Raw genomic sequence first — 44,196 nt, 5'->3', positions numbered from 1 at the left:
AACTAATGACATATCTTATATCAGTTTTTTGAGTTTACACAAAACTTGAAACGGTCTCGGAGGATATTCTCTTATCCCCGAAAGATCTGTTTAACATAGCAAAAAAATTTCAAATTACACCAGCGGAAGCCTTGGAACAATATTGTGAAACTTATATTGGATGTAACTCCCGTTTCCCGATAGTCCGCCTGAGACCACAAGGAAGTGTCAAACGCTGCCCTTTATTAAAGGATCAGAAATGTTTGGTTCATGATGTAAAACCGACTGTCTGTGCCATGTTTCCGATTGGTCGGTATCTTACCCTTTCTGCGGATGATAGTTTTCCGAAAAATCCAGAAGAACTGTCTGTTGGATATATCTTTAATAATCCTGAGTGCGGAGACGGAATCGAAACACATACCGTCCGAGAATGGTTTCGTAGTTTTAACATTCCACTAAAAGATGACTATTTCTTTACATGGACAAGAACACAGGCAACACTCTGCAAACATCTACAATTTCTGGAAGAACACATATCAGAAAAGACCATGATTTCAATATGGAATGCTACTTTGATAACTCTGTATCTGAACTATGATATTACAGAAGATTTTCAAACGCAATTTCAGCAAAATTCAGATGCAATCCTATCCTTAATTGAAACACTAGGAACTGTTGACATTCCTAAGAAATCATAAACAACTATAAATACTTTGAGCCGACCAGTTTTGGACGGCTCTTTTTCATATCACTTTACATTCTGGCAGCTCTTTTGTTTCCTGTTCTTATCACACGCAATCCATTCATCCAAAGTAAGCGGCTGATAATTTGAATACATACAAAAACAGTTAATCATATTACATGGAATATGCTGTGTTTCCCCCTGTGTATTCAGAAATGTTGTTTCAGATGTGATTCCTTGAAATCTTTCCAGCAATCTCTGATCCTGCGTATCGTGTACATGTCCATACAACATATAGGTTTTTGGGTTTCCTTCTGCATTCAATTTATACTGTCCGTTATAACACATAATAGGATAATGACAAAGTATCACTTTTCTCTTATTATCGCTAAGTTCCTCATACATTTTAATCCACTCAAAGCGTGAACTGTCGAAGTTTGGATCCTTGACATAGTGGTCATGGTTTCCCTGTATCAGATATAGACGTCCGTTCAATTTCTGAAGCAACTGGTTTGTTTCTTCAGATTTCCCCCATGATAAATCCCCTAAGATAACAACTTCATCCCTATTACGCACTTTACTATTCCACTGTTTCAGCATATAATCATTCATTGCATTTACATTTGCAAATCCACGTTTATCCATTTTTGTATTCAAATTTTCATGAAAGAAATGTAAATCTGCAATATAATATCTCATTTTATATCATTCCCTCAATCTTGTTTAAATTATCAATATTTACAATTGCCCAGAACACTCTTTTTAAATCTTTCCCTTTCAAAGTTGATGCCGGGATTACCGAATCTTTACCAAATTCCTGAATAAACTGATTTCTGAGTTCACGAATTTTTTGTCCTTTTTCTGGTCCCGATAAATGCTCCATACCTAATTTTTTTTCAATCTCTAATGCCTGTTTTACTTTATCCCAACCCATGCCTGAAATCATCAGTTCATACATCAAGCGAACCAGTGATGCTCCGCAGGCAACCGTTTTGGGATCATACTGCACTTTCCTGTTTAAATATAACGAATGAAAATCATTAATAAACTTTTTCAATTCTGCATCTTCACCGCTATCGGCTTGTTGATAACGCAAAAGCTGTTTCTCAACATCTTCTACGATATATTTAGGTTCATAATCTCTTCTCTCCAGCGTGCTCCCCAGTGTAATCTTCCTTGTATTCCATTCTTGTTCTGCCCGTTTTAAATACTTTTCTTTCACAACAGAGCATTGCATCTCGGATATACAGTTTCTGGACAACATCATAATATCATAGAACTGCTTCACCTGTTCATCCAGCCTTTCATTTTGTACGCCAATCGTATTACAACCTAATGTGGTGAGCTTATCCGCAAATAAATAATTCAATGGAAGGATCTGATAGTTCCATGAACTGTTTACTGCAAATATGTTTTCTCCCGTTCTTCTTTCATATTCCCATTTTTCTGGCTGGAGAATAAATTCTATTTTTAATTCCTGATAGGGAATACTCTCTCTATCCATATTACGTTCTGCATTGGATAGTACAGAAGGAACTTTCATGTAATATGTATGTAATGGAAGATTTGTTTTCGGATTCTTAGGGCTATGTTTATGAAAGTAAAACAATTCGTCTTCTGTCCCCAAATATTCTTCGATTTTCCTCAATGTTTCCTTTATTTCCTCTTCTGTTCCAAAAAATAACATATCAATGTCTACACTTGTTCTTTGAGCATCCCTTGGCAGATAAAACTGCGTGGCTGCACCACCTTTCAATATTATTTTATCTCCTAGTATTTTCTGAATATGCAAGAATAATTCAAGATCCCATAAAAACAGTTCCATTCTTGCCATATTTTTAAACCCAAATTCTTCCATTCTCTTCTGAAAGGTTTCTCTCTGAAATGCTTCCTCTTTATGAAATAACTTTTTGTAATCCAAATTTTATTCTTCCCTTCTAAGTATTTTTCCAAACTCTATTGCCGAATCTGTAATAAACCGATTTTCAACGATAAAGCGAATATCATATTGTATATTCCTTCTTGATGCTACTGTTATCAGCTTCTTTTTATCTATATTTCCCAATCTGCTGAGATTCTGATAAATTCTTACCAATTCTTGCAATGATAGTGGATATCCATTTCTCGTTATTGCAAAATAAAGATCTACAAAAGCCTTCTCTATACTTGCCAGACCTTCACTACTGTACTGAAAATCCTCCGTTGTGTATAAAATCACCTGCATATTATGGCTACCTGAAAGCATAGCATCTTCATACATTTTTTTCGTGTATTGTGGTTCTATCACCTCAAATCCTTCTGCTAATAAATTGTTATATATTTCCTCTTTTGCTGCTTTTTCAATAAATGCAATGACAGGATATTGTTCTGGTATGTGTAACATATATTTTGCCAAAATATCCAAACCGGATATATAATAATAAAATCCCAGCTCATCCATGTAATTTTTCAATTTTTGGGCTGTTTCACATAAAATAATTCCCTGTCTGCCTTTCAAATCATTGAAGGAAAATACACCGTTTCGCACTCTCTTAATGTAACCCGCCTCTACTAATTTAGAAAGATTCCAATATAAAGTAGACTTTTTTAACTCCGGGAAAAGGGGAATTACTTCATCTGTATAAAAGGTAGTTTGATTCCCAAGATTTTGTTTGATTATCTCGTATTTTTTTTCTAATGCTGTTTTGCTATTCATACTACACCTACTTTCTTTTCGTAGTATATCACATAGCACCTATAAATTCAATAAAACAAACGCAAAGTTTATATTTGCGTTTGTTTTATTGTTTTTATTCATAATTCAATCTATTTGCAAATATATTTGTAATTTCAATAAAAAATACGCAAATACTATATTTGCGTATTTTTATTGAAACTCACTAGAACTGCAACAGCAGCTCATATAGCATCCTATAACGTTTTCCAATCTATCCTATTCTTTATAATGGAATGATCCTTGGAACTTGTACACCTACTGTAATTCCCATTTCTATCTTTCTCCTATAATCCTGAAAACTATGGATACGAAACCCAGGCATTCCCCAAGCACAAGAAATTTTGCGAACATAGTACTCGTTTGATTTTGTAAATATTTTCCCTTGCTTCCTGTGCAATAACTTTATAATCCGTAACGACTGAGTTGAAATCTTAGGAAACGTTCCATTAACTCTTTTATACAAATCTCCGCCTTTACTTTCTTCTAAATAAATAGCCTTTCCATATATGCAGGACCATTCTATATACGGAATGTCTATACTTCTTATCCCTGTTTCCATTGCAATTCGCAAAAATAAGGCAGTTTCAAAATCCTTTTTATATAGAAATTCGTCTGCTATCATTTTATAATGATCAACAAAATAAATTGCTCCTATCTTTCTTTCCAGTTCCAACAGCGAAACATCATCCAACCATTCCAATTTTTCTCTGTATTTTTCAATAAATATCATTCCATGTTCAGTTTCTAAAGATTGCCTCAAATCACGGATAGCCTCTGTCCAATATTTTCTTTGTTCAGGTAACAAGAAGCATACCATTTTCTGTAAAAACTTTCCTTCGCTATCTGGATGCCACTGTATTAAACGCTTTAGTTCTTCATAGGCTTGATTTACTTTATATTCCATTGTACTATTTCTCATCTTCAGATTCTCCTTCGTATTGCTCTAAAATCTTTGAAGCCCTCTCCACAAACATCCTGTCTGCCCCTGAAATCTCATATTCTTTCCAAAGTGTCTTATGTATCTGTTCCTCTGTTAAATCCCTACACTTTTCCTGCAGCATACGGACAAATGGATATATCATAGTCGCATGAATATTTTTCCCGGACCGTACCATATCTCCTTCCATTTGATATGCTTCCTGTAAGCATTCCAGTATAATGCGAACATCCGTAACACTTTCTCTCATTGTGCTTCCCCTCATCAGGCTTATCCTCCTATTTACATACGTACTCTCAGTCCATCTAATCTCGACACGTTCAGTCCAACCAGATACCAGTCATCTCCCATTTCAATTCGGACCGGAATCCAAATATCTTTCACCTTTACATCGAAACATTCCCCGCAATGTAGTCCTCCATAAAAAGATTCCAAATCAAAACGTATATCATACCTCCCTGTTTCAGTATCATAAAACAATGTTCCTTCTCTGTGTTCACTCATAACATCTGCCTCCTTAAATTTTTCTTTTACTTAGTAATTACCTCATCTCTATACAGATTGAAGAAATTCCGGAAAAATTTCATAAAAGTTTTTCCGATACCGATAATAGGTAGAAGAAGTTAACCCCAACTCCCGCTGCAGTTGTGTCGGTGTTACCTTCTTTTGTACCACCCTCATAAATTCCTGGTTAAACTTTTCCTGTTCTATAGCCCGTGGTCTTCCTACTTCATCCCATTCACCCCGAAGCCTTTTTGCCTCCATACCTTCCTTTTGTCGCTTCTCCTTTTTCTCCATCTCTGCCTGTGCCATGGATGCATAGAGTTCAATCATCATATTATTGATTGTTTCTATCATCATCTTTGCCAGATTATTTTCCATCTGAGACAGGTCAAACAACGTGGTAGGAAGTTCCAATACCATTATCCGAACCCCTTTTTCTTCTAAAAAACGTAGCTGCTTTAAAATCTCCTGCTTGTTCCTGCCAAGTCTGTCCAGCTCTGTAATAATCAGGGTATCCCCTACCCGTAAAACATCTTCCACAAGAACGGTATAACGTGGTCTGTCAAAATTTTTACCGGTTATCTTATCTGTAAAAATACTTTCCAGTTTAATTTTCTGATTTTCACAGAACCTCTTTATTTCTATAATACCTCGGTCCAAGTGTTGTTCCTTAGTACTGATTCTGTGATACCCATAATATGCCATACGTATCCCCCTTTATACATTCCCAAAAAGTCTTAAAATATTTTGGCATATCTCAAAACTTTCTTATATACTTTTTGGAAATAAAAAAATAGCCTATTACATCTCCCATCAAAAAGCATACTTTTTGGTAGGTGACTTTCACTACTTCTGTACGCAAGATGGCATAAAAAAGCAACAAAAAAAGACAGAGGTTTTAAAAAATTTCCTCTGTCTTCAGATCAACTATTCTGGAAAGATGTCCATCTTTTTTCCTTCAAACTTATATCCTACACCTCTCACTGTTTTAATATAGCGGCACTGCTTTAGCTCCGGTTCAATTTTCTTTCTCATACTGGATACCAGACAGTACACAATATTATCAATGCTTTCCGGCAATTCCTCGTTATAAAGAATCTCAAAAATTTTTTCTTTGGTAAATATCACACCTGGTCTCCCTGACAAAAGCATAAACAATTCATACTCTGCTTTCGTTAAGACGATCTCCGTCTGTCCTCTATAAATCTTATGATAATCCGGATAAATCCTAAAATCGGAATTTTCTTCATCCTCTCCCCGGATGTTTTTTATATTTTCCACTACATATTCTTTGTATCCCAATACAGTTGAAATAGTTACTTTCCCCAAGCTACACTTCCCTTCTGTTTTCTCTTATTTAGAAATCTCATCACACAGATTCCTTTTAAAAATGATTCTCTATTCTCCATTCATCGATAAGCTGTACAACCTGCGTTAAATTGGTATACCAGATATAATGTCCTCCATTTACAATATATAACTGGTGATTACCAGATTCTAAATCCAATTGATTTCTATGAGCAGTCTCCCATGCCGGAACATTTTGTACATTCTCTGAAGAAATCATGGTTAATACAGGAAGTGCCGATGGGAATTTTTTATTCTTTATAGAGAGTAATGATTGATCCATCCCGTTCACTTCATTTCTAATCGTATCGTTGCTGCTTAAAGAATATGCCTGAATGTATTCCTCCCTATCACTCTCCGTATAAGTGTACCCGGAAACCTGTGGTAATGCTGCCCCATATTTATCTGGATCTGTTTTCAGTGCCATCTGGAATTCTTCCAAAGAAGAAAAAGAATTCTTGATTTTCTGAAATTCATCAATTCCCTGCAGCATATATTTCTTTTCCATTTCCATAGCCTCTGCCAGTTCTTCATCATATACCGTATTATCAACAGCAATGAAACCTTTTACTTTTTCGGGATAATTCTGTACAAAGTTGAGTCCATATACTCCAGAAATCGAATGTACCAGCAATACACACTGCTTAATTCCCATGGTGTCCAGTGCAGCATTCAATTCACTATTGATATTATCTACAGTTCGATCCATTGCTGCAACATCACTAAGCCCATATCCAAACGGCTCTACAATCACTATGTTAAAACTCTCATCTAAAGATTGTGCCAGAGGTTTGAAGTAGATATGCGGTGATGGAACTCCCAGAGCCGGCATCATCACCAATGTGGTTTTTCCTTCATCTGCAAATGTTTCTCCACTTGCATCCAATTTTCCATACAAAGCAAGATGCATATTATTCCCTTTCACTGTGATATATTTACTCGCATATCCAACTTGTGTTGCTCCCATAGCATATACCATATTAGAATTTCCTACCAGAAATGTAAACAGCATCGCAATCGTCACAATTCTTGAGATTCGCTTTTTGTATCTTCCCATACGTTTCCTCCTAATAAATTATTTCAAATATTTTTTCAGTTCTTCTACCTTATCTAATCTTTCCCATGGAAGGTTGAGATCGTTTCTTCCAAAATGTCCATAGGCTGCCGTCTGTTTATAGATCGGACGGCGGAGATCCAACATCTGAATGATTCCTGCTGGTCGCAGATCGAATTCTCTTCTTATCATCTCTACCAGACTCTCATCTGAAATTTTCCCACTTCCAAAGGTGTCTACCATAATAGAGGTCGGATGAGCCACCCCAATTGCGTAAGACAACTGAATTTCACATTTATTTGCCAGACCTGCAGCCACAATATTCTTCGCAACATAACGAGCAGCATAAGATGCAGAACGATCTACTTTCGTACAGTCTTTTCCAGAAAAAGCTCCGCCGCCATGCCGTGCCATACCACCATAGGTATCTACAATAATCTTGCGTCCTGTTACACCACTATCGCCGTGAGGACCGCCTATGACAAAACGCCCTGTTGGATTGATGAAAAATTTTGTATTCTCATCTACCAGTTCTGTTGGAATAATCGGTTCCAATACATATTTTTTTATATCAGCGTGGATCTGCTCCTGTGTCACATCTGGATCATGCTGTGTTGACAGAACCACTGCATCCAGCCGGTGCGGAATACCTGCTTCATCATATTCTACAGTAACCTGACTCTTACCGTCCGGTCTTAAATAATTCAACAAACCATCTTTACGGACCTGAGTAAGCTGCCGAGTCAATTTGTGTGCCAGTGAAATTGGATATGGCATAAATTCATTCGTTTCGTCACATGCGTAACCAAACATCATACCCTGATCCCCAGCACCAATTGCATCAAGCTCTTCTTCTGACATTTTGTGTTCTTTTGCTTCCAATGCCTTATTCACGCCCAAAGCAATATCTGCTGACTGCTCATCAATTGCCGTTAAAACAGCACAGGTATGTGCATCAAATCCATAATCTCCATTGTCATAACCAATTTCTTTGATTGTTTCTCTTACCACCTGCTGCATATCTATATACGCATTGGTCGTGATTTCTCCCATCACTAATACCATACCCGTTGTAATTGCAGTCTCACAGGCCACTCTGCTCATCGGATCCTTCTCCATAAGAGCATCCAATATGGCGTCTGATATGGCATCACACATTTTGTCCGGATGCCCTTCTGTTACTGATTCTGAGGTAAATAATCTTTTCTCCATAGTAAATTCTCCTTTGTATCAATATTTCATATTTGTCAATAACATAAAATATCTTTACTATGATTACTATATTTTTTGTCTACATTGTACTTTTTTCTGTCCGGTTGGTTTTGCCTTCAAATCAAATAACTTTTCTATTCTTCTACGAAATAACATATCCGTCTGATTAATTCTGGAATATTAACAGGACTGGTTATATAATCGCTTACACCTTCATGGCGATATTGATATTCTAAAGATAAATCTTTATTATCAGTGAATATAAAAAACGGCAACTCTCTGAATATTGGCTCCTTCGTGTTTTGATATATTCCAGCAAGCTTTTTCATAGAATGAAAAAAATCCATAGCAATTCCATCTTGTAAAAACAAATCACACAGAATCAATTCAATATCTTGATATTCTAATAGTTTATCCTCTGCTTCCCATATAGTTTCTACCATAATCATATATATCCCTTTTTTAAGAAGCTCTGTTTGTATAATAGACGTGATTTCCGAATTCTTTTTTACAAGAAGTATCTTATGAAAAGTAGCTCCCTCTCCATTGGATTCTTTATAAGCATATTCCAATAATGTTTCCTTCACTAAATCGAATTGTAATTTATTCATACATATCTTAGCTCCCTTTTCCAATGCTTCTTTCTCATAATATTTTTTGTCATAGCATGTAAAGAAAAGGAATGGAATTTTGTATGTTTTCTCCCTCAAGTATTCTAGCAGCTCCATTCCACTCCCATCTGACAATTTCAAATCCGAGCCTATAATGAGTATTTGTTCCTTTTCTATAAGCTCTTTTCCTTGTGATACTGTAAATGCAACTAATACATGATATCCTTTTCGCTGTAGAAAGTTTTTTATATGCCAAATGTAATTACTATCGTCCTCTATTAACAATATCTTTTTCATTTCTTATCTCCATTAAAAAATAATAGCAATGAGAAGTTACCTCTATTTTATTTGTATCTAAGGCACCATACCAATTTCATCATAAACCACTTTAAGCAAGTACGGTATATCTAATGTATATTTTGATTTTTTCTTTGCCTATTTTAATCTTATATATTTTTAGCATACATCATTCTCCCCATAAAAAAAGCAGTGTCATCCACTGCCTTTTCTCCATCACTTAATCTGTTATTTCCACAAATGAGTATCTTTCTTCTTTCTTTTGCACAATTGCAGAACCCGTTTGTTCTTGTATCGTTTTTAACAATTCTTCTACATATTTTTGAGCTTCATGCACTTCAATATTCATGGCGTATGCAATTTCTCTAATTGAAAAACTCAACTCTGAATCGCTCATCAACAGTTGTAAAATCTCCCATTGCATATCAGTAATTACAATTTCTGCACCATCATAAATCATCCTTTTCTTGTCAAATTCAATATCCCATTTTCCGAAATGAATTCTTTCTTCTTCTAATATATTTTGCATATCTAATCGCATAACTACAAAAGACACTTCCGGCCAACATTTCTTTAATAATTCCTCTGCTTTTTTTCTTTCCTCACAATTCTTAAAGTATAATAATTCTCCCATCCTCTATCTCCTCATATCATTTATCATTATACTTTAAGTTTACATCCGAATTATTGCAGAAATCTTATTAAATTATTCCTTTAGCCTTTTTTCTACGATACTATCTTCATTGTATTTGTGTAACTGACCGCCCAATAAACGCTTTCCTATAATAATCCAAGTATCTCTATTGTACTGATCCATATCCCTATACAATTCCATAATTTCTCTTTTATTATCCTGCTCTCTCTGCTGTTCCTCTTCATTTTTTCTCAATATATAATCAACTGGGACCTTAAAGAATTTGGATAATGCAAGCAACATATCACCAGAAATATTCTCGTCTACATTTTCATACTTACTAATTGTCTGCTGACTGACTCCTATTTCTTCCCCTAATCTCGTCTGAGTCAGGCCTAATTTTTTTCTTAATTCAGATATTCGATTCACAAGCGTACACCTCCCGATACACTCATTTTACACTTAAATACACCTGTGTTTTACTTCTTTTAAGAGTATTACTACTATGTATCGCGGTATATCGTAGTATTACTATCATCATTTCCTTACATCTATACCGAAAAAAAGTCAATCTATACAAACAATATTACAATTTCTTTTCTTTTAAATATACTAGTGCTTATAGGGGAGGAGAAATGCTTATGAAAAAACTATTATTGATTGGCAACCCGTCCGTCTTGGGGAAAAATCTGGAGAATATCTTAAAGCAAAATTATGATACCGATTTTATTTCCACCGTACCAAAACAAATCGGCAGCATACCATTTAACTCTTATAATGCTTTGCTCTTGGATTTCACACTTTTACATAACTACAGTCTTACCATAAGTAAAACTGCAAAACAATGCTATCCAAACATCATTGTTCTGTTTTTATGCCCTACCAATATTCCAGAACAAATTATTTTGGATTTGTATGAATCCGGTGCTGATGACCATTTATATATTTCTCTTTCATCACCAGCACTTTTGCTGAAAAAATTGGATATCTTATTTACCAACTATCATCTAGCCACAAAGTATGAAGACAGCCACATAACTTTAAATTTTGACTCCTTGACCGCAGTGATTGAAGGTACTGCTACTTCTTTTACTCCATTGGAATTTAAACTACTCAAACTGCTTTCTTTAAATCCAAACACCGTTTTAACCAGACAATATCTTTTATATTCTCTATGGGATCGAAATGGAAATTACGTAGAAGAAACTTCTCTGAATAGTATGATCTGCCGTATACGGCATAGAATTGATACCGAAAATCATCATTATATTAAGACAATATATGGAATTGGATATATGTGGACTTTTCCATCTTAAAATAAATTGGGGATGTGAAAAAACTCGATTGAGTTTTTTCGCATCCCTCTTTTTGCTTTTGTTGTGTATAAATTGCTAGAATCCTACGCTGAAAAGGCACACTCCCCCTACCCCATAGAGATTCTCTTTTTGAATCTATGCGGCAGTTCTATTTCTCATCTTTTTGTTCTGATATTTGTATAGATTATGTCCTATTGCCACAAGTAAAACTTCTAGTTTAACCGAATTAATACCTCTTCGGACAATTCTCTTGTACCAACGGTCATTTTTCATGATTCCGAAAGTGCCTTCTGCTTGTATCGAACGGTTCATTCGTAACAGCGCACCATGAATACTTTCTAAGTTTTCGATTACTTCCTGATGCATTGCAGTGAGTTCCTGATTGATCCGAACAGTTCGATTTTTAGCTGTTTTCTTACATTTCTCTGCATATGGACATCCACTGCAATCTTCACATTCATACAGTTCTTCCTTGCGTCCGTATTGATTTCCCCTCACACTTCTTCTGTATAAAAGATGAAATGCTTTATCGTTAGGACATCTCATGACACCTTGTTCATCAATTCTAAAATTAACTGCACGAAAGGGATCTTCATGATACTTTCGTTCCTTGGTTTCCTTTTTAAACATTGGAAACTTCATATACTTTTCCATTCCGTTCTGTTCGCAAAAAATATAGTTGTTATATGATCCGTAGCCAGCATCTGCCACAGGATACTTGGGATAGAAGCCATACGTTTGTTTGAAGTGCTTCATCAAAGGAATGAAACAGTCCATATCGGAACGATAATGGTTCACGTCAACAACTGCGATATATTCATCTGCTACACCAATCTGTACATTGTATGCCGGCAGAAGCTGATCATTGCCCATGTAATCCGTTTTGATGCGCATAAAGGTAGCTGATTTATCTGTTTTAGAATAGCTGTTACGATCAGGACCGCAAATGTCAATTCTTTCTATATATTCCTGAAGTTTCTGACAGAAACCAGTCAAATGTTCATAATGACGCTGCTCTTTGGATTTTCTCTTTCCGCTTCCGTAAACAAAGGTACTGATATCTAGATCCCATAAAAGCTTTAGCTGATCAATGATTTCATTCAGATAATCTGGTACATACTCAGAATTCGTTGAAATCTGTACTCCACTCCATGCGATTTCTTTGTTGATTTCCTCAATCTCCCCAGTGATTTTTTCATAAAGCTTGTAACGGAACTTTTCGGTAGCCTTCTTCCAAACCCAGGTATATTTGTTGGCGTTTGCTTCAAACTTGGAACCATCGATGTAGATATGTTGCAAATCCACATGCTCCTCGTTGAAGATCGCTTGATTGATATCGTTAAAAATGTTTTCAATCTTATCCTGAAGGACTTCGTTGATGAAATATCCAAAGGTTCGGTATGATGGAGTCTGGTGATCCATGAGATACATGAATCTGATATTGACTTTGCAGTTATCTTCCAGTTCTCTCAGGGAGCAGTAGCTGCTGATCATAAATCCGAAAAGTACTGTTTTTAACATGTTGACCGGATTATATCTGAGCCGTCCAGTTGTGTACTCCGGAATATCTGTCAGATACTTATTTAAATCGATTCCTCCCATCAATCTGTCAAATGTTAAAACAGGATCCAGCATATCCAAACAATCTGAAAGAAACAGTGGTAAATATCCTTGTTTTGGATTATTATAATTTATAGTTGAAATTTTCATCGCAAGTTAATTTTAACATAAAAGAGGACCTTTCGTTCATTTTGAACGAAAGGTCCTCTTTTTCCGTAGAGACTGTTATTTCACAGCCCCTGTTAACATTTCGACATTACTGTACACAAGTAAGCAAACAATCCATTGTCATAATGCAGTCATGCATGCATCTATATCTCGTATTTCCACAGTCTACAGTATACACATTAATTTCCTCCACAGTCAGTTCTGCTGGATTCGTTCTTTTTTCTTCCATTCATAACACCTCTCGTACTTTTATACATATAATACTTGTTCCTAATCATTTTCGTCACATATCTTGCTTATTTTATTATTTTTCCTAGTTGGATACCACTTTCTTATTTTTCATCTTTTCTTCTAAAATTAAGGAGACTATTGACTATGCACGGAATAGTCTCCTTATCTTCACTATTAACTATGTTATGCCATATTTTATCTTGCCGTAGTATTTAAGGTGATTTCTATTCTCACCTACAACATTAATACTCTTCTGAAATCCATGGTGAATTAATTGGACAATCATTCATACAATGAACCTTAATATCACCACAATCCTTGATATATACATTTACTTCTTCAGTTGTAAGTTCTTTTGTTTTACGTTCTTCCATGGTTATACCTCCCTAACAAATTTAATTTTACTCCAAACTCTGCGACTGTAAAAATTTTTAATGATCTTCAGTCATCCACGGCGTTGAAAACGGACAATCAGTAACACATTTTAACTGTACTTTTCCGCATCCATAGTCTATGTCACCGTAAACATTAACTTCTTCTTCAGACAAGTTATTTACATTGTTTTCTGTCATAAATAAGCCTCCTCTCTAGGCAAAACATAATTAATAACTACATTGAACGCAAATTTCTTTGCTATCCTTTGTTTGTCTATCGTATCGCACTTATATATTTATTTCCATATTTCTTGTATAAATCGCACTTTTTATTTACTAATTGGACATTGCCTTTCAATATCCCTTATTCTTCTACTACCACCTGTTCAATTAATGTTTTTTAGATTATGTATCCTGAATATTAAAATTCCAATAAATATCCGAGGTGGCTTTAATTTCAACAGAAAAACAGACTGAATTATCACAACGCTCAGACATTTCAAAAATTTCTTTGAGAAATGGCGAAAAAAAGCGGGGTAGCACACGCCGCCCCGCCGATCCTATCTCATTCCATCGTCCTGATTTGCTCAACAAGAGATTGCTTTTTCAAATTTCCAATTGTGTAAGAAATCAAGATAAACTGCACCACCAATAGAATAGCCAAATATATCAATACGATTAGCCACGGAAATGAATAATAAAAGTATGGATTCATCGTTTTCACAACTACCTGTACGGACAGAAAACCCAGTCCAATTCCCAAAACCAATGTTACAAGCGTAGCAAAAACTGAATAAATCACCCCCTCATAACACAGCATTTTGATAAGTTGCTTTTTACTCAAACCAATCGCTTGTAACATTCCAATTTCCTGTCTCCGGGACAGGAAATTGGTGATTGTCGTATTGACAAGGTTGATTAAAGAAAAGCACACAACAATAACAGCCACTATCAACAACACCCCAAAAGAAAGTTGTTGAAGTCCACTATAATAAGTGATACTTTCTTTTATGGTTTCCATAACCAAATCGCTATTTCTGTCTATCAGTTGATTTAATGCAGCTTCAACCATATCGAATTTTTCCGTGTCCGTAATTACGGAAATAGTACCTGTACAATCTATCCCGGTCGCTTCATTCATAAGCTGCTCTGGAAGCGTAAAGCATTTTGAAAAGCCGGAATACGAATATTCTTTCACAATGCCCATGACTGTATAGGTTTTTGTACGAATTTGGCCAGATTCGGTTTTATAGTTCACTTCGACGGTATCACCCAATGCAGCCTCAATATCATAGAGATCGGCACGCTCTTGAAGCAAGACAATTCCATTGCCTGCCACCAGTTCATCATAATCAATCGTGCCTGCAATTCGTTCTTTCTCCAAATTCTGCTGCTCATCCCGACAAAAGCCCTGAATCCAATTTCCAGAATTACCATTTACACGATATTCTGCGTCCGTGTAATACCAGCGTTTGATTCCCGTAACGCCGTCAATAGATTCTACTGCATTTACAAAATCGGCATTTAGAAAATTCTTTTGCTGTAATCCAGACAAAGAAATATCGGCGGTGTCCCACGATTGATTTGCGTTGAGCTGGATGTTAAATTCACCGACAGGGAAAGCCCTGCCTCGTGCTTCTGCAACGCCATCATAGGAAGCTAACATTGTCGAAATCAATACAACCAATACTCCGCCGAGTGAGAGAGAAAATATTGTTAAAGTAGACTTTGCCTTTTGTCTGGACAGATTCATTTTAGCAAGTGAAGCAGGCGTTATTTTACGGTGCAGCACGGAACTTTCTTTCATTTTCCCCTGATAATTGGAATATCGCAATGCTTCCAGCGGAGATACTGCCGCAGCTTTTTTTACAGGAGTATGAATAGCAATCATCACAATAATAAATGCAAAAAGACCAACCCCCACCGTCACACATAAAGTAGTCAGCCAGTACCAACCGGCAGGAACCAGAAAGTACCCAATCACATTTCCAATAACCAGACCAATCGGGATAGCAATGGCAGCAAGTAATTTTCCCTCGCGGTAAACCATCTTTTTAATCTGTCGTTTTGTTGTTCCGATTGTGCGAAGCTGTCCATAGTTACGGATACTGCTTGCTACTGAAATATAAAAAATCGAATAGATCACAATGCCGGAACCAATGAAAGTTATAAAACCAATCAAGAAATAGAACAGCATATCACTTCCACTATTTTCGTCCTTTAAGTTGAAATAAGTAGAACGGACAATCACATTATCATCGGAAATTTTTAATTGCTGTGCCAGAGTGTTTGCATAGTTGGCGGCTTCTTCCTCGCTCATATTTTGAGCACCATTCAGCCCAATGTAATAATCAATCATGCCCTCGTCGCCATACTGTTGTCTTATTAATTCTTTCGATATAATAGCTGTATAGCGCCCAATATCGCCAGTTTTCACATCTAAGATTCCCGTCAATTTGAAATCATGGGTAGTGCCGTCAGAAAAGGGGATTTGAATTGTCTGTCCCAATTCATTTGAATAGCCCAAACTATCCAAAAAGGATTCCTGTACTACAATTTCATCCTCCGAAGCTGGTAAATCTCCCGAATAGGGCATACTTTGGGATGTTAGCATATCCGCATTTGCATAAGTAAAATTCACGGTTGAATGGTTTACCTGTTCAGAAAATGCGTTAAAAAATTCCCCAACCCACGCAATTTCTTCTTGCTTGTATAGTTCCTGTCCCTGTTGTTCAGAAATCGCATGATACATAATCTGTGCTGTTTTTTGGTTGCGGTTCTGCGTTTCCTGCATAACCCCAAAACCATAGAGAACAATAGCAGATAGCAATGCGCTTGCAAGTGCAATCGTCAAAACAATAAAGATATTTCTTTTTCGATTCGCCGATATACTTCGATTTGATATGCGCTTTACTATGGTGCTGCTATCATTCTTAAAAGGCCCTGTCATAACCTGTCACCTCCTTATTGCACAATCCTGCCGTCCTCAATGTGGATAATCCGATCTGCAAGGCGGGCAATGTCGTTGTTGTGGGTAATCATGACTACGGTCTGGTGGAACTCCGAACTTGTACGCTTGATTAACTCTAGCACCTCAGCACTGGTCTTGCTGTCAAGGTTGCCAGTCGGCTCATCGGCCAGCACAATAGCCGGTTTGCTAATCAGAGCACGTGCAATCGCCACACGCTGTTGCTGTCCGCCGGAAAGATTGTTCGGCATATTTTTCAGTTTATCTTCCAGCCCCAGCAGATGAACGATTTCGTCCAAAAACTTCTGATCCACCGTGTCCCCGTCCAGTTCCACTGGCAGGACAATATTCTCATACACATTCAGGATGGGAACGAGGTTATAGTTCTGGAAGATAAAGCCGATATTGCGGCGGCGGAAGATGGTAAGCTGTTCATCGTTCATTTTCGACAGCTCTTTGTCCCGAACAATCACGGTTCCGCTGGTTGGAGTGTCCAGCCCCCCCATCATGTGAAGCAGGGTGGACTTACCAGATCCAGAAGTTCCTACCACCGCTACAAACTCTCCCTCTTCTACTGAAAAATCGACCCCATCCAATGCACGGGTAACATTTGGTTCTTGACCGTAATATTTTTTTAATTTAATTGTCTCTAAAATCTTCATTCCATTTATATCCTTTCCTTCAAATAATATGTATTTTCATAATTTGTCTTTTAATTAAAGCCTTCTAATTTTTCAATCAGAAGGCTTTAGTTTCACTAATTTCCCATATAATAATCAAGATTCAATACTTAACCAAGCACTTCCGTCTATACAATCCTGTAGGCAAAATTCTTGTATCTTACCACATTCAGCAGTGTAAACATTAACTTCCTCTTCCTTTAGTTCATATCTTTCTTCCATAATGTTCACCTCCCACACATTGTTATATTTTCTTTCAGAATATTATTTTTAATAATTGTTTTCCATATTTTATGTTTATTTTGCACTTTTTTTACCTATGTGGATTTTACTCTTTTTTTTCTTGATTTATAATCTCTTTTACTTGTTCTAAATATTGTTTATAATGTTCCAATTGTTTTCTTTTATCTTCTTTGGCGTTGTAATAGAATAATACATATTTCAACATTGATTTTATAAAAATACAACGATAATCATATGGTTCATCAGAAGCTAAACACCTACCACCACATATATATCTATAGTCGCATTCTCTACAGATTTCCTTATAAGTTACACAAAATGTCTTCTTTATCTCTTCTGTATTCATCATTTCTTCCAACCTGACCAAAATCTTCTGAGGAGTATCTTTGATAATATTTCCCATTTTGAATTGGCATTTTTCCATACACTGGCACATATAAATATCCCCTTCAGGGTAAATTGCCATAACTTTTCCATATCCTCCACAAGAATCTCTTACCTGAATTCTCTGGTGGAAACCTCTAGCAATCTTTTTGTTCTCATACCCCTTCCCAAGCATATAATTTAATATTTTCAGATTCATATCGATACGTTCCGTATCTGTCAGTATTTCAGAATTATCCTTTGCCCGTCCTACCGGGGAAACAATATTGAAAAGAACATCTGTATCATATTTCGCAGCAATGTCAATCAATTTATACATATCAGCTTCATTCGTTTTTTCGTAAATGAAACTAAGCACTACCTTAATCCCTGCCTGCTGGCACATCTCTATGTGTTCAACTAACTGTTTCTCCTTTTCAGGTGTTCCGAACATGTGCATTGTACTAAAATCTATTTCATCTATATACCCTTTCAACTGTTCTGTTAATTCCAGAGTAAGGGCAAGACCATTACTCTGCAACGTGATTGGACAAGACAATCCATTTCTTAATGCTTTTGCAATTTCCACAATCTGAACTTTAATCAATGGTTCTCCACCTGTAATAATCATTTTATGTGGTTTGTTTTCCTGAAAGAATGGAATCACCTTATTCTGTATATCCTCCAGCTTAAATTCATTTTCTGGATGCAATTTGTCGTTTGCACTGATTGCACAAAATTCACAATTCATATTACATTTTCTAGTTACCATCAAATATACAGTATTGATTTTCTCATGATTATTTTCTATTTTTTTTATAAATTCAGTTTGCTGCTTCCATACAGGATATAGCTTTTCCTGGAACTCTGGTTTATCCAAATTATCTGCAAATCTTTTACTTACCCCCAGGCAGACTTTTCCTATCGGATCAATTAAAGCCACTTTTTCTCCTTCTGTAATCTTAATAAAATCATTCATTTTATTTTCCATGGCGAATATATCTCCTTTCATATTCTTCTTTCATATTATTTAGTTGCTTTTCGGATAAGTTTTCTTTTATCAAATTATACATCCATTTTGTCACTTTGCAGTTGACCTCTATTGGTCTATATACATCCTTATTAACTTCATAATTAGAAGTCTGGCATCCTCTTGTTTTACAATGATTTATGTATTCACATCCTTCACACATCGAATCGACCTTATCATTCAAATAAACAATTTCTCTAATTCTTGGTACATCTAATCCTGCCTTTACTGTACCAATTTTAAATTCTGGTAACTCGCTACAAGTATAAATCCCCCCATCGGTCGTTACATAACAAGTTGCCAACCCTGCTTTACAAGCATAAAACATACACGGAAATAAGTACGATTTTACATGCTGTTCCCATAAATTCCAAAAAAGCATTTGTCTAGTTTGAATAATATAATTCTTATATAAATAAAATACCTGTTCCAATTGTTCTTTCAAACCATGCAAGTCATTTTCATTCCACATGCAATAATGGTCAATTCCTGATTCTAGTTTTCTTATACCTAAGTCAAGCAAGAATTGGAAACTCTCTGCATAATATTGATAGTTATTACTTGTTACGACACTGGCTATAGAAATCTGATTTCCTGTAGCCTGTTCATATTTTCTCAATAATGGAAGGTTCTTCATAATTTTTTCAAAACTTCCATTTCCTGCATAATCTCTCCTATTCAAATTCTGGACATACTCAGGACCATCTAAACTCACTTTCACCTCAAATGTATTTTCCACAAAAAAGTCAATTATCTCATCTGTAACCAACGTTCCATTTATCGTAGTACTGAACTTGCATATTAAGTTTGTTTCCTGGCATTTTTTCTTCGTATAACCTACCGCATCTTTCATCAGATTAAATGCCATAAGAGGTTCCCCTCCAATAAAATAAACCATAAGGGTCCGATCATACTGCTTATTTGCTTCATGGACCGCAATATCGATTGCCTTTTGAGCCGTTTCTAAACTCATGTATGTATTTTTCTTTTCGCCCAGATAGCAGTAAGTACAATTCAAATTGCACTTATTTATTATCTCTAATGACAGTGTATACATTTTCTCGCCTCCTAAACTGTAAATTGGTCCAGATTTCTATTTGTTTTCTTCTGGAAATCCAATCTTTCCACCATATTAAATAAGGGATATCGCAAAACAATTTCTGTCTTCGGATGTTCCATGGCATATATCCTGATTCTATCTTTATACTCACATATTTCCTGATAATTGTTGTGATCAATAAATAGCACCGGATACTGCTCTGCTGTTTTTATATTTCTCAATTTTTCCATTCCACTTTCAAAAGTATCGCATCTCTCTGTTCTCGTAACTTCCCGTATGAAACGCTGCTCTAAAGGTTCTTCTATACGGTTCGTTAGAAAATAGCACTGTTTTTGCTTCAATGTATGATATGGATAATATCCATTTAAAGTGCTATGAACAAACTGTAAAATTGCCTGTTCATATTCATCCTCATAATTGCTTAGATACCCTGTTATTACAGCACACCCAAAGCTATTGCCCTGATAAAATTTAGGGATGCCCACATGATAAAGAGAAAAAAATTTAGAGGAAAAAATCACATCCGTTCCTGTACCATCATATTGGAGAACCTGTAAAGGATTCTCTATATCCAGGCATCTTACTCCCATTACAAAAGGGAAGGAAGCCGGATAGGTTGCTTCTACTTGCTGATTAGAGTATGCTGCCACAATCAAAATCCCCTTTTCTGTAGCTGCTCTACATACTTCCTCTATTTCTTTGTGATATTTGTACTCATCTCCTATACTCATATTAATTATGTCTACCTGTTCCTCTATCAGTAATTCAATACCTTCTATCATATCCAGAACCGTACTCTTTTTGTTCTTCCTTACAATAGGTACCAAAATAATTTCAGCTTCTGGGTTTTCCTTTAAAATAAAAGAACAGACATATTCCGCATGGGTAAATCCAAAGGCATCTTTAGTGTATTCCTGGTCTTTCCATTTGCAGTCTATTTTTACAATTTTCTTATCCTGAAAAAAAGGATTATCAAAGGATCCATTGGAATCCAACACACCTATCCTCACTTTTTACTCACCTACCTTATATGTAACTTCTCCAAATCCACAATAATATCTGCTTCTCGCAATTCTTCCAGATTGTGCGTAGAAAAAATAATAATTTTATCCCCTGATAGCTCATGTAATAATTGATAAAAACGTCCTCTTCGTTTTTCATCGATATTTGCAGTGGCTTCATCAAAAATCAGAATTTGTGAATTTTTCAAAATATTCCTCATAATATCCAAACGTCGCATTTGTCCCTCTGAGAAATTGCATGGTTCTAACTTTATCTCGGTATCCCATACCATTTCTAAAGTATGGATTTCATCATACAAATCCAAGCACTTTGCCACTGTATCCATTTCTTCCTCCGAAACAATATGTAGTAATCCCATATTCCGTCTTACCGTATCATTGAAGAACTGTGTACGCTGCATAACATATCCTGTATTTTTCCAATAGCTGTTAATATCTAATTCCTGCAAATCTGTGTTATTCACAACTACTTTTCCTTCTGTCGGTTGATACACACCTGTTATAATTTTGAACAGAGTGCTTTTGCCTTGTCCACTTTTTCCATGAACTCCGTAAAGAGTGCCTTTTTCGAACTTCAAATTGAGCCGGTCAAATACCTTCTTATTCGACTCTGTATAAGAAAAGCTCATCTCTTCTAAGGAAATGTTGTTAACTGTTGTTACTTTCTCTCCATCTCCTTGTTTCTGATCCGGATACTGAAGCAAACCATTGATATCCTTTAAGGAAACTACGGCTGTATGATACTCGTTAGCAAACTGTGCGATTCCAATAATAGGATTCATAATAATTGTCTGGTAATTCATCAAGGCCATAATGGTACCTATGGTCATATTTCCTTTAAATACTTCTTGTGCACCGACTATCCAAATTATGACTGTTCCCATAAACTGAATTACAAGTATCGTAGATGTATTCAATATGTACAACAAATTCTGACTGTTCGTCTCTTTTTTATATTTCTGATTTTTCTCAAAATACAGATCATGTACATATTGCCCACATTGAAAGAGTCTTATAATAAACCAATTATCATAGGTGTTTGTCAGAACACTGGTAATACTGTTATATCCTTCCAGAACTTGACCACTGGTTTCCTGTATCAATTTCCCCAGGATTCTACTAATAAAAGGAACGCTGACAAGTAAGATAATATTGGATACGGCAATTCCCTTATGGATAGAAAACATATATGGAGGAACAACCACCAGGATAACCATATTGGAAACCAATGTGATAATACTTGTAATTCCACATTGTTTCACTGCTGAAACATCTTTATCTACTTTCAGCAAAATGTCACTTAGCTTTATCTTCTCAAAAAAATTCACGCTTACTGTTGATAATTTATCTTCTACCTTTTGTCGCATATCTGCAGCTATCTCTTCCGATATGACAGCCACAACATAACGCTGTACATAATTCATAAGGTAGTTCAGTAGCAACATTCCCAAGAACACAGCTAGAAGGAACATAAACGCAGATAAACTGGTACTATGCGGATTCCCCAAATCATCTATCACTTTTCCCTGCAGCTCCGGACGCACCAAAGAAACCCCCGCTGTTAACACAATTATCGCTATCGTTAAAATATAGGAAGGTAGTAGCTTTTTCCTAAAAGCATACTCTTTTAAAAATCCAAGGTATGGGCGGCTTTGTTTACCTTTCATCACCTAACCTCTTGGCAATCTTCTCTCCGAACTCACTGAATTTTAAATCTTCCTCCTGGATATAGTCTATATACACTCCTAATTTTTCTCTAACTATTTCAATCGGCTGCTGTAAATAATATTCAAGAATCTGCACCATTGCCTTATAAAAGATATGTTCAAAAATACACTCTGCATCCGATGGTACATTAATCTTCCCTGTATTGATAAAATTCATATATCCGCATTTCATACCATGACAAAAATCTCGGATTGTGCATCCCTTGCACTTCGGATCGGTTTTATCAAAGTTCGACATTGCTATTAATTTTGCCTTTCTTATATCAACACCTTCCTTGATATTGCCTATACAATATTTTTCATTACTTGTAAGAAATCCGCATGGGTATATCTGACCGTTCGGAAAGATCTTGAAATTTCCAATTCCAGCATCGCACATGCCAAAGCAGTTTCCAAAGTTACACAACATATTAAACATTTTTCCATCAAATTGATCTATAGTAAAAACTCTGCCCGCTGCTGCCTCAGCCAAATAGTATTGCAAAATTTGTCCCACCTGTTTTTCAAATTCTGCCTTCAGTTCATCAGATATTTTTAAATATACATCCATAATCATACAGATGTTATCCAAGCCATGCTCATGCAGGTAACAGATGTTTTCGAACATATACGGAATGGTATTTTCTGTGACCGTCATTCTTACAGAAAAATTCAATCCACTATCCTTTACCTTCATGATATTCTCAAAAATTTTGTCATAGCAAGAAACTTCATCTTTCGCAACTCTGTTCAAATCATGGGTTTCCTTATTCCCATCAAAACTAAGGCGTACTGTAAAACGATTTTCTTTCATAAATGCAATGAACCGATCATCCATCAGGGAACAATTGGTAGTAATATAATACTTTACTTCCCTTTCCGGATAATTATCTTTGATATAGGCTACTGCCTGGTAAATTAACTCTTTCTTCAGCAAAGGCTCACCGCCCAAAAAATCAATCAAGACTTTCCCTCTATCCCCATAATTCATCATAAACTCCAAAGAGTCCACAAGTGTTTTTTCATTCAACTGATAATGGTTATGGTAGTCTTCATAACAATACTGGCATTTAAAATTACAATCTGTTGTCATATATAATGTGAAATTATACATATCTGTCTACTCCTTTCTTAAATATACTAAAAACAATTTTAATCAAATTCTCCTATTTCGCCATATATTTTGATTATTTTGCGTATTTTAGTGTCTAAATGGCATAAAAACAGGTCTTGATATTCTTAATACCAAGACCTGAAAAATCTTATTAATAGATTCCTACCTCTTTACCAAATTTATACATATATTGGGTTACCGTCTGTATGGCATGCTGAACAGATCGCCTGCCTGCACTATCATAGGTACTTTCATTTTGAGCATTCGCCGCAAGCCCTTTCGCATGCTTTGCTGCTGAATACATCAAGTCTCCCGTTGATGTATTTAATGCAGTTGTATATACGGAAGAATTAAACGAATTCCCTGCTATTGTGTAAGATTTACGGTTTTTATCTACATATTTTTCAAAAGCAGAATGATTGCTGTTTACTGCTGTTAGGTTCGATGCATGGTGTGGTTCATTTAAGTCTGACACATAATGTGTGCCTTTTCCTAAATTTGACATAGCCAATTGTACGTCCCCTGCACGATACGCATTTACTGCTGCCTGAAAATATGACTCTGCTCTTGTCCTAGCTGTCGGGGATGTTTGCCCCAACCAGTTTTTTCCAGAATCAGGATCATAAAAGTGTCCAGCAAAAGTTCCTGCATCCGTTTCATTTCCGAGTTTATCCGGCCAGTCAGTTGCTTCCATAAGAATAGATGAATTCAATTCGCCATTAAATGCACTATTGCCCTGATCATTACTCAGAATTTTAAGTGCATTTGCGACTATATACTGATGTGTGTGATCTACTCCACCGGACGAAAATCTTTCATCTGGATTTGCGCCATGCTCAATCGGAACCCCTTCTCCATAGAGGTCATCAGAACCATTTGCAATATCCTGCACTTTCGTTGGAAGTTCCGGCTGTTCCGCTGCCATAACTGGTATAGTTCCCAATAAGACCCCCACTGATACCATGGCAATAAATAGTTTCATTTTTTTTCGCATACTCATGCCTCCTCTTCTTTTTTTCTTTATTTTATATCCTACTTCAAGAAAAAACATAAAATTTGTTTAGTTTGTATTTTTTATGCCTTATCTGGACTAAAAAAATGGCACTTATTTTCCATAAGCACCATCTTTTCCACTATATTTCTATCGGAATAATCACAGAAACAGAAAACATATCATCTAAAACATTAAATGATACTTCTCCCCCATAATCCTTCACGACACTTTTAATATTTTTAACACCAAAACCGTGATTTTTCTTATCTTCTTTTGATGTTTCCATTGTTGTATTGTATCGCAAATAACATACTTGTGATTCTCTTAGGCTATTTTCGCATAAAATTGACAAGAAACCTTTTACTTTTTTAGCCTTTAGTTGTACCAAACACTCTACCGTAGGATTTTCTTCTTTCATTAACCGGCATTCTCTTAATGCATTATCTATTGTATTAGAAATTATGACGCATAAATCCTCGTTCCTTACCTGCTTAAACTCTGTAAAATCGACAAACGCCTTAAATTCAATTCCCTTTTCGATGGCCTCTAATCGTTTCGTATGAAGTAGATTATCAATAAATGTATTCCCTGATTTATAGTAGCTTTGATACTTATTTAGCTTACGCTCAATACCATTAATGTACTCTATTTTTTGATCTGGCTCTACATTTTCTTTCAAGCCTTCCAAATGGTTTTTTATATCATGAGAAAGTCTACGGATATTTTCCATATCTTTCGATTGCCTCATATAATAATCATACTGTAGACTCATCTCGCTTATTTGAAGTTTCTTTTCATTCTCGATTTTTTTTACATTTAAGTAGTTCTCCAAAATTACTATATTACAGACAGTTCCTAAAAGCATAACGATAGGTAATATTAATATCGTAATAACCGACCATACATTACCGATAATTACCTCTTTATCGTTATATAGGTTATCGGTACATACCGCCATAACTATAATGTTAAGAAATAGCGGGATAAGAATTGTAATCACATTAATGCTTGATAGGAACGGTGGAATTCTTTCTATAATTCTTTTTAATGCCAAACTTCCGGCAATAATAACACCTTCCGCAATTACCATCATACCCACTTGGTAGATTCCTGGCAATTCAGCTAATATCCTATCTCCACTATATGGATACAGAAAAATGCAGCTTAATAATTGCCCTAATAACGAAATGGATAAGTAAATGCAACCTATCAAAATACAATACTTCATATTACGCTGAAATAAAAAATGTCCTATAAACATAGCAATTATCACTATGGTAATATAATTATAAGCAATATGTATGGATACTCCATTTTCCATTACTCGCACCAAAAATATACTTCCAATACACAAAACATAGGAATACCAATTTTTCTTTCTGTAACTTTGACTGTTTTTTCTATCAATTAACAAATATGTAATCAACAAAATATTAATTATTGAAAAAATATTCTTTATAATACTCTGTCCATACACACTACACACTTCCTCCCCGTTCTGCCATTTTTTTCATTAGGTTTTGTTTTCTGGATCGTGTAATATAAATCTTATCTCCGGAATAAAGCGTGACGGTAAGATCATGTAATGATTCAATACAGTCAACATTTACAATGATACCATTATGACAGCGTACAAAATAGTATTTTTCCAAACGTTCTTCCAAATCTCTCATTTTAAAATATCCATCTTCCTGATTCCCGTTTCTTAAATGAAATAACACTTTTCGTTTTACCGTTTCAATGTATTCTATATCCGAAAGAAATAATTTAAAGTATCCTTTCTCATTTTTTACTGCTATGTATTTTTGTTCGTATGAATCCAGTTTTCTTAACGCTCTGTTCATTTCACAATTGATCTGTACCTGTGTAATCGGTTTTGTGATAAAATTCTGCACATCATATTTATATCCTACCCCCAAAAATTCATTGTGGGATGACACAAAAAGGATAATTGATTTTTCATCATGTCTGCGGATGATATCTACCAGTTCCATACCATCCATCGCAGGCATCTCTATATCCAAAAAGAAAATTTGGAATTCTTCTTTTAAAGATTCCATTAACTGCAATGGCTTTGTATATTTTTTTATTACAAAATCCTTACCGTTCTTCTCCGCATAAATTTTCAGCATTTTTTCAACTGTATCTACAAAATATTTTTCATCATCACATATCGCTATTTTTATCACTTATATCACCTATCTGCTTCTTCAGCATATTTTCCATCTGTGCTTCATTTAGTCTTCTTCCCATCAATAATAAAGTAGCTTTGTTTATCTCGTCTAACTTCTGAAAAACATCCCATAATTCTTCAATTTGACTCTTACACAAATCACTATTATCTCCATGTACTAAAATATCTATGGGAGTGTTAAATATGCTTGCCAGTTTCACCAGTAAACTACAGGGAATATTTTCAATATCTGCCTTTTCGATTCTGCTGATTGTCTGTTGACTTGTACCTAGTTTTTCACTTAACTCCTTCTGAGAAATCCCCAGTTCCTTTCTCTTTCTCCTGATTATATTCATTTCCACCACCACACCAATAGAATAAAACACTCACCGCATATCACTTTAGATGTTAGTATTTATAATAAAAACAACGTATTTTTACCAATATTTCAAGTTTTATTTTTTAAAATTACAACTCTTTAGCATACGCCTCCCAAAGACTTTTCTTTTTCTGTTCAAAATAGCACATATCAGGATTATGTCCACCTATTGATCCACTATATGCCAAACTATTCATAATACAGTTTTTGCTTTGACACTCCCTATAGAGATTACATTTTGAACACATTGTACCTTCTTCCTCTAATTTCCTCAACCTTTTGATGCGATCCATAGACAATCCATTTTCAACATCGCCAATGCACCCACTAGATTCTAAATTTGCTGCACAACCAAAGATTCTTCCATCCACCTTCACATATATTTGAATGAGTCCCACACCGCAAAATCCTGATTTCCCGTTATTCTCTCCGTATTTCTTCAAATCTAAAACCAGTCCCCAAAGAAATGCTTTCCCTACTTTTTGTCTTTTTATATAATAACATAATACTTTTTCCCATTCATCTGCCAAAACATCCAATTGATCAGTTGTCCATCTATGCACAACATCAATGGAAGAGTCCACTATTTTAAAATTTAGATTTTCAACTAAATGACAAACGGAGTGAAAAGTTTCCCCATAATTATTCTGTGTAACAACATGTGCTGCTTGGATATACTGCTTTGTCTGATTCTCATATTCTTTGAAATACATACAGTTGTCAATAATATTCGCATAACTTCCACCCCCATCAACCCACTTCCGATTTCTATTATGGGTTTCCTCAGCCCCATCAATACTTACCTTTAAATGAATTTTATATCTAATCAGCCATGCTAAAATCTCATCGTTTAGAATAGTTCCATTTGTAGTAATAGAATATGTCACTAAAATGTTCCTTTTTAAAGCCTGTCCCTCTATATATTCCACCAACTGCTTTAAAAATGGAAAACTCAAGAGTGCCTCTCCACCCACAAAATCCACCCATAATCTTCGATCTCTATGCCTTTCTACGTTTAAAAAAGCAATTTTCAACCCTTTGTATGCTATCTGTTCTGACATCTTTTGGTTTGTCTTCCTTCCAAGATAACAATATGTACAGCGTAAATTGCATATTTGGTTTACTTCTAAAGTGATTGTGTACATCCTTTTCCTCCAAAAAAGAAACCGCACAGGCTATCATATCAGGATAGGCTATACGGTTCTTTGTCTTATTTAGCTTCATTAATGTATGCCCCTGGAAATGGCCATGGGCAATCAGTTAAACATCGTTGTGTCCTTTCAGAACATCCGGTATAACTTTCTATTTCTTCTTCTGTTAAATCCAGTTCTTTCAAGAACTCTTCTGTTGCTTCATTATTCACCATGTTTTTTCTCCTTTCTGTTTAGTATATGAAAACTATAATCCCTTTTTTTCCATACAACAATATTCTTTGTATAAATCAACATATTTTTGACATAGATTTTCAGTTTTCCCATTTTCCCACATATCTAGCTAACGCTCTCATGAACTCTTCCTTCTTATATTTACTTACTGGAATAGTCTTTAACTTCTGAGCTTTATCTTTGATTAACACACTATCTTGCTTAACCCCTTCAACATAGTCAAAATTGACCATATAACTATTATGACAGCGATAAAATTGCTTTGTGCTTAACCGCTTCTCTAGTTCATTCATTCTTTGACTACTTTGCACATCTCCATGAATTGTATGTAAAATCAATAGCTTGTTTTCTGTTTGTATATAGATTATATCGGAAAGCTGTAGCGTAATCAATCCATCGTGGCATTTCAAAAATAACTTTTCCTCTGCATTCAATAATTTCTTTTTATATATTTTGTTTAAGATATTCTCAACTTTTCTATACAGTAAAGGTTTTGATAAAAAATCTTCTGCCGCAACTTCAAAGCCTTTCCCTGCATTAGTGATTGTATAATAAGAAGTACAAAAAACGATTGAAACATCAGGATCACTCTTCCGAATCTCCTCTGCTGTTTCAAATCCATCCATTTCAGGCATAGACACATCCAAAAATATAACATCAAATTTTCGTTTCTGATAATTCAATAATAACTGACTGCCACTTCCATACGAAGTAATTTTGACTTCTACATGATTTTCATTTCCATATTTTTCGATATAACTCTCCATTTTTTTATTATAGTCAATAATATCATCACATAATGCTACTTTAATCAACTTATTCCCTGCCTTTCTCGTGTGCTAATAATCGCTGAATCAAAATATTGATGGTTAATTTATTTTCTTCACACAAATTTCTATATTGTTTTAATAATCTCCATTCTTCCTCTGTTATTTTTCCTATTTGTTCCGTACCATTTTCTTTGCAAACTATTCCGCATTCTTTTTGCTTCATCTCCATCGAAATGCCCTCCTTATTTTTTATTATATTAGGGGATTCTTGTTTATTCCGTCTAGTATTCTTGTTTCGATTGCGTTTTTTATTGCCTAATTGGTAACTATAATTATGTAATCCATTTACTAAAAATGGTAGAATATGCTAAAGAAGCGTAACGATTATAACGCTACGCTTCTCCCTATAAAACTATTCTACATCTCTAAAATACCGTATGCACTTCAGCAATTCTGCTGTCAATTCCTGATACAAATCTTCATCAAAGATCCCTTCTACCAAAGCATTTTTAATTAAAAGTGGCCGATACATTTCAAATATTTCCAGAATAGCATCTTCATCCCCTTGCCTTGCCCGGTATAACAATTCTTTAAAATTCATGATCTCTTTCCTCCCATTCTCTTGCGTATTTTCCGGATAGCCCAATAATATGCACCTTTACACCGTTCTTCAGGCATCTGATTCAAGATGCTCATTTCTTTAAATGTACGTTCCTCAAAGACATGCTGATAGATAAGCTTTCGTTCTTCCTCCTGCAAAGAAAACATGGCTTCCATAAGGTTTATGTCCGTCATCTCATTCCACTCTGGATAAATCCCCTTGGATTCATCCAGAAGTAACTGTTCCTTTTTCTCAAGTTCTAACCGTTCCTCCAAAGAAATGTCTATATCTGTGATTTCTTTATCCTCCAGATTCTCCTCCGCAAATAATATTTTCTGCTGCTTTTCCAGATACCGGAGCCTTCTCCCCTGGATAGATGCCAACAAATATGCCGTAAAATAGTTTCTTGTTTTAGAACCACTGTATTTTTTCTCTTCTTTCATCCTTTACCTCCGAAATTTGAAAATGAATTAGTTTCCAAATTTCTAAAGGCGGCGATCTGCAGCCAGGATAAAAAGATAGTTTCCTTCCATGATAAAAGAAAAAGCCGAACCAGTATTCAACTAATCCGACATTTCTTCTAAACCATGCAGGATACTGCACGGAATATCTAACACTTAACGCATATCCTGCATATAAATGGCTCTCTTCGTTTCCCCATAATAGAAGAATTTTTTTGATGAATCGCTACACGAATGCCTTTTCCTTGCTTGCAGCATGGGTGCTTTCCTCCTTTTACAGGTTCTAAAGCACCGCTTACTCACACTATATTGCGTTTTATCATGTGCTATAATGCGTTTCTCTTACTATCAATCTACGTTAAAATAAAACAATAAGTGAGGTGATGCGGATGCGGATGGATACCGTCAAGAAAAAATTAGGCTACACGGTAAGAAGCGAAAGAGAACGGCTTGGCCTGTCACAGTCCAGTCTGGCAGAACGGGCAGGAGTTTCCACACGAACAATCTCTGATATTGAAACCTGCAATGGAAATCCAGAACTTGCTACTTTGATTCCTCTTACCCAGTATTTGAGAATTTCTATTGATTCCGTTGTTCAGGAAGATGAAGCAGATACTACCACATATCAAATCATGAAAGAGCTGCAAACCTGTTCCGAAGATGATCGCCAGATTGCCCTTCGTACATTGCGTGAACTTCTTTCTGCATTAAAAGAAAAAGAGCATTCCGATTAACTTTTTCTAACAATATCTAACCTATGAGTATATGGATAGAATCTGTGAAAAACCTTTGTTCAATCTGTGCGTTTCCTGTGGACGATAAAAAATAAACAAAAAAAGAAGCATCTCATCGAGTGCTTCTTTTTTGTTTATGATCGATTACGGAATATGCTCATAGCATCTCTTACACTTTTTGCTACTTCCGGAGTAATGGTTTCAAGTGATTCCTGCTGCACAGCCATTACACTATTTGAATTACGATTCGGCTCCTCTGGCTTTATGGAATGCAGGTGCATTGCTTTTGCTACTTCTTGCTTTACCATCTCCTGCATTAGAACCTGAAGAGCTTCATTGCTTAAAACAGCCCCTTCCTCTTGTCGGACATCATCTATGTAAGATACCAATGCTGAAGCGATTAAATCTGCCTTATCCTTTACAGAGTTTAGGATTTCTGTTGCCCTCACATGTGAAGGCTTTGTTTTATCAAATCCAAGTGTGAATTTATAGGGATTCTTTTTCTCCACATTTATCACACTCCTCTACATAATCTGAAACAGTCTGTCATATCCTTTGGCATTGGCAGAAATATCCTCAATAAAGGTATATTTCCCCAGACGGTCCGATTGTTCCAGAAAATGGCTCAATAGCTTTGCCCCGCCTCCAATAAATACCGTATATGCTGCTTTGGTATCTATGCCTCTTTCTCGAATACTGTTCAGCAGATCCTTTACAAAATCCTGCACCATACCTTCTGTCATACGGACTACAGCCTCTTCATAAAACTCTGTGTTTCCCTGAAGGATACTGTCAATATCACTTTCCTCTAACAAAATATCATATTCACTGTTAATCCCGGAAATAATCTTGTTATACATGGTAATCACACCTTTTTCCATAGAATCACAGGCTTCCATATCCGGATTACCTTTCCGCATCAGCAGATAGTCTGTAGTAAATCCTCCTATATCAATTCCTACTACTTTGGGAATCTGCTGCAGCTTTTCAATCATAGTCATCATAGCCGCATAGTCCTGTGGAAATGCCATTACCTCTCCAATGGTGATATGATATGTCCTACCACAGTAATTGATATCATGGATTTTCCCTTGTCTTTTAAAATATGCTTCATACCGTTCACAAAGTTCTGCATAATGCTTGGGTGGCAGCCCAATCGGAAGATCCACCTGAATGACATCCTCCGGCTGAATTTGAGGGTTTTCCTCCAGCTCTTTTACGATTGCAAATAGAGTAAGGATAAAAAATCGATCATCCTGCGTTTTATCTCTTTGATAAGGAATCCTATTTTCACTCAGCACATAATACTTTCCCTCATAGAACAGGAACTTTTCCCCTCTGGCAGGCTTTTTATCCTGAATGGTAAGCCCTGTCGTAAATACCTGGGAACAGGTTTTCATATTTCTATTGCCATGGTCTACCGCAATCCGAACTTTTTTTATCATAAAATCATCTCTCCTTTTTTTCTTTATACTTCTCTTGTACGCAGAGCTTCCGTACAAAGCAACTTTTTTTCAAAAAAATATCCTGTCTGCAGCATTTTGCTACAGACAGATGCTTTCTTCCTATATAATAATTTTTAACATTTATCTTTAAACCACCATATATTTCCAGTCCTCATTCGAATTATTTCTCTTTATAAAAAATTAATCTGTTCTGCCTTTTGAGGCAAAATCTTTTTAAACAGTTCCATATAGCGTTCGTATCCGGCTGTAATCAATGGACCACGAAGTGATGTTTCTGACCAAAGTAGCAGTTCTTCTTCCTCTGAATAATACGGAATATTACTAACTGTAAATTTCCCGCCAAAATAATGGGGTGTACTGACTTTCAAAAAATCCTGCATATCCTGCTTTGTCGATACCAGTGGCAAACCTTTCATTTTTCGCACAAAAAAAGCCTCTACCACATCGGGTAAGAAGCCTTTCTTTAAATAAGCATTTGCTCTGCCAAATATTTGGGTTGAACACTCCAGCCGTACTTCTCTTTCTTTTTCGCTGCAAGTTGTATCCAGCACAACCTCTGCCAATGCCTTTGCATATTCAAAATCTAACATCTGTTATTCCTCCATTTTTATTTTCTGTTTCAGTTTTCCATGTACTAAATAGCGATAATCCTTTCGGGTATTTACACAAGTTGATAAGGTCACTACCTGATCCTCCTCGGTAACTGTCATCCCTGTGTTATACTCAGCACTTCTTTGTAGTGTTTCCAGAAAAACTTCATAGTCCTCAGAAGTAGGAAAATCATAAGTATATGCTGGATGATCCGTCGGTGCTGCATAACAGGAAAAAATCTGATACTCATAAATATATCCTGGCACATACATATAAAAACAGGGATAGTTTCGATAAAGTGACTGTGACTGATACTGATCCAGGGTTCCAAACATGCTCCCATCCTTCATATTATGCCCATAGATAATGGAATTTCTGTCTGATAAATTCTCCTGGTTGTGAAAGTCCATAAAAATACTGCCACTTTTATGATTTTCTCCCGTAATCAGGTGATGCAGATAATAGTCATTATCCCTCCCCTGGACTACCGGATAACTAATTTCCAAACCAGGAATCTCAATCCATGCAATGACATCTGGATTGATTTCTTCCAGCTTGTTAAAATCCACCTGTAGGAATCCCTGTTCTACGACCTCCCCTGTTGTTTCCCCTGGAACCGCTTCTGGTGACAAGTCGTGGTTCTCTGTCTTTTGCGTAAACTCTTCCATCTGCTCATAGACTTTTTGACTTTCCTGATAATTCAAATAAATTTGCAGTATCCTTCCTCCTGCAAATAAAAAAACAGCAATGGCTACAAGCATAAATATGCCGTAAATTTTCTTTCGTTTCATCGAATCCTCCTCTTCCATAAGACCGGACAACTTGCCCGGTCCATATTCACCCCGTATTTTTCAATACATAGTAATAATCATCAATTCCTTTGATCTGCCCATTCCACTCACCATAAGAATCCATGTCCCAAACCATACGGCTCATGGAAATAGACAATCCACTACAGATTTCATACACCTTTCTACAAGCGTTCTGTAGAATCTGCCGTTTCTGCATCTTATGCGGACAATAAAAAGTGGCTGGTTTACGTTGACAGGCATCACATTTCTCAGAATCCCCATCACAATATACCTTCATTTTTTTATCCATATCATAAGCTTCATATAGGTGCTGCAGATGCCTGCTTTTCAGCGTTTCCAAAACTGGCTTTAAATTTCTGTACTGATTGACACCAGCAACGCAAATGAACGTATCTCCAGATAAATAGTGGGCTATCGTACCTTTTAATGCACCTTCTGTTAAATAGATCTGTTCTGCGTCCAGACTTCCTATGACATGTACCGGACTCCCTGATGATACTCCATTTTGGAATTTCACACTGGAAAGCCAGATATACTTCCGTCCCTCCATTACCTGATCCAACCGTATCTGAAATCCTTGTATTTTTCCTTCCATGGATCGAATCGGTATCAAAATCCCAGAATTTTTAGAAGTAAAATTAATTGTCCATTTCCCATCTTGATCTTCATAAAATCCCGGCACACCTTTTACCGTCTGTCCGGATTCCAACAGTTTTTGTACCATATTTTTAATTCCAAACAACGGTACACTACGATACCTCTGTATCCCGATCTGTTCTTTCGTCAGCCCTCTTTTTTTAAGATCTTCCTGATGTTTATCATTTAAGGTCAATAACGACAACATTTCTTGATATGTTCGGTCAATGACATCTGCATCCGCTAACTCGGCATTAAAAATTTCTACAGGCTCTTCTTTATGAACCACCTGATAATCCGTCCGGTATTCCCCCTTTCCCAGAGCTTCCCGGATCTGTCGGTTTGCCTCTGCACTGGAAACACCATGCAGTCTTCCGTATAATTCTAGCATTCCGCCGGAAGCATCACACCGATTACACCGGAACACATTTTTCTGAAGATTAACATTCATTTTCCCTTTTGTTTCTCCACAAAATGGACAATTCACATCCATTGACGAAGAATTTTTATGCCGTACTCTAAGCTGCAGTAAATGCACGACATCTGTGATATCGTAGCTAAAGCCTGACATATCATACACTCTATGGTTCCTCCTTTCTTCCACAGCCTTTATTGGCTGTGGAAAGAATGTTAAGCCGGCTATTTGCTATGCCTTTGCAAGAATTACTTTGGCTGCCGCCGGTATGAAATGGTTCTGTCCATGATACTGTTCTGCGAACCATTGCAAGCTGGAAGGACTTTCTATTGCAACCTGTCCCATGGTCTTTCCACTAAATTTTCCCTGTCCTGTTACGGCTACTTGTATTGCCTGCTCATAACTCATCCTTTTCACCAGTTCTTCCACTGGCATATTGGGATTCAGAAATTGCGGCTTAGAAGGCATCTGCTGCATAACTGGTACAGATCCAGTTGCCGGACTCATTACCGGATTTGTCATCTGTCCTGTACCCGTTACCCCGCCAATCGTATTTCCATTGGCTTGTGCTTCTTGATAAAACTGTTCCATCATCTGCTGCCCCGGAGTTGCTTGAGGCGGAAATGATGGCATGGTTCCTGCTGACTGATTGGGAGTCTGCTGCATTCCTGGTGCAGGGGTTTGTGCTGGCATCGCAGTCTGCATCTGTGTTCCCTGATTTACAGGAATTCCTGCATCTACCTGCATTGGATCATTTCCTTCCCCTACATCAGCAAATTGCAGGCCATACCCCGCATCTGCCAAAGCTCGCCCAATTGCCGCTGTTTCTGCCATTTCAAGAAATTTATCCCCAAACTGTATATCTGCTGTACGAAACTTCTGTGAAAAGGAATTTGCAATATAATTATCTTCCTGATCACACTTATCCAGATAAATTCTGGCTTCTACGACTGCCATATTTTCGGTAAAGTGAACAATCCGGCTGATAATCTTGCCTGTAGGATTTACCAGACGGAACCACAGCTTCCGATATTTCACATCCAGATACCGTTGTTCCTCCTGCCCTTCATTAGAAATAACTCTGGCAAGTTCCAGAGGATAAAATCCTTCCACTTTATTCAGTTCTTCTACTGCTTTTGACTTGTTATATAATAATTCGCTCATTGCCTGCTCCTTTCTTTGGAACCGGCAGGACATCCCTTCATAAAGTAATAACCTGCCAATTCTCAACATTGAACTATTTTGCTATTTTTTTACACAGCCCGGTTGCAAATTGTTGCAGGGATCCGTCTGTTTTCCTGTCTCTGATACCGTTCACAATACTGTTGTATTTTTACTGCCAGCATCGTCTTTCTGGTTCCCGTATCATCTGTGTGGATTGCCTGACAAACGGCTTTCCATTCCCCAACAATATAAACACGCTGTTTTGCCCTGGTGATTCCCGTATAAAAGATGTTCCGCTTCAGCATGGGATAAAAAGCTTTTAACCACGGAATGATGACCACCTGGCACTCGCTTCCTTGGCTTTTGTGTATGGTTATGGCGTTTGCATGTTCAATCATTTCCACCTGCTCTGCCTCATACTTCACCCTGCGGCCATCTGTAAATACGATTTGAACCAGAGGGTTATTGTCCTCATCTTCAGCAATCTGTACCAATGTACCCAAATCTCCGTTACTGGCAAATTCTGTATTCTTGTTTTGAAGGATTCTGTCACCTTCCCGAAATATCTCACCGCCAAGATGAAGCTCCCTTTTTCCGGATACAGGGGGATTTACCTCGTCCTGCAGACTGCGGTTCAGTTCCAAGACACCGGCTGCACTTCTCACTTTATATGGAGAGAGTATCTGTACTTGCTCCATACCATACATCTGAATTTCCTTGAGATAGATATTTTTAACAATTTGTGCCGCCGCATCTGCTCCTGAACATTCGACCATCTGGAAATCATCCCCCCATTGCAGGTTTGTCTTTCCTTCATTGATAAGTTGAGCATTTATGGGGATGTTGCTGTCCTTCCCCTGGCGATATACCAGATTTAAAACAGTAACCGGTATTTTCCCGCACAAGATAAGCTGCCGGAACACATCTCCTGCTCCTACAGAAGGAAGCTGGTGGACATCTCCTACCAAAAGCACTCTGGCTCCTGCTTTTACCTTGTAAAAAAATTCATAGGCAAGGTGCATATCTACCATAGATACCTCATCCACATTAATAAAATCTGCGGACAATTCATCTATAAGTGCTTCATAATCACCATCACCAAAAAGCCCCAATGCCATGTGCATCGTAGTTGCATCTCCACTTCCGGTACTCTCTGCCATTCGCCTTGCGGCACGTCCAGTCGGTGCCATCAGTTTTACTTCATTCCCGCATTTTTTCTGATAGATATACAAGATGATCTTCAAAACCGTTGTTTTTCCGGTTCCAGGTCCTCCAGTAATAATGCTGATCGGGTTTGCAAAAACCATACGTACTGCTTCTTTCTGCTGTTCGGATAATGTTATGTTTAAATCCTCCTGTGCTTCCTCCAGTTCCTTTTCAATCGTAAGAACTGGAATTCGCTCATGCAATTTTCTTGCAATCATAGAGGCTGTATCCTCTTCTTCCTGATGCTGTTGGGTAATGTAAACCCTATTCTCTTCTACCACGATACTGTCCTGCATGACCAGACGATATAACACTTTTAAAATCTCTGTTTCCGTCACCGGCTGAAGATTCAGTTCTTTATTCAGAACCTTCAATGCATCTTTTACCAGAATTTCCTGCTCCAGATATAAATGTCCGTTCTGCTTCATGGCTTCCCGCAGCACATAGCTGACGCATCCGGAAATACGCATAGGATCATTTGTTGCAGCACAGCACTGCCTTGCAATGGCATCCACAGTGAGAAAACCAAACCCTTTGACTGAGCAAAGTATATAAGGCTGCTTCCGAATGATTTCTACGGATTGATCCCGAAACTTCTGAAAAATCATATTTGCTTTTTTAGGCGTAACATGAAACGGTGATAAAAAAGTCATCAATTCCCGGAATACTTTGTTTTTTCCAAAAGAATCCACAATACGGTCCAGTTTTTTCTGAGATATCCCCTGAATCTTTAATAATTCCTGTGGATACTTTTCCATTACCTCCAAGGTATCCAGACCAAAACGATTGACAATCCGTTCTGCCGTTTTGGGACCAATTCCTTTTAAAGAACCACAAGAAAGGTATCCTAAGATACCTTCCCTTGTTCTAGGTACAACTTCCAAAAAAGTTTCTACCTTGTATTGTGTTCCATGGGAATTTGTCTCCCACTCGCCTTCCATCTCTATTTCGATTTCATCCGTAAGAGGCAGGTCATATCCTTTTGCAGTAAACGCAATGATTTTTTTGTCTGCCCAAAATTTATCTCTGGCAGAAAGAGGAACCTCATGATCCAGCGTGGAAAATAACGCAACCGTATATCCGTTTTCCTCATTTTGAAAAATCTTACGTATATATTTGCACCTCATCGTCTATGCTCCTCCAGTTCTCTACTTTCATCAATTCGCCTGATTTCATCTTGGAATCATACCAATAAACGTCTTTTCCTTTTTCAAATGCTGTCTGAATCTCTCTTCTCATTCCCTCACTGATGCAGGAACCACAAATTATTAATACTTCACATAAATCCAGCATCAAAGCTCCAATCTGCATTGCAGTCTCACGCTCTTCTGGGATACGGTCATCCAACATTAACGGAAGATGTGCATGTGAAGCAAAAGTACGGCAATGATACAGCCTTTTCATCTGCATGAGATAGTATTTTGCCAGTTCCATATTATGCTGCATTCCCTCTGGATTCGGGGCAGACAGCGGAGAACAAATATATGCCTTTTTTCCTTGTAACATTATGCAACCTCCTTTTTAATCCGGAAAATCCTGCTTTCTGTAGTGCTTGTGTATTCTTCGTAGATATCCGGATGCTGATTTTTCAGTTTCTCCATATTTTCTTTTCCAATCTGGGTGCGTATCGTAGGATTATAAGTAATCCGGTAACGGAAACTCCCATCCTCGATCACTGCCTTACACCCTTGTCCAAGAAGCTCGACAAACGGTACGCTCAATGCACGTTGTTCCGCTTCAATCTTCTTTTTTCTCTTTTCCAATTGGGATTTTTCTTCAGATAATTTGAGATATTTTTCAAGACTGCGTGATTCCAAGCTAGATATGCTGATTTCAGGAATTGATTTGTCTGCGTAACCATTATATTTCCGGATACTAGCCAAAATGAGATCTGGCTTTCCGGAATACGGTGGTTCTATTTTCTTCTCCACATATTCCTCCCAGAAGTATTTCTCCTGGTCAATGAGTTCTTCTTCCTCCATTCTATCTCGTTCCAGACACCGGTAAACAAATTCATTTTCATTGTTTCCATAAAGGCAGGCAATATATGCCTTATTCATATTCATGACTGCAAGATAATGACGAACCTGCAAAACATAGTTTTCAGGAATCCCATCATCTGCCCATTTGTCTTTTGCATTGTAATTACAGGTTTTACATTCCAAAATCCCAATGCTGCCATCTGGAAAACGGATAAAGTAATCCACATCCGCTAACATAAACGGATATAGCGGATGCCGGAACATTTTTCGTACAGGGAAAACTTCAAGTCCAGTCTTCTTGGCAAAAATCATGGCAACCAAATCTTCCAGGCGGTGTCCCACTTCTTTCGCTACCCAGTTTTCTTCCTCTTCTTCGATTACTGGCGTAACACCAATTTTATCGAAATACAAATCCCTGATTGTCGAAAATGGGGATAAGCCCATGATTGCCGCTGCATCGCTTCCACCAATACCAAGACGCCGATAATCCAACCAATCTTCTCGGCTCAAATCTGCTGTATCAACAAGAACTTCCGGCTGATAATTTAATGCTGTATTCATCTCATTTCCTCCTTATAATTTAATCGTTCCATATACATCAAACCCTTTCCAGTCAAAGACCAGTGTTTTTGCAATATCTTCTTCCAATTTTAAAATCCGTGGTGCAGAAAATCCTTCACAAGCAGCAAAGAAAGCAGCTTCGTGCATGGCAAAATAAAGATCATGAGCTGTGCATGGTTCTTCCCCATATTGTCCCACAAAAAGCTCTACTACTTCGTTTCGGATTTTCTGATTGATTTTGAGTTCCTTCATAATCAGATGCAGACAGTTTACAGGGTTTTGGATATCTATATCCATCAAACCAACAATTCCTTTAACCGCTTCCTGATAACGGGAAAAAATTTTGTCCAGATTATTCCGGAAATCCTGTAAGGTTGCCCCTCTATCATGTGACAGTTTGATAGGACTACCCAGGTTAATGACACGATTACTGGTTTGTGAGAGCATCATGGGATACAGATTCACACCACTTACTGCTACATCAGAAGTAGTCAGGCGCAGTGCAGGAGCAAGGCTCTTATCCTCAATTCCATGATCCTCCAAAGCCTGGTGATAAGTATCCAAAAGTTCCTGATTTCCTCCTAAAGTCCACATAGCAGACACAATGGAATGGTCAAAACTTCCAGATCCCTCCAGATACGTACTTCCCTTAAAATGTGCTTTCAGATAATCACTTGTCATATTGAAGATTGTCTGCATATCCAGTACACAGTAATCATGATCATCACCGCCATGTACTGCAGATACTTTTCCATCTGCCACCTTGATTAAGGCATCTCCTTTCGCTACCTGAAGACAGTAGTTTACTACCTTTGCATAAGTAGCTTTCTCCAGTTTCTTTAATCCTGTTCCATTAATGCCGGCTCTTTTCAGAATTGTATGGATAGCACAGTCACGAACCGGATAAAAATCCTTGTTCACTTTTAATACCAATTGGGTATTCTTTTCTGTATCCTCTACTATTCCTTCCAGTTCTTTTTCACAGGCTTCTTCAATGGTTTCTGCCTCCTTTTCCAATGGAACCAGTTTTAGCATCCTGGTAGGCTTACGAATCCACTTGGACTGCTTTGCCCTCTCAGCCAGAAATTCCAGCATCTCCGTTGTACTTGCAAATGTAGTGCAAAACTCATCTGCATAAATCTTTGTTTCTTTCATGTGTGTACCACCTTTCTTAAATTTATTTATCCATAAACAGCCAAAGCTGATTGTGGCAATCCTGCCTTTCATTAGGGCATAAAAAAAGAATGAAAAGAGAAGTATTCCTTCGCTATCCATTCTCATATCCCTGATAATATTACCGAAAAAACAAAAGTGCCGCTATTGCCCCATAAGGACAGATAGTGACACTTTATACAATCATAAACAACTTATGCGGAATAAGCAGCCTTACTGCTCTCCTTGAGTCTTAGGATTTATACAAATCCAAAACTCCCCCTATGGGTGCGCATAAAATTAACTATAGCAGTATAGTAGCACATGATATAGTATATGTCAATCTTCATGCACAATATATTGTATGTTCTTAAATACTCTGCTTTGCATATATGACTTCAATTAAAATATTGAAATATCACGTATCCCACCTCTCTTTTTTCAAGTTTATAGAAAAATTTTTTATAAAAAGTACATAATCTGTTCAATCTGAAAAAATCTCAGTTAATTACTTAATGAAATTGTTAAGACAAAACCAAGTCTTACGCTATTGTACCTTGATAATTTTATACCTTATCAGGAAATGTATATAGGTGCTGCAGATAGTGTCGCATAAATGCACGCCTGCAGCTTGATGATTACATAGTAACACCTCATACGTGCATGAAACATGGCATAGGAAACGGTTTCCTGATATGTCTACTCTTTCATTAATCTAATTTATAGAGGTGATTATATTGAGTGAAACAGACAATCTCTTTAAAGCATACTCCGTTCAGGAGATAGCATCCATGCTCGGCATTGGAAAAACAAAAACCAGGGAACTTCTTGACAGTGGAATTCTTCCCGTTACAAAAGTTGGGCGGCAATATTTTACTTCACCAGCTTCTATTCAGGAGTTTCTCAAGAAAAACATAGGAAAGCAAATATTCTTTTAGGCCCTTTAGAAAGTTATTGTCAATCAGGCTTGGCTATATTAAAATAGACCTTATACCTGATTTGGCATGAATATCTCATTAAAGAAAGGGAACTATTCATGGCGAGAACAACGAAAGGTACACAACAAAAAAGAAGATCCAAAGGGGATGGATCACTATTTCCAAATAAGAGAGGAGGTTGGACTGCCCGATATAGAAAAAAAGGGCTACCGGACAAGGAGTTTAATGCTCCTACCAAAGGAGAAGCGAAAGCATTATTAGATGACTGGAAGATAAAAGTCGCAATACAAGACGCAATTACTTCAAACATCAAAGTACAGGACTATGCGAACAAATACTTATTCCGCAAAAGTCTCATGGTTGAAGCTGGCAAATTCAAACAAACCAGTCTGGATCGATTAGAAAAAACATACGAAAATCATTTAAAAGATACGGATGCTTTTAGCAAAACATTTTCTAATCTGAATGCTGATGATATTACAGCAACGATTAATGCTAAAAAGGAAATCCTGAGTTATTCATCATTAAAGAAAATTTACTTATTTTGGTCTGCAATGATTAAAACAGCAATTTCTCTCGGCGAACTGCCAAAAAACTTTTCTGATATTTTAAATCGGGTGATAATGCCGGAAGAATCCGTTCTTCCTGTAGAAACAAAGGAAATCTCAATCATCCCACCAGAACATGAGCAGATTATAAAAGAAATTGCAATGGAACCCAGTCCAAATAAAAATGAACGCTATTTGTATAGATATGGTCCTGCCATTGTATTCCTTTTAAACACAGGTTTACGTGGCGGTGAATTGCTTGCATTAGGTCAATCTTCTATCGTGCCCTTTTTAGGACGGCGTGGCATTAAAATCACACATACGCTTAGCAGGGTCAAAAACCGAGAGGCCGGCTCAAAAAAAAGGACTAAAATGATTTTGACTCCTCCAAAATACCCAAATAGTTTGCGGACTATTCCATTAAACAAGGAAGCTGAATTTTCACTATCATGTATGATGGAGCTATACGATAAAAATCGGGTTTTTCCAGATTTGATATTATCTACGCAAAATGGTGTCAGCCCTACAATCCAAAATTTAGCCAATACGCTAAAGAAAATTTGTAAGCGTGCTGAGATTCCAGAATATAATCTTCATGCACTACGGCACACTTTTGCAACAAATCTGATCCGGCAGACTCACAATATGGGAGAAATAAAGGAAGCTGCTGAAATCATTGGCGATAACTATGAGGTGATCATGCGTACTTATGTTCATACAGACAGTGAACGTAAGGTAAGTTTAATTGATGCTATGATTGCATAAATCTTCCGCTTAACAGAGGTAATGGTTGTCTACAGTATGATGGCACAGGCTGTTACAACCAAAATTCTGCCACCTTATCGTCCACCTTACGAAACGATTTTACTTGATTTTATAAGCTTTTTAACGGTTTTTGGCGGACATATCTATAAATATTAAAGCATGAAAACTTGTATTTTAGAATTAATTTTTTAAAAAATGGAATTGGATTATGGAAAAATGGACTTGTAGAAAAAATTGTGAACTTTTTCTTTCCTATAATTTTGCCACCTTATTTTTTTAGACAGAATTATAGGATTTTGAAAAAAAAAAGCCTCGAAAACCTTGATTTTCTGGGCTTTTTAAGAGGCGCAGACCGGATTTGAACCGGTGAATACTGGTGTTGCAGACCATTGCCTTACCACTTGGCTACTGCGCCATATTTAGTTATTTTGCACAATTATTGGGTTTGTAGCTCCCCCTGTTGGACTCGAACCAACGACACTGCGGTTAACAGCCGCATGCTCTACCGACTGAGCTAAGGAGGAACATTTATCTTATTCGGCTCCCTAGTGTGTGGTGTTGCAGACCTTTGCCTTACCACTTGGCTATGGCACCATGCTCCCCCTGTTGGACTCGAACCAACGACACTGCGGTTAACAGCCGCATGCTCTACCGA

49 protein-coding genes, 2 tRNA genes and 1 pseudogene are annotated in these 44,196 nt (G+C 36.8%); 5 read left to right on the top strand and 47 right to left on the bottom strand.

The genetic code is table 11. The annotated features are described in order from the left end of the window. Nucleotides 1-242 precede the first annotated feature (242 nt). Nucleotides 243-677, top strand: coding sequence for a hypothetical protein (locus tag DWX61_RS17725; protein WP_286188090.1), 435 nt, complete (start codon nucleotides 243-245; stop codon nucleotides 675-677). A 50-nt stretch (nucleotides 678-727) separates the two neighbouring features. On the opposite strand, the gene DWX61_RS17720 is transcribed toward DWX61_RS17725, so the two are convergent. The 13 genes from DWX61_RS17720 to DWX61_RS17660 all read right to left on the bottom strand — a co-directional run bounded on the left by DWX61_RS17720 (nucleotide 728) and on the right by DWX61_RS17660 (nucleotide 10,402). Further along, the gene (locus tag DWX61_RS17720) at nucleotides 728-1,360 is read right to left on the bottom strand and encodes a metallophosphoesterase (RefSeq protein ID WP_015526826.1); all 633 of its coding nucleotides are present in this window, start codon (nucleotides 1,358-1,360) and stop codon (nucleotides 728-730) included. A gap of 1 nt (nucleotide 1,361) precedes the next feature. Further along, nucleotides 1,362-2,582 (bottom strand): nucleotidyl transferase AbiEii/AbiGii toxin family protein, encoded by a 1,221-nt coding sequence (locus DWX61_RS17715; RefSeq protein WP_025579064.1) that lies wholly within the window; start codon nucleotides 2,580-2,582, stop codon nucleotides 1,362-1,364. A gap of 3 nt (nucleotides 2,583-2,585) precedes the next feature. Beyond that, the gene (locus DWX61_RS17710; protein WP_025579065.1) at nucleotides 2,586-3,356 is read right to left on the bottom strand and encodes a DUF6577 family protein; all 771 of its coding nucleotides are present in this window, start codon (nucleotides 3,354-3,356) and stop codon (nucleotides 2,586-2,588) included. 244 nt (nucleotides 3,357-3,600) lie between these two features. Then, a complete protein-coding gene (locus tag DWX61_RS17705) occupies nucleotides 3,601-4,296 on the bottom strand; it encodes a hypothetical protein (RefSeq protein WP_025579067.1) in 696 nt (231 codons plus the stop codon). Further along, nucleotides 4,286-4,579 (bottom strand): hypothetical protein, encoded by a 294-nt coding sequence (locus DWX61_RS17700; RefSeq protein ID WP_117942296.1) that lies wholly within the window; start codon nucleotides 4,577-4,579, stop codon nucleotides 4,286-4,288. Before DWX61_RS17700 ends, DWX61_RS17705 begins: the two co-directional genes overlap by 11 nt. A 17-nt stretch (nucleotides 4,580-4,596) precedes the next feature. Next, nucleotides 4,597-4,818: a DUF5348 domain-containing protein gene (locus DWX61_RS17695; protein ID WP_025579070.1), complete on the bottom strand. Its 222-nt coding sequence runs from the start codon at nucleotides 4,816-4,818 to the stop codon at nucleotides 4,597-4,599. A 48-nt stretch (nucleotides 4,819-4,866) separates the two neighbouring features. Further along, on the bottom strand, nucleotides 4,867-5,523 hold the full coding sequence (locus DWX61_RS17690) for a recombinase family protein (protein WP_118626615.1): 657 nt from the start codon (nucleotides 5,521-5,523) through the stop codon (nucleotides 4,867-4,869). Nucleotides 5,524-5,745: 222 nt separating this feature from the next. After that, nucleotides 5,746-6,147 (bottom strand): winged helix-turn-helix domain-containing protein, encoded by a 402-nt coding sequence (locus DWX61_RS17685; protein ID WP_025579072.1) that lies wholly within the window; start codon nucleotides 6,145-6,147, stop codon nucleotides 5,746-5,748. Between the two features lie 55 nt (nucleotides 6,148-6,202). Continuing rightward, nucleotides 6,203-7,222, bottom strand: a complete 1,020-nt coding sequence (locus tag DWX61_RS17680) for an alpha/beta fold hydrolase (protein WP_117942295.1) — start codon at nucleotides 7,220-7,222, stop codon at nucleotides 6,203-6,205. Nucleotides 7,223-7,240: 18 nt separating this feature from the next. Beyond that, nucleotides 7,241-8,431: a methionine adenosyltransferase gene (gene metK / locus DWX61_RS17675; protein ID WP_117942294.1), complete on the bottom strand. Its 1,191-nt coding sequence runs from the start codon at nucleotides 8,429-8,431 to the stop codon at nucleotides 7,241-7,243. Nucleotides 8,432-8,565: 134 nt separating this feature from the next. Next, nucleotides 8,566-9,339, bottom strand: a complete 774-nt coding sequence (locus DWX61_RS17670; protein ID WP_118064336.1) for a response regulator — start codon at nucleotides 9,337-9,339, stop codon at nucleotides 8,566-8,568. Between the two features lie 220 nt (nucleotides 9,340-9,559). After that, on the bottom strand, nucleotides 9,560-9,973 hold the full coding sequence (locus DWX61_RS17665; RefSeq protein ID WP_117942292.1) for a hypothetical protein: 414 nt from the start codon (nucleotides 9,971-9,973) through the stop codon (nucleotides 9,560-9,562). Nucleotides 9,974-10,045: 72 nt separating this feature from the next. Continuing rightward, the gene (locus tag DWX61_RS17660; RefSeq protein WP_118064334.1) at nucleotides 10,046-10,402 is read right to left on the bottom strand and encodes a helix-turn-helix domain-containing protein; all 357 of its coding nucleotides are present in this window, start codon (nucleotides 10,400-10,402) and stop codon (nucleotides 10,046-10,048) included. A 212-nt stretch (nucleotides 10,403-10,614) separates the two neighbouring features. Here DWX61_RS17660 and DWX61_RS17655 point away from each other — a divergent pair, with 212 nt between their 5' ends. Continuing rightward, complete coding sequence (locus DWX61_RS17655; RefSeq protein ID WP_161209528.1) at nucleotides 10,615-11,289, top strand: winged helix-turn-helix transcriptional regulator; 675 nt, start codon at nucleotides 10,615-10,617, stop codon at nucleotides 11,287-11,289. A 135-nt stretch (nucleotides 11,290-11,424) separates the two neighbouring features. Here DWX61_RS17655 and DWX61_RS17650 read toward each other — a convergent pair whose 3' ends face one another. The 21 genes from DWX61_RS17650 to DWX61_RS17565 form a co-directional block, all read right to left on the bottom strand. Beyond that, nucleotides 11,425-12,999 carry an IS1182 family transposase gene (locus tag DWX61_RS17650; RefSeq protein WP_117942289.1) on the bottom strand — a complete coding sequence of 525 codons (1,575 nt, stop codon included), beginning with the start codon at nucleotides 12,997-12,999 and terminating at the stop codon, nucleotides 11,425-11,427. A gap of 491 nt (nucleotides 13,000-13,490) precedes the next feature. Further along, nucleotides 13,491-13,622 carry a hypothetical protein gene (locus tag DWX61_RS19440; protein ID WP_255647044.1) on the bottom strand — a complete coding sequence of 44 codons (132 nt, stop codon included), beginning with the start codon at nucleotides 13,620-13,622 and terminating at the stop codon, nucleotides 13,491-13,493. A gap of 57 nt (nucleotides 13,623-13,679) precedes the next feature. Then, complete coding sequence (locus DWX61_RS19060) at nucleotides 13,680-13,820, bottom strand: hypothetical protein (protein ID WP_171026670.1); 141 nt, start codon at nucleotides 13,818-13,820, stop codon at nucleotides 13,680-13,682. A 367-nt stretch (nucleotides 13,821-14,187) separates the two neighbouring features. Then, a complete protein-coding gene (locus DWX61_RS17645) occupies nucleotides 14,188-16,572 on the bottom strand; it encodes an ABC transporter permease (protein WP_117942288.1) in 2,385 nt (794 codons plus the stop codon). 14 nt (nucleotides 16,573-16,586) lie between these two features. After that, on the bottom strand, nucleotides 16,587-17,252 hold the full coding sequence (locus DWX61_RS17640) for an ABC transporter ATP-binding protein (protein ID WP_117942287.1): 666 nt from the start codon (nucleotides 17,250-17,252) through the stop codon (nucleotides 16,587-16,589). Between the two features lie 114 nt (nucleotides 17,253-17,366). Further along, nucleotides 17,367-17,492 (bottom strand): hypothetical protein, encoded by a 126-nt coding sequence (locus tag DWX61_RS19435; RefSeq protein ID WP_255647045.1) that lies wholly within the window; start codon nucleotides 17,490-17,492, stop codon nucleotides 17,367-17,369. A gap of 106 nt (nucleotides 17,493-17,598) precedes the next feature. After that, the gene (locus DWX61_RS17635; protein WP_227164643.1) at nucleotides 17,599-18,867 is read right to left on the bottom strand and encodes a radical SAM/SPASM domain-containing protein; all 1,269 of its coding nucleotides are present in this window, start codon (nucleotides 18,865-18,867) and stop codon (nucleotides 17,599-17,601) included. Continuing rightward, nucleotides 18,857-19,963 carry a radical SAM protein gene (locus DWX61_RS17630; RefSeq protein WP_117942285.1) on the bottom strand — a complete coding sequence of 369 codons (1,107 nt, stop codon included), beginning with the start codon at nucleotides 19,961-19,963 and terminating at the stop codon, nucleotides 18,857-18,859. The genes DWX61_RS17635 and DWX61_RS17630 overlap by 11 nt, the downstream gene beginning before the upstream one ends. A gap of 11 nt (nucleotides 19,964-19,974) precedes the next feature. Further along, nucleotides 19,975-20,976 (bottom strand): S8 family serine peptidase, encoded by a 1,002-nt coding sequence (locus DWX61_RS17625; protein WP_117942284.1) that lies wholly within the window; start codon nucleotides 20,974-20,976, stop codon nucleotides 19,975-19,977. Nucleotides 20,977-20,987: 11 nt separating this feature from the next. Then, nucleotides 20,988-22,655 carry an ABC transporter ATP-binding protein gene (locus DWX61_RS17620; RefSeq protein ID WP_118626613.1) on the bottom strand — a complete coding sequence of 556 codons (1,668 nt, stop codon included), beginning with the start codon at nucleotides 22,653-22,655 and terminating at the stop codon, nucleotides 20,988-20,990. Beyond that, nucleotides 22,645-23,787 carry a radical SAM/SPASM domain-containing protein gene (locus tag DWX61_RS17615; protein WP_243105282.1) on the bottom strand — a complete coding sequence of 381 codons (1,143 nt, stop codon included), beginning with the start codon at nucleotides 23,785-23,787 and terminating at the stop codon, nucleotides 22,645-22,647. The genes DWX61_RS17620 and DWX61_RS17615 overlap by 11 nt, the downstream gene beginning before the upstream one ends. 172 nt (nucleotides 23,788-23,959) lie before the next feature. Continuing rightward, nucleotides 23,960-24,802: a zinc dependent phospholipase C family protein gene (locus DWX61_RS17610; RefSeq protein WP_286188089.1), complete on the bottom strand. Its 843-nt coding sequence runs from the start codon at nucleotides 24,800-24,802 to the stop codon at nucleotides 23,960-23,962. A 139-nt stretch (nucleotides 24,803-24,941) separates the two neighbouring features. Then, nucleotides 24,942-26,279, bottom strand: a complete 1,338-nt coding sequence (locus DWX61_RS17605) for a sensor histidine kinase (RefSeq protein ID WP_117942281.1) — start codon at nucleotides 26,277-26,279, stop codon at nucleotides 24,942-24,944. Between the two features lies 1 nt (nucleotide 26,280). After that, a complete protein-coding gene (locus tag DWX61_RS17600) occupies nucleotides 26,281-26,991 on the bottom strand; it encodes a LytR/AlgR family response regulator transcription factor (protein ID WP_117942280.1) in 711 nt (236 codons plus the stop codon). After that, nucleotides 26,969-27,331 carry a helix-turn-helix domain-containing protein gene (locus DWX61_RS17595; protein ID WP_117942279.1) on the bottom strand — a complete coding sequence of 121 codons (363 nt, stop codon included), beginning with the start codon at nucleotides 27,329-27,331 and terminating at the stop codon, nucleotides 26,969-26,971. Before DWX61_RS17595 ends, DWX61_RS17600 begins: the two co-directional genes overlap by 23 nt. 112 nt (nucleotides 27,332-27,443) lie before the next feature. Further along, entirely contained in the window at nucleotides 27,444-28,499 is a 1,056-nt protein-coding gene (locus DWX61_RS17590; RefSeq protein ID WP_118626609.1) for a radical SAM protein, read from the bottom strand. A gap of 65 nt (nucleotides 28,500-28,564) precedes the next feature. Next, nucleotides 28,565-28,720 (bottom strand): pseudouridine synthase, encoded by a 156-nt coding sequence (locus DWX61_RS17585; protein ID WP_117942277.1) that lies wholly within the window; start codon nucleotides 28,718-28,720, stop codon nucleotides 28,565-28,567. A 99-nt stretch (nucleotides 28,721-28,819) separates the two neighbouring features. Next, nucleotides 28,820-29,554 carry a LytR/AlgR family response regulator transcription factor gene (locus tag DWX61_RS17580; RefSeq protein ID WP_117942276.1) on the bottom strand — a complete coding sequence of 245 codons (735 nt, stop codon included), beginning with the start codon at nucleotides 29,552-29,554 and terminating at the stop codon, nucleotides 28,820-28,822. A 1-nt stretch (nucleotide 29,555) separates the two neighbouring features. Continuing rightward, a complete protein-coding gene (locus DWX61_RS17575) occupies nucleotides 29,556-29,738 on the bottom strand; it encodes a hypothetical protein (protein WP_117942275.1) in 183 nt (60 codons plus the stop codon). Between the two features lie 183 nt (nucleotides 29,739-29,921). Next, nucleotides 29,922-30,110, bottom strand: coding sequence for a helix-turn-helix domain-containing protein (locus DWX61_RS17570; protein ID WP_025579110.1), 189 nt, complete (start codon nucleotides 30,108-30,110; stop codon nucleotides 29,922-29,924). Next, entirely contained in the window at nucleotides 30,107-30,553 is a 447-nt protein-coding gene (locus DWX61_RS17565; protein WP_005342245.1) for a sigma-70 family RNA polymerase sigma factor, read from the bottom strand. The genes DWX61_RS17570 and DWX61_RS17565 overlap by 4 nt, the downstream gene beginning before the upstream one ends. 407 nt (nucleotides 30,554-30,960) lie before the next feature. Here DWX61_RS17565 and DWX61_RS17560 point away from each other — a divergent pair, with 407 nt between their 5' ends. Next, nucleotides 30,961-31,305, top strand: a complete 345-nt coding sequence (locus tag DWX61_RS17560) for a helix-turn-helix domain-containing protein (RefSeq protein ID WP_005342243.1) — start codon at nucleotides 30,961-30,963, stop codon at nucleotides 31,303-31,305. Between the two features lie 134 nt (nucleotides 31,306-31,439). On the opposite strand, the gene DWX61_RS17555 is transcribed toward DWX61_RS17560, so the two are convergent. The 11 genes and pseudogenes from DWX61_RS17555 to DWX61_RS17510 form a co-directional block, all read right to left on the bottom strand. After that, on the bottom strand, nucleotides 31,440-31,814 hold the full coding sequence (locus DWX61_RS17555) for a stage III sporulation protein AF (RefSeq protein WP_171026669.1): 375 nt from the start codon (nucleotides 31,812-31,814) through the stop codon (nucleotides 31,440-31,442). A 15-nt stretch (nucleotides 31,815-31,829) separates the two neighbouring features. After that, a complete protein-coding gene (locus DWX61_RS17550; protein ID WP_117843951.1) occupies nucleotides 31,830-32,750 on the bottom strand; it encodes a ParM/StbA family protein in 921 nt (306 codons plus the stop codon). A 191-nt stretch (nucleotides 32,751-32,941) separates the two neighbouring features. Next, nucleotides 32,942-33,361 carry a hypothetical protein gene (locus DWX61_RS17545; protein ID WP_117843950.1) on the bottom strand — a complete coding sequence of 140 codons (420 nt, stop codon included), beginning with the start codon at nucleotides 33,359-33,361 and terminating at the stop codon, nucleotides 32,942-32,944. Between the two features lie 3 nt (nucleotides 33,362-33,364). After that, nucleotides 33,365-34,153 carry a class B sortase gene (gene srtB, locus DWX61_RS17540; RefSeq protein ID WP_286188088.1) on the bottom strand — a complete coding sequence of 263 codons (789 nt, stop codon included), beginning with the start codon at nucleotides 34,151-34,153 and terminating at the stop codon, nucleotides 33,365-33,367. A gap of 46 nt (nucleotides 34,154-34,199) precedes the next feature. After that, nucleotides 34,200-35,099, bottom strand: coding sequence for a hypothetical protein (locus tag DWX61_RS17535; protein WP_353652885.1), 900 nt, complete (start codon nucleotides 35,097-35,099; stop codon nucleotides 34,200-34,202). Between the two features lie 48 nt (nucleotides 35,100-35,147). Beyond that, nucleotides 35,148-35,381: pseudogene (locus DWX61_RS19630) on the bottom strand (CHC2 zinc finger domain-containing protein); the annotation flags it as partial. A gap of 75 nt (nucleotides 35,382-35,456) precedes the next feature. Beyond that, on the bottom strand, nucleotides 35,457-36,389 hold the full coding sequence (locus DWX61_RS17530; RefSeq protein ID WP_173685594.1) for a hypothetical protein: 933 nt from the start codon (nucleotides 36,387-36,389) through the stop codon (nucleotides 35,457-35,459). Nucleotides 36,390-36,478: 89 nt separating this feature from the next. Further along, complete coding sequence (gene recD2, locus DWX61_RS17525) at nucleotides 36,479-38,722, bottom strand: SF1B family DNA helicase RecD2 (RefSeq protein ID WP_117576791.1); 2,244 nt, start codon at nucleotides 38,720-38,722, stop codon at nucleotides 36,479-36,481. Then, entirely contained in the window at nucleotides 38,700-39,101 is a 402-nt protein-coding gene (locus DWX61_RS17520; RefSeq protein ID WP_117576790.1) for a DUF7768 domain-containing protein, read from the bottom strand. Before DWX61_RS17520 ends, recD2 begins: the two co-directional genes overlap by 23 nt. Continuing rightward, the gene (locus tag DWX61_RS17515) at nucleotides 39,101-40,138 is read right to left on the bottom strand and encodes a YqaJ viral recombinase family nuclease (protein WP_025581134.1); all 1,038 of its coding nucleotides are present in this window, start codon (nucleotides 40,136-40,138) and stop codon (nucleotides 39,101-39,103) included. Before DWX61_RS17515 ends, DWX61_RS17520 begins: the two co-directional genes overlap by 1 nt. A 12-nt stretch (nucleotides 40,139-40,150) precedes the next feature. Next, nucleotides 40,151-41,293 (bottom strand): hypothetical protein, encoded by a 1,143-nt coding sequence (locus tag DWX61_RS17510; protein WP_025581135.1) that lies wholly within the window; start codon nucleotides 41,291-41,293, stop codon nucleotides 40,151-40,153. A 734-nt stretch (nucleotides 41,294-42,027) separates the two neighbouring features. On the opposite strand from DWX61_RS17510, the gene DWX61_RS17505 reads away from it, so the two are divergent. Next, entirely contained in the window at nucleotides 42,028-42,228 is a 201-nt protein-coding gene (locus DWX61_RS17505) for a helix-turn-helix domain-containing protein (RefSeq protein WP_243148421.1), read from the top strand. A gap of 98 nt (nucleotides 42,229-42,326) precedes the next feature. Beyond that, nucleotides 42,327-43,541, top strand: a complete 1,215-nt coding sequence (locus tag DWX61_RS17500; RefSeq protein ID WP_117576789.1) for a site-specific integrase — start codon at nucleotides 42,327-42,329, stop codon at nucleotides 43,539-43,541. A 343-nt stretch (nucleotides 43,542-43,884) separates the two neighbouring features. Here the strand turns inward: DWX61_RS17500 and DWX61_RS17495 are convergent. Next, nucleotides 43,885-43,956, bottom strand: a tRNA-Cys gene (locus DWX61_RS17495). Between the two features lie 36 nt (nucleotides 43,957-43,992). Further along, nucleotides 43,993-44,065: transfer RNA gene (locus DWX61_RS17490), tRNA-Asn, on the bottom strand. Between the last annotated feature and the right edge of the window lie 131 nt (nucleotides 44,066-44,196).

The organism is Ruminococcus sp. AF20-12LB (genome assembly GCF_003478985.1).
In the GTDB taxonomy this organism is placed as follows: Bacteria; Bacillota; Clostridia; order Lachnospirales; family Lachnospiraceae; genus Blautia_A.
Note: the sequence above shows the minus strand (reverse complement) of the source record. Positions and strands in the feature narration are given on the sequence as shown.

Coding starts and splice junctions, on each gene's coding strand:
- DWX61_RS17720 (WP_015526826.1), bottom strand. CDS start 1,360: ATGAGATATTATATTGCAGATTTACATTTCTTTCATGAAAATTTGAAT.
- DWX61_RS17710 (WP_025579065.1), bottom strand. CDS start 3,356: ATGAATAGCAAAACAGCATTAGAAAAAAAATACGAGATAATCAAACAA.
- DWX61_RS17705 (WP_025579067.1), bottom strand. CDS start 4,296: ATGAGAAATAGTACAATGGAATATAAAGTAAATCAAGCCTATGAAGAA.
- DWX61_RS17700 (WP_117942296.1), bottom strand. CDS start 4,579: ATGAGGGGAAGCACAATGAGAGAAAGTGTTACGGATGTTCGCATTATA.
- DWX61_RS17695 (WP_025579070.1), bottom strand. CDS start 4,818: ATGAGTGAACACAGAGAAGGAACATTGTTTTATGATACTGAAACAGGG.
- DWX61_RS17690 (WP_118626615.1), bottom strand. CDS start 5,523: ATGGCATATTATGGGTATCACAGAATCAGTACTAAGGAACAACACTTG.
- DWX61_RS17680 (WP_117942295.1), bottom strand. CDS start 7,222: ATGGGAAGATACAAAAAGCGAATCTCAAGAATTGTGACGATTGCGATG.
- metK (WP_117942294.1), bottom strand. CDS start 8,431: ATGGAGAAAAGATTATTTACCTCAGAATCAGTAACAGAAGGGCATCCG.
- DWX61_RS17670 (WP_118064336.1), bottom strand. CDS start 9,339: ATGAAAAAGATATTGTTAATAGAGGACGATAGTAATTACATTTGGCAT.
- DWX61_RS17665 (WP_117942292.1), bottom strand. CDS start 9,973: ATGGGAGAATTATTATACTTTAAGAATTGTGAGGAAAGAAAAAAAGCA.
- DWX61_RS17655 (WP_161209528.1), top strand. CDS start 10,615: ATGAAAAAACTATTATTGATTGGCAACCCGTCCGTCTTGGGGAAAAAT.
- DWX61_RS17650 (WP_117942289.1), bottom strand. CDS start 12,999: ATGAAAATTTCAACTATAAATTATAATAATCCAAAACAAGGATATTTA.
- DWX61_RS19440 (WP_255647044.1), bottom strand. CDS start 13,622: ATGGAAGAACGTAAAACAAAAGAACTTACAACTGAAGAAGTAAATGTA.
- DWX61_RS19060 (WP_171026670.1), bottom strand. CDS start 13,820: ATGACAGAAAACAATGTAAATAACTTGTCTGAAGAAGAAGTTAATGTT.
- DWX61_RS17645 (WP_117942288.1), bottom strand. CDS start 16,572: ATGACAGGGCCTTTTAAGAATGATAGCAGCACCATAGTAAAGCGCATA.
- DWX61_RS17640 (WP_117942287.1), bottom strand. CDS start 17,252: ATGAAGATTTTAGAGACAATTAAATTAAAAAAATATTACGGTCAAGAA.
- DWX61_RS19435 (WP_255647045.1), bottom strand. CDS start 17,492: ATGGAAGAAAGATATGAACTAAAGGAAGAGGAAGTTAATGTTTACACT.
- DWX61_RS17635 (WP_227164643.1), bottom strand. CDS start 18,867: ATGGAAAATAAAATGAATGATTTTATTAAGATTACAGAAGGAGAAAAA.
- DWX61_RS17630 (WP_117942285.1), bottom strand. CDS start 19,963: ATGTATACACTGTCATTAGAGATAATAAATAAGTGCAATTTGAATTGT.
- DWX61_RS17620 (WP_118626613.1), bottom strand. CDS start 22,655: ATGAAAGGTAAACAAAGCCGCCCATACCTTGGATTTTTAAAAGAGTAT.
- DWX61_RS17615 (WP_243105282.1), bottom strand. CDS start 23,787: ATGACAACAGATTGTAATTTTAAATGCCAGTATTGTTATGAAGACTAC.
- DWX61_RS17610 (WP_286188089.1), bottom strand. CDS start 24,802: ATGCGAAAAAAAATGAAACTATTTATTGCCATGGTATCAGTGGGGGTC.
- DWX61_RS17595 (WP_117942279.1), bottom strand. CDS start 27,331: ATGAATATAATCAGGAGAAAGAGAAAGGAACTGGGGATTTCTCAGAAG.
- DWX61_RS17590 (WP_118626609.1), bottom strand. CDS start 28,499: ATGTACACAATCACTTTAGAAGTAAACCAAATATGCAATTTACGCTGT.
- DWX61_RS17585 (WP_117942277.1), bottom strand. CDS start 28,720: ATGGTGAATAATGAAGCAACAGAAGAGTTCTTGAAAGAACTGGATTTA.
- DWX61_RS17575 (WP_117942275.1), bottom strand. CDS start 29,738: ATGGAGATGAAGCAAAAAGAATGCGGAATAGTTTGCAAAGAAAATGGT.
- DWX61_RS17570 (WP_025579110.1), bottom strand. CDS start 30,110: ATGAATTTTAAAGAATTGTTATACCGGGCAAGGCAAGGGGATGAAGAT.
- DWX61_RS17565 (WP_005342245.1), bottom strand. CDS start 30,553: ATGAAAGAAGAGAAAAAATACAGTGGTTCTAAAACAAGAAACTATTTT.
- DWX61_RS17560 (WP_005342243.1), top strand. CDS start 30,961: ATGCGGATGGATACCGTCAAGAAAAAATTAGGCTACACGGTAAGAAGC.
- DWX61_RS17550 (WP_117843951.1), bottom strand. CDS start 32,750: ATGATAAAAAAAGTTCGGATTGCGGTAGACCATGGCAATAGAAATATG.
- DWX61_RS17545 (WP_117843950.1), bottom strand. CDS start 33,361: ATGTTAGATTTTGAATATGCAAAGGCATTGGCAGAGGTTGTGCTGGAT.
- srtB (WP_286188088.1), bottom strand. CDS start 34,153: ATGAAACGAAAGAAAATTTACGGCATATTTATGCTTGTAGCCATTGCT.
- DWX61_RS17530 (WP_173685594.1), bottom strand. CDS start 36,389: ATGAGCGAATTATTATATAACAAGTCAAAAGCAGTAGAAGAACTGAAT.
- recD2 (WP_117576791.1), bottom strand. CDS start 38,722: ATGAGGTGCAAATATATACGTAAGATTTTTCAAAATGAGGAAAACGGA.
- DWX61_RS17520 (WP_117576790.1), bottom strand. CDS start 39,101: ATGTTACAAGGAAAAAAGGCATATATTTGTTCTCCGCTGTCTGCCCCG.
- DWX61_RS17515 (WP_025581134.1), bottom strand. CDS start 40,138: ATGAATACAGCATTAAATTATCAGCCGGAAGTTCTTGTTGATACAGCA.
- DWX61_RS17510 (WP_025581135.1), bottom strand. CDS start 41,293: ATGAAAGAAACAAAGATTTATGCAGATGAGTTTTGCACTACATTTGCA.
- DWX61_RS17500 (WP_117576789.1), top strand. CDS start 42,327: ATGGCGAGAACAACGAAAGGTACACAACAAAAAAGAAGATCCAAAGGG.